Origin of the sequence: Streptomyces sp. WM6386 (assembly GCF_000972385.1) — a bacterium.
GTDB lineage: Bacteria > Actinomycetota > Actinomycetes > Streptomycetales > Streptomycetaceae > Streptomyces.
In genome coordinates, this window is sequence record NZ_JXTE01000053.1 from 1 (window position 1) to 56,112 (window position 56,112).

The window sequence follows — 56,112 nt, forward strand, 5'->3', positions numbered from 1 at the left end:
CCCCTGGGCCGCCCCGCGCCCCCCGACGCACCACCCCGCCCGACCTCCACACCCGGCCCGACGACACCCACTGGCGCTCCGCCCCGCCCAGGCACCCGCCCGTCCTCCGCGTCCGGTCCGACGGCGCCCGCTGGCGCTCCGCCCGGGTCAGGTACCCGCCCGTCTTCAGCGTCCGGTCCGACGGCGTCCGCTGGCGCTCCGCCCGGTGTGCCGCCTCGGCCCGGATCTCGTCCGGCTGGTGCGTCCGCCGGTGCCTTCGGGCGGTCGACTCCCCTCGGTGACGCGCCCATGGCCGGCTCCCGGCCGGTCTCGGCGCCGGCCGGCGCGCCCGGCACCCGGTCGGCCTCGGTGCCCGCCGACGCCTTCGGCCGCACCGCGCCCCCCGGAGGGAGCCCGTCGGCCCGGCAACCCGATCCCTCTCTCTCCTGGAGCGCCCCCCTGGCACCCGGTGACACCCCTGGATCCGGACGGCCCGTCGTGTCGTTCGGGCAGCCCGAGGGGTACGACGAGCAGGCGCGGCCGCGAGCGCTCCGCGGGCGAGGTCGGCTGCGGGCCGTCGGCGTGGCCGTCTGTCTCGTGCTCGGGCTCGGGCTCATCGGTGGTGCCGCGACCGGGAGTTGGCTCGTCGGGGACTCGGCCGCGGCCGGGTCCGGGGACACCTTCGCGGCGGCCGCCGGGATGTGGCACGCCGTTCCGGTCGACCAGCTCTTCCCGCCCACCGTCCAGGGACAGGGCGCAGGCCCCGGCGGCGCCGACCGGACCTGGACGCGGATCGCCGTCGCCCCGGACAGCGGCTGCAAGGACGCCTTCGACCCCCTGCTGCGCAAGGCATTCGCCCCCGTCGGCTGCGAGCGGCTGCTCCGCGCCACGTACACCGACGCCACCCAGAGCTACGTCACCACCGTCGGACTTCTCTTCACCAAGGCCGACGCCGCCGGCATGACCGCCCTCGACACCCGCTTCGGCAAGGAGAAGCTGGGCGACCGGACCGACCTCATGCCCCGGACCTACGCCGCCAAGAACACCGTCGCCGCCGGCTTCGGCACGAAACAGCGCGCCTCCTGGGCCGTCTCCGTCCTCACCGACGCCCCCGTCGTCGCCTACGCCGTCTCCGGCTGGGCCGACGGCCGCAGCGTCGACGAGCCGGAACCCGCCGAGAAGGCCATGGCGTCCGACGCCACCACCGACATCGCCCAGGCCGGTCTCGGCCACGAGGCCCAGGGTCTGGCCGATCGCATCGAACGCGGCTTCCGCAAAACCGTCAGCTCGGCCACGGAGAAGCCGTCGTGAACGCCATGACCCGCCGCGCCGGCCTCCTCAGCGCCCTTCTCGCCGCCTCCCTCGCCCTCGTACCGCCCACCGCGGCGCACGCCGACGGCATACGCGCCCAGCAGTGGGCCCTCGAGGCCATGCACACCCAGGAGGCCTGGCAGACCACCAAGGGCAAGGGCATCACCGTCGCCGTCCTCGACACCGGCGTCGAGGACGACCACCCCGACCTCGTCGGCAACGTCCTCGACGGCAAGGACATGGTCGGCTTCGGAGCAAGCCGCGGCGACCGCGCCTGGGCCCGCCACGGCACCGCGATGGCCGGCATCATCGCCGGCCACGGACACGGGATCGGCGACGCCGACGGCGTGATGGGCATCGCCCCCGAGGCCAAGATCCTCCCCGTCCGCGTCATCCTGGAGGACGGCGACTCGGCCCGCGGCAAGGCCCGCAACACCCGCGGCAACGCCCTCGCCGAAGGCATCCGCTGGGCCGCCGACCACGGCGCCGACGTCATCAACCTCTCCCTGGGCGACGACTCCAAGTCCGCCCACCCCGAACCCGCCGAGGACGAGGCCGTCCAGTACGCCCTCAAGAAGGGCTCCGTCGTCGTCGCCTCGGCAGGCAACGGCGGCGAGAAGGGCGACCACATCTCCTACCCGGCCGCCTACCCGGGTGTCATCGCCGCGACCGCCGTCGACCGGTACGGCACGCGCGCCGCCTTCTCCACCCGCCGCTGGTACTCCACGGTCGGCGCCCCCGGCGACAAGGTCGTCATCGCCGACCCTGACCACAAGTACTACGAGGGCTGGGGCACCAGCGCCGCCGCGGCCTTCGTCTCCGGAGCCGTCGCCCTGGTCAAGGCGGCCCACCCCGGCCTGACCCCGGCCCAGATCAAGAAGCTCCTGGAGGACACGGCCCGCGACGCCCCCGTCGGCGGCCGCGACGACTCCCGCGGCTACGGCCTGGTCGACCCGGCAGCCGCGATCAAGGCAGCGGCCGAGCTGAAGCCGGAGGGACTGCAGGCGGCGTCCTACGGCGAGAAGTACTTCGGCTCAGGCCCGGACGCGGCCGAGGAGGAGGACGACGCGGCAGGCTGGGCGGCCCCCCTGGCCGGCGGCGCGGGCGGCGTCCTGCTGATCGCGGCGGTGGTGCTGTGGCGAGGCAGAAGAGCGCGGTACGAAGAAGTCTGACGGTGCGGATGGCGCCCCTGCGGGGCGCGGGGCCGCATCGATTTGCGGCTGCCGCCGCGTGGGCGCGACAGGCCGCAACGGCGCGGCAGTCCGCCGTCGGCCTGTCGCGGCACTCTCAACCCGTGAACACGGATACCGCTGCCTCCGCAGCGGACTCCACGAGCGAAATCCCCTTCTCCTTCGTCGCGTTACCGTTCGACAGCGCCACGACCAAGTACCCGTGACCGTCCGGCGCGGTGACCCGCCCGATGCTGTTGATGTCCCACAGTCCCGTCGCCGACCGCGGCAGCCACCCGTTCTTCAGGGCCCACGCGGACCCCTCGGCGGCGGCCGACACCCCCCAGTGCTGATCGGCGGCTATCCGCCCCATCAGCCCCCGCACATACTCCCGCGACGCCGAGCTCAACTCCGAGTCGTCCCCGAACACCTGCCGAAGCAACGTGAGCTGATCCGCCGCCGTGGTCTGGGTCAGCCCCCACAACATCCCGTCACCGCCCTCGGTGCCCGTGAGCCCGAGCCGCTCGTTCGCCGCGTCGAGCCCCTCCGCCTGCCCGATGATCCGCCACAGCGCCGACGCGGAGACGTTGTCACTGTTCTCGATCATCGAGGTGGCGTACGACTTCTCGGCCGCCGTGAGATGCCGGTCCTCGTCCTGCGCCCGGAGCAGCAGCGCCGCCAGGATGTCGACCTTGACGATGCTCGCCGTGTCGAAGGCGGCGTCCCCGTACGTGGCGCTCTCCCCGGAGTCCAGGTCGAGCACGGCGACCGAGACGTCCGCGTCGCCCGGCACGGTCACCGACTCCATGGATTTGGCCAGCAGCTTGTCGTGGTCCACCGTCGGCTGCGTCACGGGCTCCACCGATGCCTCCTCGCTCGTCGCCGCCGCGGTCGGCGACGGGGCCGACGATACGGAGGGAGCGGCGGAGTGCGCCTGCGCCTTCACATACACGGTCCCCCCGGCCGTGGCGCCGACGATCGCGACGGAGGCGAGGGCGGTGTACATCAACGGGCGCCGCCGGGACGGGCGCGAGCGACGGCTTCGGCGGGCTCTGGAGGACTCCATGACCGTGATGGTCGGGCCGCCGGCTGTGTGGGCCGTTAGACGGAAGTTAGATGTGTGTCAGGGAAATCTGAGATTCCGGTGAAGAGGGTCACGGAGAGGTTTCCGGGGCCGCACAAGCGCAGCAGCATCCCCCCTATAGGGTCGGTGACCGTGGCGAACAAGAACATTCCCGACTCCGGCTTCTCCGACGACGACGGCTCCGCCGACCCCCGGCTGAGCGCGGCGCTCGCCGCCTGGACCGAGGACCGCGACGCCGTGGGGCCCGTCCTGGAGGCCCTGAAGGGCGCCCGGCTGCTCGTCCCCGTCGTGGCCGTGCTCGGCGAGGTCGAGGAGGACGAGAACGGACTGCGCCGCGAGAAGACCAGCGACATGGCCGTGCCCACCCTGAAGGCCGGCGGCCGCACCGCCCTGCCCGCCTTCACATCCACCGACTCGCTGGCGCTCTGGGACCCGGCGGCCCGCCCCGTCGCCGTACCCCTGCACCAGGCGCTCCAGGCCGCCGCGCACGAGAAGGCGGACACGGTCGTCCTGGACCTGGCCGGACCCGTGGCCTTCGAGCTGACCGGTCCCGCGCTGCTCGCCCTCGCCGAGGGGCGTACGACGACGGACCCGCTGGCCGACCCCGCGGTCGTGGCGGCGGTGCGGGCCGCCGTCGCCGACGTGCGCGCGGTACAGCGGGCCTATCTCGGTCCCGGCCAGGGGGACGGCACCCTCGCCCTGGTCCTCGACCCCGTCGTCCCGCACGAGGCCGGTGTCCACGCGGTCGCCCGGCGTCTCGCCGCCGACGAAACGCTGAGGGCCCGCCTGGTGCGCGGCCTCGACCTGGCACTGCTGCCGGCCGGGGCGACGCCTCCGGGCGCGCCCTTGTTCGTGCGGTAGGGACCAGTGCCTGTCCGGCGGATCAGGCCCTAGCCGTAGACCGGGCCCGTGTACTTCTCGCCCGGGCCCTGGCCCGGCTCGTCCGGGACGATCGACGCCTCGCGGAACGCCAGCTGGAGGGACTTCAGACCGTCGCGCAGCGGCGCCGCATGGAAGGAGCTGATCTCGGTGGCGCTGCCGTCCAGCAGGCCGGCGAGGGCGTGGATCAGCTTGCGGGCCTCGTCCAGGTCCTTGTACTTGTCGCCCTCCTCTGTCAGGCCGAGCTTCACCGCGGCGGCGCTCATCAGGTTGACGGCGACCGTCACGATCACCTCGACGGCGGGGACCTCGGCGATGTCGCGGGTCATCTCGTCGAAGTCGGCAGGGGACTCAGGAGGGGTGTCACTCATGGCCCACACGATAGGCGGTCCGTGCTGCCGTTCCTCCAATTGGTCCTTGTCAAGCGATCCTGCTAATCTGGTTGATGACCGGCTGGACACTCGCGTGCCCGGCCCACAAGTGGAGGCTCCGATCTCCCACCTGACCGTCCCCCGGGACGGCGGGTCACCCCGGTCAGGCGGCCACCATCGTTCCGTACGGACGATGGAGTCGCCCGAATGTGCGCCCCGCGATCATTGCGGCGGTGCTCCGGCAGTGTTTTGGAGCCCCGTCTTGTGATCGTCCGGGGCATTTTTTGTGCTTCGGCGCGGTTAGGTCTGTCGAGAAGAGACAAACGCGGCTGTCCGCCAGACCGCCGTGTGGTGCTAACCGAGGAGGATCCATCAGCGCCGAGCCCCGCATCAACGACCGGATTCGCGTTCCAGAGGTGCGACTTGTCGGTCCCAGTGGCGAGCAGGTGGGCATCGTCCCCCTGGCCAAGGCACTGGAGCTTGCGCAGGAGTACGACCTGGACCTGGTCGAGGTGGCGGCAACCGCCCGTCCGCCTGTGTGCAAGCTCATGGACTACGGGAAGTTCAAGTACGAGTCGGCCATGAAGGCCCGTGAGGCGCGCAAGAACCAGGCGCACACGGTCATCAAGGAGATGAAGCTCCGGCCGAAGATCGACCCGCACGACTATGACACCAAGAAGGGTCACGTCGTCCGGTTCCTCAAGCAGGGCGACAAGGTCAAGATCACGATCATGTTCCGTGGTCGCGAGCAGTCCCGGCCGGAGCTCGGCTACCGACTGCTGCAGCGTCTCGCGACGGACGTCGAGGACCTCGGTTTCGTGGAGTCGAACCCGAAGCAGGACGGCCGAAACATGATCATGGTTCTCGGTCCGCACAAGAAGAAGACCGAGGCGATGGCCGAGGCCCGCCAGGCACAGGAAGCCCGCAAGGCTGAGGCGAAGGCCAACCCCGGCAAGTCGCAGAACGCCGCGGACCCCGACGCCGTGCATACGGATGCCGAGGTCGCCGACGCTGCTGCCGAGGCTCCCGCCGAGGCCCCTGCCGAGGCTCCCGCCGAGGCGTGATCCCAGGGGACGCGAGTCCCTCAGGACGTAACCGATACAAGAGCGACGCTCCACCGTGTGCCCGGTTTCACGACCGGGCACCGGAGCGCCACCCAGAGGAGAGAACGGCGCTATGCCGAAGAACAAGTCGCACAGCGGTGCCAGCAAGCGCTTCAAGATCACCGGCTCCGGCAAGGTGCTCCGCGAGCGTGCCGGCAAGCGCCACCTGCTCGAGCACAAGTCGTCCCGCGTGACGCGCCGCCTCACCGGCAACGCCGAGATGGCCCCGGGCGACGCCGCGAAGATCAAGAAGCTTCTCGGCAAGTGACGTACGCGGCGCCCTGACTGAGCGCCGTACGTCTGGACCGGGACCCCATCGATTCCGGGCCGTGTGAGTCCCACCACGGCCCCGCTACAAGGAGTTAACAAGTGGCACGCGTCAAGCGGGCAGTCAACGCCCACAAGAAGCGCCGGGCGATCCTCGAGGCGGCCTCCGGCTACCGCGGTCAGCGTTCGCGCCTGTACCGCAAGGCCAAGGAGCAGGTCACCCACTCGCTGGTCTACAACTACAACGACCGCAAGAAGCGCAAGGGCGACTTCCGCCGGCTGTGGATCCAGCGCATCAACGCCGCTGCCCGCGCCAACGGCATCACGTACAACCGCTTCATCCAGGGTCTGAACGCGGCGAACATCGAGGTCGACCGCAAGATCCTGGCCGAGCTGGCCGTCAACGACGCCACCGCGTTCGCCGCGCTGGTCGAGGTTGCGCAGAAGGCCCTGCCGGCCGACGTCAACGCCCCCAAGGCGGCCTGACGCCTGGCTTTGCGCCGACGTGACATGAGGGACCCGCAGGCCTTCGGGCTTGCGGGTCCTGTTGTGTAGTTCTGAAAGTGAGCCTCATGCACTCCGCACCCCCCGAGCTGATCTCCCCCCGTTCCCCCCGCGTCTCCGCCGCCCGGCGGCTCGCCAAGCGGAACTTCCGGGGCAAGGAGCGGCTGTTCCTGGCCGAGGGGCCGCAGGCCGTGCGGGAGGCCGCCGGGCACGGACTCGTGGAGTTGTTCGCCACCGTCGAGGCCGCCGAGCGGTACGCGGAGATCATCGCGGAGGCCCGTGCCGTCGAAGCGCGTGTGCACCTCGCCTCCGAGGACGTCATCGCCGACATCTCCACCACCGTCACCCCGCAGGGGCTCGTCGGTGTGTGCCGGTTCCTCGACACCCCCTTCGAGGAGATCCTCGCCGCCCGCCCCCAGCTCGTCGCCGTGCTCGCGAACGTCCGCGACCCCGGGAACGCCGGGACCGTGCTGCGGTGCGCGGACGCCGCCGGGGCCGAGGCCGTCGTACTGACCGACGCGTCCGTGGATCTCTACAACCCCAAGGCCGTACGGGCCTCCGTGGGCTCCCTCTTCCATCTCCCCGTCGCCGTCGGTGTCCCCGTGGAGCAGGCGGTCCAGGGGCTCAAGGACGCCGGCGTGCGGATCCTCGCCGCCGACGGCGCCGGGACCGACGACCTCGACGACGAGCTCGACAAGGGGACCATGGGCGGACCGACCGCCTGGATCTTCGGGAACGAGGCGTGGGGGCTCCCGGAGGAGACCCGCGCACTCGCGGACGCCGTCGTGCGCGTCCCGATCCACGGGAAGGCCGAGAGCCTGAACCTGGCGACCGCCGCCGCCGTATGTCTCTACGCGTCGGCCCGTGCACAGCGCGCCTCCGGAGGGTGCCGCTCCGTCACCGAGAGCTAGTAGGGTGACCAGCTCGGGGGCCCTCCGTCGAAGAGGTGGGGTACGGGGATATGAGCGTCGGCACGAGCAGCGCACCGGGAGCACGGGACGTGCGGCACGGGTCCGCGCCCGGCCCCGGTGATCTGGCCGGGCTCGGCATCGACCCCGACCTCCTGCCCGACGGACTGGTCGTCGCCGACGAGCACGGCCGGGTCGTCTGCTTCAACGCCGCCGCCGAGCGCATCACCGCCGTACCGGCCGCCGAGGCCCTCGGGCAGCGGCTCGACAAGGCGCTGCCGTTAGAGGACCTGGAAGGGCGGCGCTGGTGGCAGGTGACGGATCCCTACGGGGGGCTCGCGATTCGGCGTCGCCAGCCCGAGCGGAATCTGCTCCTTCCCGGCGGACGTGAGGTCCTCGTCTCCGCGCAGTACGTGCGCATCGAGCCCACCGGGCCCGTCCACCGCGTCGTCGTATGCCTGCGCGACACCGAGGCCAGGCGCCGCACCGAGCGCAGTCACGCCGAACTGATCGCCACCGTCGCCCACGAACTGCGCTCCCCGCTCACCTCCGTCAAGGGCTTCACCGCCACGCTGCTCGCCAAGTGGGAGCGGTTCACCGACGACCAGAAGCGGCTGATGCTGGAGACCGTCGACGCCGACGCCGACCGGGTCACCCGGCTCATCGCCGAGCTGCTGGACATCTCGCGCATCGACTCCGGGCGCCTGGAGGTGCGGCGCCAGCCCGTCGACATCGGGGCCGCGGTCGGGCGGCACATCCAGGCGTACGTAGCCGCCGGGCAGACCGCCGACCGGTTCCTGCTCCGCATCGAGCAGCCGCTGCCCATGCTGTGGGCCGACCCCGACAAGATCGACCAGGTACTCAGCAACCTGCTCGAAAATGCCGTGCGGCACGGCGAGGGAACGGTCACGATTGACGTCACGCCCTCGGCGTCACCCCGGGAAGGGGAGGACGTCGGTACGTCGGTCACGGTGAGCGACGAGGGGTCCGGCATCCCGGAGGAGTCCATGAACCGCGTCTTCACCCGCTTCTGGCGGGGCAGCAAGCGCGGCGGCACCGGCCTCGGGCTGTACATCGTCAAGGGCATCGTCGAAGCCCACGGCGGCACCATCACCGTCGGCCGCGCCCCCGAGGGCGGCGCGGAGTTCCGATTTACGTTGCCCGTGGCGGCGCCGGCGTATCTCGCCTAGCGGCCCACGGGCGCATTCGTACACCCCCGCCCCGTTAGACTCGGCCTCTGGCACCTTTGTGTCCCATGGACGGCCCTCTGACCTCTGTGTGAGTCGGTGACGGGGACCTTCAGCCAGCCAATCGGAAGCACGGGAAGAGATGTCGGCACCGAACAAGTCGTACGACCCTGTAGAGGTCGAGGCGTTGAAGCCAGAAGAGATCGAGCGCATGCGGGACGAGGCGCTCGCCGCCTTCGCCGCCGCGGACTCCCTCGACGCGCTCCAGGAGGCCAAGGTCGCCCACACCGGCGGCACCTCGCCGCTGGCCCTCGCCAACCGCGAGATCGGCGCCCTGCCCCCGCAGGCCAAGGCCGCCGCCGGAAAGCTCGTCGGACAGGCCCGCGGCGCCGTGAACAAGGCGCTCGCAGGCCGTCAGACCGAGCTCGAGGCCGAGCGCGACGCGCGCGTCCTGGTCGAGGAGTCGGTGGACGTCACGCTGCCGTACGACCGCGTACCGGCCGGCGCCCGCCACCCGCTCACCACCCTGTCGGAGCGCATCGAGGACGTCTTCGTGGCCATGGGCTACGAGGTCGCCGAGGGCCCGCAGGTCGAGGCCGAGTGGTTCAACTTCGACGCCCTCAACATCGGCCCGGACCATCCGGCCCGCGGCGAGGCCGACACCTTCTTCGTGCGGGGCCCCGAGGGCGGCACCGAGTCCGGTGTCGTGCTGCGTACCCACACCTCGCCCGTGCAGATCCGCTCGCTGCTCGACCGTGAGCTGCCCGTGTACGTGATCTGTCCCGGTGTCGTCTACCGCACCGACGAGCTGGACGCCACGCACACCCCGGTCTTCCGCCAGGTCGAGCTGCTGGCCGTGGACGAGGGCCTCACCATGGCCGACCTCAAGGGCACGATGGACCACATGGTCCAGGCCCTGTTCGGCGAGGGCATGAAGACCCGGCTGCGGCCGAACTTCTTCCCCTTCACCGAGCCGTCCGCCGAGATGGACATGGTCTGCTACGTCTGCCGCGGCGAGTCCGTCGGCAACCCCGACCGCCCCTGCCGTACCTGCTCCAGCGAGGGCTGGATCGAGCTCGGCGGCTGCGGCATGGTCAACCCCAAGGTGCTGACCGCCTGCGGCGTCGACCCGGAGAAGTACAGCGGGTTCGCCTTCGGGTTCGGCATCGAGCGGATGCTGATGTTCCGCCACAACGTCGAAGACATGCGAGACATGGTCGAGGGTGACGTCCGGTTCACTCGGCCGTTCGGGATGGAGATCTGATGCGGGTCCCGCTTTCCTGGCTGCGGGAGTACGTCGACCTGCCGGCGACCGAAACCGGCCGTGACGTCCAGGCCAAGCTCATCTCGGCCGGCCTCGAGGTCGAGTCCGTCGAGCACCTCGGTGCCGACCTCAAGGGCCCCTTGGTCGTCGGCCAGGTGCTGACGATCGAGGAGCTGGAGGGCTTCAAGAAGCCGATCCGCTTCTGCACGGTGAACGTCGGTCAGGCCAACGGCACCGGCGAGCCGCAGGAGATCGTCTGCGGCGCCCGCAACTTCGCCGTCGGCGACAAGGTCGTCGTGGTCCTGCCCGGCGCCACCCTGCCGGGCGGTTTCTCGATCTCCGCGCGCAAGACGTACGGCAAGACGTCCCACGGCATGATCTGCTCCGGCGACGAGCTGGGCATGGGCGACGACGGCAGCCACGGCATCATCGTGCTGCCGCCGGAGACCGAGGTCGGCAAGGACGCCATCGAGCTCCTCGAACTGGTCGACGAGGTCCTGGACATCGCCGTCACCGCCAACCGCGGCGACTGTCTGTCCATCCGCGGCGTCGCCCGCGAGACCGCCATCGCCTACGGCCTGCCGCTGCGCGACCCGGCGCTCCTGGACGTCCCGGGCCCCAACGCGTACGGCTACCCGGTGCAGGTCTCCGAGCCGCTCGGCTGCGACCGCTTCACGGCCCGTACGGTGAGCGGCCTCAGCCCCGAGGCCCGCTCCCCGCTCTGGCTCCAGCGCCGGCTCCAGAAGGTCGGCATGCGCCCGATCTCGCTCGCCGTCGACATCACCAACTACGTGATGATGGAGCTCGGCCAGCCGCTGCACGCCTACGACCGCAAGCTGGTCCAGGGCACCATCGGCGTCCGCCGGGCCGGCGAGGGCGAGGAGATCGTCACCCTCGACGGTGCCAAGCGGAAGCTGCACGCCGAGGACCTGGTCATCACCGACGAGCGCGGCCCGATCGGCCTCGCGGGTGTCATGGGCGGCGCGAACACCGAGATCGCCGACCACGAGGAAGGCGAAGGCACGACCGACGTGGTCATCGAGGCCGCGCACTTCGACGCGGTCTCCATCGCCCGTACGGCCCGGCGCCACAAGCTCTCCTCCGAGGCGTCCCGCCGCTTCGAGCGCGGTGTCGATCCGGCCGCCGCCGCGGCCGCGGCCCAGCGCACCGTCGACCTCCTCGTGCTGCTCGCGGGCGGCACCGCCGACGCCGGTGTCACCGAGGTCGCCACGCCGTCCGCGCCGCACACCATCGCCGTCCCGGCCGACCACCCGGACAGGGTCGCGGGTGTGGAGTACGGCCGCGAGACCGTCGTACGCCGTCTCCAGCAGGTCGGCTGCGATGTGTACGGGCAGGACGAGCTGATCGTCACCGTGCCGTCCTGGCGTCCCGACCTCACCGAGGTCAACGACCTGGCCGAAGAGGTCATCCGTCTGGAGGGCTATGAGAACCTGCCCTCCACGCTGCCCAAGCCCCCGTCGGGCCGCGGCCTCACCCACCGGCAGCGGCTGCACCGCCGCGTCGGCCGGGCGCTGGCCGGTGCCGGGTACGTCGAGGCGCCGAACTACCCCTTCCTCGGCGAGCAGGTCTTCGACCAGCTCCTGCTGGAGGCCGACGACCCGGCCCGCCGGGTCGTGAAGCTGACCAACCCGCTCAACGACGAGGAGCCCGCGCTCCGTACGTCGCTGCTGCCGGGACTCCTCGGTGCGCTGCGGCGCAACGACGGCCGCGGCTCGCACGACCTGGCCCTCTTCGAGACCGGCCTGGTCTTCAACCCGCGCGAGGAGCAGCGCGTCGCCGTCTCGCTGCCCGTCGACCGGCGTCCCACGGACGAGGAGCTCGCCTCGCTGAACGCGGCGCTGCCTGCGCAGCCGCGGCATGTGGCGGCCGTTCTCGCGGGCGCCCGTGAGCAGGCCGGCTGGTGGGGCAAGGGCCGTCCGGCGGACTGGGCCGACGCGATCGAGGCGGCGCGGGCCGTCGCCCGTGAGGCCGGTGCCGAACTGGTCGTCCGTGGTGGGCAGTACGGACCGTGGCACCCGGGGCGGTGCGCCGAGCTCGTGGTCGTCGCCGAGGGCGCGGAGAAGGTCGTCGGGCACGCCGGTGAGCTGCACCCGCGGGTCGTGAAGGCGTTCGGGCTGCCCGCGCGCACCTCCGCGATGGAGCTGGACCTGGACGCGCTGGAGGCCGTCGGCGACGACACGCCTCGGGCGCCGAGCATCTCCACGTTCCCTGTCGCCACGCAGGATGTCGCGCTGGTCGTGGACCTGTTCGTGCCGCACGCCGAGGTCGAGGACGCGTTGCGTGAGGGTGCGGGGTCGCTTCTTGAGGCGATCCGGCTGTTCGACGTGTATGAGAACGCGGAGCAGTTGGGTGACGGCAAGAAGTCACTCGCCTATGCGTTGCGGTTCCGCGCAGCTGACCGGACGCTGACCGTGGACGAGGCTTCGGCCGCGCGCGACGCGGCTGTTGCACTTGCCGGGGAGCGGACGGGAGCGGTCCTGCGCGGCTGAGGTTGTGTGCCGGGTGCGGGTGAGCTGTGGCTGGTCGCGCCCACGCGGCGGAGCCGCAAATGTCACAGCCCCTGTGGGGGGGCGAGCCCCCACACCCCCATCCGTTACCTCACTCGTTTGAGTGAGAACTCCCAGCGATCTGGTCCTTCCGGGTCATGCTGTCGACAGAATCGGACCGGCCTTTCGGGGTCGGTCCTTCTGTGCTGTCTGGGCCTATTGGGGGGCCATCGGCATGATCCGTATCAGGGGTCGGGTTTCGCGCAGGGTGCTCTCGCTGGGGTTGCCCACCGCGTGGGGGGCCGTGGCGGTCACATACAAGCTGACCTGCCCGCTCGCCCAGCAGACCGGCTTCGAGGCACGCCTCGCGACCAGTGCCGTGTTCTTCGCTGTCGGCACCGGGCTGATACTTCACGTCCGGCATGCACTGCTGCGTGAACTCCGGCAGGTCCGGCAGGTCGCCGGTGCCGCGCAGAGTGCCCTGCTGCGACCGCTCCCGCCGCGCGTCGAGGGGCTGGACATCGCCGCCGCCCAGCTCTCGGCGGACCGTGGGGCCTCTGTCGGCGGTGACCTGTACGAGGTGATCGCCACCGAGCATGGCGTACGGGTCGTCATGGGCGATGTCCGTGGACATGGCCTCGCCGCTCTCGGTACGGTCGCCGCCGTGCTCGGCAGCTTCCGTGAGGCGGTCCATGACGAGCCCGAACTCGGTGGTGTGCTGCGCCGGTTGGAGCGCGCGCTGGGCAGACACCTGCGCGAGCGGGCCCGGGACGACGACCCGGTCGCCGAGGAGTTCGTCACCGTACTGCTCCTGGAGATCGGCCGGGACGGCGATGTGTGCGCACTGAACTGCGGCCACCCGTGGCCGAACCTGCTGAGCGGCGCACGAGTCGACCCCCTGACCCGAGCGGATCCCCTCCCTCCGCTCGGGCCGTTCCCGCTCCCGCCCGAACTGCCGCCCATGCAATGCGGTTACCTGCTCCCCGGCGAGACCCTGGTCCTCCACACGGACGGAGCGGAGGACGCCAGAGACGCTCATGGCCGGTTCTTCTCCCTGCCGGAGGCTTTGGCAAAGGCCGCGGGAGAGCCTCCTCAAGAGGTACTCGGTTCGGTTTTCGCAGGTGTGTTGCGCCATGCGGCAGGAGCCCCCGCGGACGACATCGCCCTACTGGTACTGCGAAACGAGCGTTGCCACAGGCATGCCTCAGGGGCGCGGGGAACTGCGCGACCAGCCACGACGAGCCCGCAGCCGACAACGCACCTTTGAGCACAACGGCGTTCAGTCGCTCGGCCAAACCGGCGGAGCCGTCCGCCCCGCCACGGAGTGTCGGGCAGGCAGCTGGGCGGACGGCGCGGATTCGGGCCGCCGCACTGTACGAGGGGGAGCCGGCGGCCCGGCCGGCCTCTTGCGAGGCAATTCAGTCAACCGGCTGGAAACTCTCCGCGACAGTGCGCGCACGCTACGGATTCGAGCACTCCGTTCACACCCCGTGTGAACCCACACCCACTACTCTGACGGCACCGAGCCACCCGGGGGGCATATATGCAGCCCAACACTCTGCTCGACGCGATCCTGGACGAAGCGGGAATCTCGCACGCGGGGTTGGCCGCACACGTGAACCAGGCCGGCCGGGCGCGCGGGCTCGCGCTCCGGTACGAACACACCGCCGTGGCGCGGTGGTTGAAGGGCCAGCGCCCCCGAGGTCAGGTGCCCGACCTGATCTGCGAGGTGCTCGCCGCCCGGCTGCACCGCACCGTCAACCTCGACGACATCGGCCTCGGTGTCCCCGGCGAGCCCTCCGCCCCGCACGGCACCTCGCTGTCCGGGTTCGTGGAGCGGGCCACCGCCCTGTGGCGCTCCGACGAGCAGCAACGGCCGCACATACTGGGCGCCCCCGCGGTTACCGGCACACCCGCCGTCATGCCGGTGTGGGAGTGGGAGAACCCGCCCGAGGACGTCGATGTGTCACGTGGCGGGCGGCACCGGGTCACCGCCGGCGACCTGGAGATGCTGCGCGCCGCCCGTACGCACTACGAGCAGATGTACCGGAAGGCCGGCGGCATCGCGACCCGTACCCGGATCGTCGGCTTCCTCAACGCCGAGGCCGCCCCGCTGCTGCGCGGCAGCTACACCGACGAGACCGGCCGTCAACTGCACCGGGCCACGGGCGGGTTGGTGGCGGTCGCCGGGATCTGCGCCTACGACTCCGACGCGCACGGTCTTGCCCAGCGGTACTTCCATCAGGCGCTGCGCCTGGCAAAGGCCAGTGGGGACAGGGGGCTTGGCGCCTATGTGATCGCGCTCCTCGTCAACCAGTCGCTGTTCATGCGGGAGAACCGGCAGGCCGTCGCCTTCGCGGAGGCCGCGCTGCGTGCCGCGGGCCGGCACATCACCCCCGCGCTCGCCTCCGACCTGTACGCGATGCAGGCGAAGGCGTACGCGCACCTCGGCGACGGCACGAGCGCGCTGTCCTGCATCCGGCGTGCCGAGCAGGCCGCCGAACGCATCCGGCGTGGATACGAACCCGACGAAACCGGCTATGTCCAGCCGGGGTTGGTCAATGTCCAGGTGGCGGAGGCGCTGCTCAGCCTCGGCGAGCTGGTGGCGGCGCGGGAGCATGCCTCCGTGGCCGTCGACAATCCGGCCCACGACCGGGGCCGGGTGCACCGGCTCGCGATGCTCAGCACGATCGAGCTGCGTCAGGGCAACGCCGACAAGGCGGTGGCCACTGCGGTGCAGATGGCCGAACAGGCCCGCGGAATGGAGTCCCAGCGCCTGCGCGACAGACTCCGCGCGGTACGCGAACACCTGGTCCGCAGCGGCTGCGCGGGCACATCCGAGGCAGCCGAACTCATCGACGGAGCTCTGCGCGTACCGCTGTAAACCCCTGTCAAGACACTGCGCCGCAGCTGTGAGAGGTCGTTCTGCGTCTGCTGCCGAACTGCTCCTGCTGCGATATTGCCACTTACTCAGCGGAAGGTGGCAGAACCGTGCAGTGGACGAAACAGAACGAACAAACTGTGTATGAAAACCGCTGGTTCAGCGTCAACCTCGCGGATGTCGAGCTGCCGGACGGTCGGCACCTCGATCACTTTTTGATACGGCTGCGGCCCGTCGCCGTGGCCACGGTGGTGAACGAGTCCAATGAGGTCCTCCTCCTGTGGCGCCACCGCTTCATCACCGACAGTTGGGGGTGGGAACTGGCCGCGGGCGTCGTCGAGGACGGCGAGGACATCGCGATCGCGGCCGCCAGGGAACTCGAGGAAGAGACCGGCTGGCGGCCGGGACCTCTGCACCACCTCATGAGCGTGGAGCCGTCCAACGGGCTCACCGACGCCCGGCACCACATCTACTGGGCCGAGGAGGGAGAGTACGTCGGACACCCCGTGGACGACTTCGAGTCGGACCGCCGGGAGTGGGTCCCCCTCAAGCTCGTCCCCGACATGGTCGCCCGTGGGGAGGTCCCGGCCGCCAACATGGCGGCCGCGTTACTCCTGCTGCACCATCTCAGGCTCGGGCAGGACGCCTTGCCCTGACCTCCCCCGCCGCGTCCCGCGCCCCCAGGGCCTCCCCGGCCCTAGTGTCCGATGGCCTGCCAGACCGTCGCGATCAGCGCGCCCACGGCCGTGACGGCCGCGACGGCCGGCAGCGGCCAACGGGCGTGCTCCAGTACGACGAGGCGTGCGCTCAGGTCGTCCAGTTCCTTGTCCGTCTCCTCCGTGCGATGGCTGAGCAGAGCGAGCCCTCCCTCGACGCGCACGTACGCGACATCGAGTCGGCGGCGTAACTCTGCGAGTTCTCCATGGACCACGGGATGCTCCGGGTCGGCGGTCACGAGTCCGCTCCTTTCCGTAGTCGTCACATCCCTTGCATGCGCATGAAGAGTCAACTCGCCTGGTGGACGCGTGGGGAGCGTGTGCGACGGGCATATGCGGGCCCGGCGCGCACACGGTGTGTGAATACGGCGGGCCCGGCGCTCCGAAGAGTGCCGGGCCCGTGTTCGTCGCACTGTGTCATCAGCACCCTGTAACGGGCACTGTGCACACGGCCTGAAGATGTCAGGCGACGCCGTCAGCCGTAGGTGTAGAAGCCGGAACCGCTCTTGCGGCCCAGGCGGCCGGCGTCGACCATGCGCTGGAGCAGCGGGGGAGCGGCGTAGAGCGGTTCCTTGTACTCGTCGTACATCGAATTGGCGATGGAGACGATCGTGTCCAGGCCGATCAGGTCCGACAGCTTCAGCGGGCCCATCGGGTGCGCGCAGCCCATCTCCATGCCGTTGTCGATGTCCTCGCGACCCGCGATGCCCGACTCGAACATCCGGATGGCGGAGAGCAGATACGGCACGAGCAGCGCGTTGACCACGAAACCGGAGCGGTCCTGGGCGCGGATCGCGTGCTTGCCGAGCAGCTTCTCGGCGAAGGCCTGGGCGCGGCTGATCGTGCCCTCGGACGTGGTGAGCGCCGGGATCAGCTCGACGAGCTTCTGCACCGGGGCCGGGTTGAAGAAGTGGATGCCGATGACGTGGTCGGGGCGCGAGGTGGCGACCGCCAGCTTCACCAGGGGGATGGAGGAGGTGTTGGAGGCGAGGATCGCGTCCGGGCGCGTCATGACCTGGTCGAGCACCTGGAAGATCTCGGTCTTCACCTGCTCGTTCTCGACGACGGCCTCGATCACCAGATCGCGGTCGGAGAACTCACCGAGGTCGGTGGTGAAGGACAGGCGGGCCAGGGTCGCGTCCCGCTCCTCCTCGCTGATCTTGCCGCGCTCGGCGGCCTTGGTCAGGGAGTTCAGCAGCCGGGCCCGGCCGATCTCCAGGGCCTCGCCGGTGGTCTCGGCGACCTTCACGTCCAGTCCGGAACGGGCGCACACCTCGGCGATGCCCGCTCCCATCTGGCCGCAGCCCACCACTCCGATGCGCTCGATGTCGGTCACATCGCCCCTTTCGCTGGTCTACGGACATCGCAGGGTTCCGCTGTTACGGCGCCTGCTCCGTTCGTGCACGTTACTGGAAAGTATCGATGATCGATCGTCGGGGTCGGGCCTGCTCCGCGGCGGCGGCATAGGAGGGCGGGGGAATCCGCGGTTCGCGCGGGTGTGCGGAGCGGCTCCGCGCCTGCCGGAAACCTGCACGTTCTCTTCGGCGATCGTTGATCGAATGTCCGGGTGCCGCATGGCAGGCTGACCCGCGGACAGACGGCGCACGGAGGTACGAGTGAGGATGCATCGGAAGTCACCGTTGTCGAGGCGGGCGTTCACGGTGACCGCCCTGTCGGCGATCGTGGCGGGCGGCGGCGCGGTGGCGGCGGGTGCCGCGCTGGCGGACGGATCGGATCCCGGCCGCCGCCGGGCCGCCCGCGAGATGCGGGGCGTGTGGATCGCCAGTGTGGCCAACCGCGACTGGCCCTCCAGGACCGGGCTGACCGCCGCCCAGCAGCGCGCCGAGCTGATCGCGCACCTCGACAAGGCCGTGGCGGACCGTCTCAACACGGTGATCCTCCAGGTACGGCCCACCGCGGACGCGCTCTGGCCCTCGCCGTACGAGCCCTGGTCGCAGTGGCTCACCGGCACCCAGGGCGAGGCCCCCGGCTGGGACCCGCTCGGCACAGCCGTACGGGAGGCGCACGAGCGGGGCCTGGAGCTGCACGCCTGGTTCAACCCGTACCGCATCTCCCTCCAGGCGGACCCGACGAAACTGGTCGCCTCCCACCCCGCGCGCCAGAACCCGGAGTGGGTGGTGACGTACGGCGGGAAGCTCTACTACAACCCCGGGCTGCCCGAGGTCCGCTCCTTCGTGCAGGACGCGATCCTGGACGCGGTGGAGAAGTACCCGGTGGACGCGGTCCACTTCGACGACTACTTCTATCCGTACCCGGTGGCGGGCCAGACCTTCGACGACGACGCGGCCTACGACGAGTACGGCGGCGGCTTCGCCACCCGGGCCGACTGGCGGCGGGACAACATCGACCGACTGGTGCTGGAGACCGCGGCCCGCATCCGGGCGGCCCGGCCCACCACCCGGTTCGGGATCAGCCCCTTCGGGGTGTGGCGCAACGTCGCCACCGATCCGCTCGGCTCCGACACACGGGCGGGCGTGCAGTCGTACGACGACAACTACGCGGACACCCGCAAGTGGGTCCGGGAGGGCTGGATCGACTACCTCGTGCCACAGATCTACTGGAACATCGGCTTCGCCGCCGCCGACTACGCGAAGCTGGCGCCCTGGTGGGCCGATGTGGCGCGGGGGAGCAGGACGAAGCTCTATCTGGGCGAGGCCCTCTACAAAGCAGGGGACCCGGCCCAGCCGGCCGCCTGGCAGGACCCCGCCGAACTGTCCCGGCACCTCACCCTCGCCAAGGACCACCCGGAGCTGTGCGGGCATGTCTTCTTCGCGGCCAAAGAGGTGTCGGCGGATCCCGTCGGCGCGATGGCGCGCGTGGTCGCCGACCACTACCAGCAGCCGGCGAGGCCTTCACGCTGATCCGTCAGAAGGGCCCTAGTTCGCGGTGTCCTTGTGACGGATCTCGGTGTCGGGGCCGGGTGAGCACACGCCCACGTGCCCGTCCTCGAATCGGACGCGGAAGGGGGGGTTGCCCCCCTGCCCCATCACTTCGACGATCTCGCCGATCTTGTCGTGCTGTCCGACCACCCTGCCGTGCTGCACAAGCTGGTCGCCCACGGTTGCACGCATCTGTCGGTCCTCCTCACGAAGGTGCGGGAGCAGCGGTCCGTGGCCTTGAGTTTACGGCGCGGGGGCCCGGTTGGACCGGCCCGTGCGCGCCGCTCAGCCTCGCGCCCGCTGGGTGACGGCGATGCAGACGAGCACCGCCGCGGCCGTCAGTGGGGCGGCCACCGTCAGGTGCTCACCCAGCAGCAGCACCGACCACACCAGTGTGAGCAGGGGCTGGGCCAACTGCAACTGGCTGGCCTTGGGGATGCCGATCATCGCCATGCCCCGGTACCAGACGACCAGGCCGAGGAACTGCGAGCCCGCCGCGACCCACAGCACTCCGGTCACGCTGTGCGCGGTGAGGTGCACGGGTTCGTACGACAGGGCCATCACGGTCGCGGGCACGGAGAACGGCAGGCACAGCACCAGCGCCCAGCCGACGACCTGCCAGCCCGGTATGACCTTGGCCAGCCGGCCGCCCTCGGTGTAGCCGGCCGCGCACACCAGCAGGGCGCCGAAGAGATACAGGTCGGCGGAGGTGAGGGTGCCGCCGCTTTGCTGCACGGTGAAGGCGAGGACCGCGGCCGCGCCCGCGAGGGCGGCCGTCCAGAAGGTACGGGACGGGCGGGTGCCCATGCGCAGGGCGGAGAACAGCGCGGTGGTGAGGGGGAGCAGACCGACCACCACAGCGGCGTGGGAGGTGGTCGAGGTCCGCAGCGCGAGAGTGGTGAGCATCGGGAAGCCGACGACGACACCGCCGGCGACCACCGCGAGTCCCGTCCAGTGGCGCCGGGCGGGAACGGGAACGCGCAGCGCCAGCAGACAGGATCCGGCGATCAGCGCGGCGAGCACACTCCGCACCCCGACCAGCGACCAGGGCCCGAAGCCCTCCAGACCCCATGCCGTCGCGGGGAAGGTGAGGGAGAAGGCGACGACGCCGAGTGCGGCCACCAGGGTGCCGGCAGTGGTGTTCGGCTTGGTGCCGACCGCTATCGTGATCGGGTCAGTAGCGTTACTCTGTACTCTCATGCAAGAGCGTAGCAGCGTCGATGAGCTGGCGGAACGGCTGAGAAGTGAACTGAACCGCTACTCTCCTGGTGGAAAGCTCCTGTCCAGTCGGGCCTTGGTCGAGCAGTACCGGGTGAGCCCGGTGACGGTCTCCCGGGCGCTGGCGCAGCTGTCCGCCGAGGGGCTCGTCGTCACCCGGCCCGGTGCCGGGGTGTTCCGGACGGTGCCGCGGGCGACGGTCGCGCCGGTGGGGGACACCTCCTGGCAGGAGGTGGCGCTGAGCGCGGACGCCGCCGCCGACCTCGTGCCGCGCTCGGTGGACGCGAGCGGCGTCCTGGTCTCCCTCACCGAGCCGCCGCCCGAGGTGATCGAGTTCACCGGCGGCTATCTGCACCCCTCGCTCCAGCCCGAGCAGGCACTCGCCGCCGCGCTCTCCCGCGCCGCCCGCCGTCCCGGCGCCTGGGGCCGGCCGCCCATGGAGGGGCTGACGGAGCTGCGCTCGTGGTTCGCGCGGAGCATCGGCGGCTCCGTCACGGCGGCGGAGGTGCTGATCGCCGCCGGCGGGCAGTCGGCGCTGACCATCGCGCTGCGTGCGCTGGCCTCTCCCGGGGCCCCGGTGCTCGTCGAGTCTCCCACCTATCCCGGCATGCTGGCGATCGCCCGAGCGGCCGGGCTGCGGCCCGTGCCGGTCCCTGTCGACCGGGACGGGGTCAAGCCGGAGCTGCTGGCCGACGCCTTCCGGGCCACCGGCGCCCGGGTGTTCGTCTGCCAGCCGCTGTTCCAGAACCCGACCGGTGCCGTGCTCGCCCCCGAACGCCGGGGCGAGGTGCTGCGCATCGCGCGCGAGGCCGGCGCGTTCGTCGTCGAGGACGATTTCGTACGACGGCTCGTGCACGCGGACGCGGGCGAACTGCCGCGTCCGCTGGCCGCCGAGGACGCCGACGGGGTCGTCGTCCATGTGTGCTCGCTGACCAAGGCGACCTCGCCCAGCTTCCGGGTGTGCGCGCTCGCCGCACGGGGCCCGGTGCTGGAACGGCTGCGGGCGATCCAGGTCGTCGACACCTTCTTCGTGCCCCGTCCCTTGCAGGAGGCGGCGCTGGAACTCGTGGGATCGGCCGCCTGGCCACGCCATCTGCGGGCGATCTCCGCGGACTTGAAGACGCGCCGGGACGCCATGACCACGGCACTCGGCCTCCGCCTCCCCGAACTCGCCCTCCCGCACGTCCCGTCGGGCGGCTACCACCTCTGGCTGCGCCTGCCGGACGGTTCCGGGAGCACCTCCCAGGCTTTCGGCTCCGGGGGAGAGGCCGCGCTGACGGCGGCCGCCCTGCGCGCGGGAGTCGCGATCACCCCGGGCCGCCCGTACTTCAGCGCGGAGCCGCCCGCGGGGCATGTGCGGTTGAGTTTCGCGGCGGTGGCGGGGGTCGGGGAGATCGCGGAGGGAGTACGGCGGTTGCGGGGGGCGGCGGACGAGGTGCTCTAGCCGATCGGGGCGATGCCGTGGGCGACGCTCCCTGGAAACCGTTCGACCCCGGCTTGCGGCCCTGCGAAGATCCCGGCATGACCGACCTCGCCGCTGGCTACGAGATCTCCACCGACCCCGACCGTATCGACGCCGCCCGGGTCCACCACTGGCTCTCCACCGACGCGTACTGGGCGATCGGCCGCCCCCGGGAGAAGCAGGACCGGGCGATCGAGGGGTCGCTCAACTTCGGGGTGTACGAGAGGGCTTCGGGGGAGCAGGTGGCGTATGCCCGGATCATCACCGACCGGGCCACTTTCGCGTGGCTGTGCGATGTGTACGTCGATCCGTCCGTGCGGGGCAAGGGGATCGGGAGCGCGCTCGTCGAGGCCGTACGCGAGGATCTGCGGCCCTGCGGGCTGCGCCGCATCCTGCTCGCCACGCATGACGCGCACAGGGTGTACGAGAAGGCCGGCTTCACGTCGCTCGCGAACCCGGACCAGTGGATGGCGCACCTCTACTAAGGCCCCTCGTTTCGGATGAGTTGTCCGGCAGGTCCTGACCTTGCAGTAAGGTTTTGCCAACCCTGCGTAACTCCCAGGTAACACCTCTTGACCTGCGCACTTTCTCCACCCACCATCGCCGCATGCCACTTCGGGTCACATTCGTCGCCGCCGCCCGCAGCTCCCCGCTGCTCGCGGAGCGCTTCGAGGACGACCGGCCGCTCGACCAGGCCGGCTGGGACGAGGTGCAGCGCGCCGCGGGGGAGTTGCTGCCGCTGGCCGCGGCGGAACTGCGCTACTGCTCACCGACTCCGCGCAGTCGCGCGACCGGGGACGCGCTCGGATATTCCCCGCTCGTGCAACTCGCCCTGCGGGACTGCGACATGGGCCGCTGGCGCGGGCTGACGCTGGGTGAGGCGATGGCGCGCGAACCGGAGGCGGTGGACGCCTGGCTCGCCGACCCGCGCGGCATCCCGCACGGCGGTGAGTCGCTGCTGGCCTTCATCACCCGGGTCGGCGGCTGGCTCGACACCCGGCCCGTGGGCGACGGCGGCCGTATCGTCGCCGTCGCCGAGCCCTCGGTGGTCCGCGCCGCGCTGGTGTACGCCCTGAAGGCACCGCCGTCCACGTACTGGAACATCGACGTCCGCCCCCTGTCCACAACCACCGTCACCGGCCACGCGGGCCGCTGGAACCTGCGCTTCGACGGGGCCCAGGCGCAGCCGTCACGGGCGTGAACGCAGGTCTCGTGGGTGTGGCCCTCCTGGCGTTCGTAGGGGTCGCCCCGGGCCGCGAACGCGTGCCCGTGGCCCGTGGCCCGTGGCCCGTGAGTCCAGCACTCAGCCTCCGCGTGGCGCGTCGGTCGTCTCGCGTGCGTACTCGGTCGTGAGGACGAGGTCCTTGGTGGGGCCGCCCACCCGCCACACCGTCCGCCAGTGGTGTTCGTCGAGGGCGGTGAACTCGCCCCGGTAGAGGTCCGCCGCGCAGGGGTGGTCGGTGAGGTGGTGGCCGGTGGTCAGGTTCAGGTCGTGGAAGAAGCGGCCGTCGGCGAAGCGCACCTCGGCCTCGGCCGCCGAAGTCCCGGGCAGGAAGCGCAAGGTGCGCTCGGCGGGGCGGGCGACGCCCTGCCAGGTGAAGGTGCCGGATTCCTGGTGCAGCAGCCCTTCGCCGTCCCAGGGGCCGAAAACCGTCGTGCCCGAGAAGTGCCCGGCCTCCCCGCTCGCCAGGTCTCGCACGGAACGTTCGACCCGCCAACTCCCGGCCAGATACATCAGTACCTCCGGTACTGGCCAGAATCCGCCCATCTGTTCCTCCCTTCCGACACTTTCGGTACCGCACGACCCGTTGACCTCGGGAATCCCCCCTCCCTATCTTGCCGTTCGAAGTGTTGATCAGCGTCTGATATTTCGAACCCCGATCGAGCCGCGGAGCATCCATGTCACGCACCCGCTGGAGATTCGGCCTCGCCGCCACCGCGTTCCTGGTGGCGGCCGGTCTCCTTCCGGCCCCGGCCCATGCCGAGGACGCCGCCGACTACGCCATCACCGTCGACCCCACCGCCAAGGGCGCGAAGATCGACGACACGATGTACGGCGTCTTCTTCGAGGACATCAACCGGGCCGCCGACGGAGGCCTGTACGCCGAGCTCGTCCAGAACCGGTCCTTCGAGTACTCCACCGACGACAACCGCTCGTACACCCCCCTCACCTCCTGGACCGTCGACGGCGCCGGACAGGTCGTGAACGACGACGGCCGGCTCAATGCGCGCAACCGCAACTACCTCTCCCTGGCGGCCGGTTCGACCGTGACCAACGCCGGATACAACACCGGTGTCCATGTCGAGGAGGGCAAGAAGTACGACTTTTCCGTGTGGGCCCGCGCCGAGAGCGGCACGACCCTCACGGTCTCGCTCCAGGACGCCGACGGCAGCCTCGCCACCGCCCGGCAGGTCGCCGCGAAGGGTGGCTGGGCCAAGTACAAGGCGACCTTCACCGCCACCCGCACCAGCAGCGACGGCCGTCTGACCGTCGCCTCCTCGGCCGCGGCCGCCCTCGACATGGTGTCCCTCTTCCCGCGCGACACCTACAAGCACCAGGCGAACGGCCTGCGCAAGGACCTCGCCGAGAAGGTCGCCGCCCTCCACCCGGGCTTCGTGCGCTTCCCCGGCGGCTGCCTGGTCAACACCGGCTCGATGGAGGACTACAGCGAGGCCTCCGACTGGCAGCGCAAGCGCTCCTACCAGTGGAAGGACACCATCGGCCGGGTCGAGGAGCGCGCGACCAACTCCAACTTCTGGGGCTACAACCAGAGTTACGGCCTCGGCTACTACGAGTACTTCCGCCTCTCCGAGGACATCGGTGCCATGCCGCTGCCCGTCGTCCCCGCTCTGGTGACCGGCTGCGGCCAGAACAGGGCCGTCGACGACGACGCGCTGCTCAAGCGGCACATCCAGGACACCCTCGACCTCATCGAGTTCGCCAACGGCCCGGTCACCTCGACCTGGGGCAAGAAGCGCGCCCGGATGGGCCACCCCAAGCCCTTCCACCTGACCCACATCGAGGTCGGCAACGAGGAGAACCTCCCGGTCGAGTTCTTCGCCCGGTTCAAGGAGTTCCGCGCCGCCATCGCGGCCAAGTACCCGGACATCACCGTGATCTCCAACTCCGGTCCGGACGACTCCGGTTCGACCTTCGACACGGCCTGGCAGCTCAACAAGGACGCCAAGGTCGACATGGTCGACGAGCACTACTACAACAGCCCGCAGTGGTTCCTGCAGAACAACGACCGCTACGACTCCTACGACCGCAGCGGCCCGAAGGTCTTCCTCGGCGAGTACGCCTCCCTGGGCAACGCCTTCAAGAACGGCCTCGCCGAGGCGGCCTACATGACCGGCCTGGAGCGCAACGCGGACGTCGTCAAACTCGCCTCGTACGCCCCGCTGTTCGCCAACGAGGACTACGTCCAGTGGCAGCCGGACCTCGTCTGGTTCAACAACCACGCCTCCTGGAACTCCGCCAACTACGAGGTCCAGAAACTGTTCATGACCAACGTCGGCGACCGCGTGGTGCCCTCCACGGCGACCGGGACGCCCTCACTGACCGGTCCCATCGCGGGCGCGGTCGGCCTGTCGACCTGGGCGACCACGGCGGCGTACGACGACGTGAAGGTGACGGACGCCGACGGCAACTCCCTGCTGAGCGACGACTTCTCCGGTGACGCGTCGAAGTGGACCCACTCCGGCGGCGGCAGCTGGAGCGTCCAGGACGGTCAGTACGTGCAGACGGACGTGGCCGCCGAGAACACGATGGTCTCGGCCGGCGACACCGACTGGCACGACTACGACCTGCATGTGAAGGCCACCAAGAAGTCCGGCAAGGAGGGCTTCCTCGTCGCCTTCGGCGTCAAGGACACCGGCAGCTACTACTGGTGGAACCTCGGCGGCTGGAACAACACCCAGTCCGCCGTCGAGCAGGCCGTGGACGGCGGCAAGTCGACGCTGATCTCCAAGGCCGGATCGGTCGAGACGGGCCGTGCCTACGACATCGACATCAAGGTGCGGGGCCGTCAGGTCACCCTGTACCTCGACGGGCAGGAGTGGGGCAGCTTCACCGACGACAAGCCGGCCGAGCCGTTCCGTCAGGTCGTGACCAAGGACAAGAAGACCGGTGACCTGATCGTCAAGGTCGTCAACGCCCAGTCCACGGCCGCCCGCACGGCGATCGACCTGGGCGGCGCCAAGGTCGCCTCCAAGGCCCGCGTCACCACGCTGACGGCCGACCCGAACGCGGTGAACTCGGAGACCGGGACACCGGTCGTGCCGGTGAAGTCCACGTTCGACGGGGTCGCCGACCGGTTCACGTACACCTTCCCGGCGAACTCGGTCACCTTCCTGCGGATCAAGCAGAGGTAGCGAGTTCCACGCCCGCCGAAGGCCTTCCTCGCGACGAACACCGTCGCGAGGAAGGCCTTCGATATTCCGCAGGTGAGTTCACCGTCGCTAAGTGCGCAAGAAATTATCCGTTTCCCCAGCGTTCACCATTTCCCTCCAAAGGGCCACGCCCTATTCGGAATTCGCTTTCCCACTTTTCATGGACGGCACAACCAACCCGAAATTCCGGCCGTCTAAGGGGGCGATTCCGAGCACGGGAACAGGATGTGAAACGGATAACCTCTCCGGCACGGCCGACGCGAGCCGCGGCGCTGCTCGCGGCCGTCATCACCGTCACCGCGTTCTGCGCCGCCGACGCCCTGGCCCGCAGCTACCCCTTCGGCCCCCGCACCCGGAGCGTCAACGACCTGGGCAACCAGTACGTGCCGTTCCACGCCCACCTGTGGGACCTGCTGCACGGCAGGGCCGACGGCGGTCTGCTCGTCAACTGGCAGTCCGGATACGGCGCGAGCTTCCTGCCCGACCTCGGCACCTACGTCAGCAGCCCCTTCGCCCCGCTCGTCGCGGTGTTCCCGCGGGACGAGATCGACCTCGCCGTCTATGTGATCACCGTGTTGAAGACGGCGTCCGCGGGCGCCGCCATGGCCTGTCTGCTGCTCGCTCTGCGCCCGGGCCGCTGGTGGGCGGCGGGACTGCTGGGCGCCTCCTACGCGCTGTGCGGCTGGAGCGTGGCGGTCGCCTCGTACAACCCGATGTGGCTCGACGGCCTCGTCGCGCTGCCGCTGCTGTGCCTGGTCGGCGAGTGGACCCTGCGCGGACGGCGTCCCCTGCTCGGGGTGCTCGTCGTGGCCCTCGCCTGGATCGCCAATTTCTACACCGCCTACATGGCCACCCTCGGCGCCGGACTGGTGCTGCTGCTCCGGCTGTGGCTGTCCGACCTCACGGTCCGCCGGCGGCTCCTGGCGGCGGGCCGCGCCGGCGCCACCGTCACGCTCGGCGTGGGTCTGGCCGCGCCGCTGGTGGCTGTCGTCTACTTCGGTACCCGGCACGCCTACCCGGGCCGGGTCGTGGACTTCGCGCCCGTACCGACGGAAGACCTGCTCGCCCGGCTGCTGCCGACGACGTACACCTTCGGCACCCCCGCCCTGTACGTGGGGACCGCCGCGCTGCTGCTCGCCCTCGCGCTGCCCTTCCACCGGGCGGTGCCCCGGCGGGTGCGCGCCGGGTGGACGCTGCTGGTCGTCGTCGTGACCCTGTCGCTCCAGTGGGGCCCGACCCATCTGCTCTGGCACGCCTTCGCCACACCGCAGGGCAGCCCGTACCGCCAGACCTTCGTCCTGTGCGCGCTGCTGGTGATCGCCGCCTGGCACGCGCTCTCGTACGGCCCGCCCGACCTGCGCGCGCTGGGCGCGGCGGGCGGTCTGCTCGCCGTGCTCGCCGCCGTCGCCGGCCGGAGCCCCGTCGCGCAGCACACCGTCACCCGGGCGGTGCTGCTCCTCGCCGTCGTGGGCGCGCTGGGCGGACTCGCCCTGCTGTGCCGCGCCGGCGGCGGACAGCGCACGGTACTGGCCGGGCTGGCCGTGGCGCTGCTCTTCGGCGGGCAGTTCGGTGAGACGGTGGCCACCTCCGCCGAAGCGACCCGGCTGCGCTACGGGCACCTGGACGACTACGCGCCCTGGGGAGCCCGGCAGCAGCGGCAGGCGGAGGCGATCGCACAGGCCGACGGCTGGCCCCGGTACCGCACCGACCCCGGCCGGGACCAGACGGTCGCCAACGACCCGCTCCTGGTGGGTGGCCAGGGCGCCCAGTACTACAGCAGCCTCACCTCGGACGTCCTCAGCCGCACCCTCACCGCCCTCGGCGGCGGCTGGACCTCACGGGGCCGCAGCCTCCAGAGCCTCGACAACGCCGTCACCGACGTCGTCCTGTCGGTCGGCGCCCGCGTGCACTCCCCGCCCGACCCGCACCAGAACTGGTTCCCGCAGAACGGCGAGCGGCTCACCGTCACCCGCCAGGACGTACCGCCGCTGGTGACGGTACGACCGTCCGACGCGTCCCGCGCCTCCTTCAGCCCCTCGCCCTACCGCAACCAGGAGCTGCTGCTCGGCACCCGCGTCTACACCGTCCCCCGCATCACCGTCCGCACGAGCACCGGCAGGCCCCCGAGCGGCGGCGCCACCGGCCTCCTCATCGGCGCCCCCGCCCCCGCGAGCGCGCCCGCGAGCGCGCGGAAACCGACGATCACGGCACAGTGCCCGGCCGGTGACGAGGTCTATCTGTGGGCGCCCCACTTCAACGGCGCCGCGCGGCTCGGCGACGGTCCGACCGGACGCTTCCGGTCGGACGGCGACGGCAAGAAGATCGCCGCCATGCAACGACTGGGAGCGGTCCCGCCCTCCGGGCGGCTGAGGATCGAGCTGGCCCCCGACCGGGCCGGCCGCATCCCCAAGGGCGCCGTCGGCTGCCTGGACACCGACCGGCTGCACACCGCGGCCGAGCGCCTCAAGGCCACCGGCGCCACCCGGGTGAGCGTCTCCGACGCCACGCTCCGAGCCGAACTCCCCACGGGCAGCAAGGGAATCGCGGTCGTGGCGGCTCCCCGTATCGCCGGCTGGCGCTGTGCCACGGGCGACGCCACCGCCGTACCGGCAACGGACTACCACGGCCTGATCGCCGTACCGCTGGACGGCTCCTCGACCAGTCTGACCTGCACATTCCATCCGCCCGGGCTGCGCCTCGGCACGACGGTCGGGGGCGCGTCACTGCTGGCCCTGATCCTGCTCGGCGCCGTCAGCGCGGTGCGCCGCCGACGGCTCGCGCGGCCACCAACATCCCAGTCCACCACCACACGACCACGCGAGCGCGTGACCACCGCTCGCTGACCGGGTACCAGGGGGAAGAACCATGCTCCTATCGATCGTCGCACCCTGTTACAACGAGGAAGACGTCCTCGAACGCTTCCACGCAGAGGTGCAGAAGGTGGCGGAGGAACTGCTGCCGCTCGGCCACGACGTCGAGTTCGTGTACGTCGACGACGGCAGCCGCGACCGTACCCTCGCCGTTCTGGAACGGCTGGCCGGGCAGGACCCGCGCGTGCGGTACGTCTCCTTCAGCCGCAACTTCGGCAAGGAAGCGGCACTGCTCGCGGGCCTGCGGCACGCCTCGGGAGACTCCGTCGTCGTCATGGACGCGGATCTCCAGCACCCGCCGGAGCTGATCAAACGGATGGTGGACCTGCGTGCCCAGGGCTACGACCAGGTGATCGCCCGGCGCACCCGGACCGGCGACCGGATGACCCGCACACTCACCGCCCGGCTCTACTACCGGCTCGTGAACCGTCTCGTGGACGTGGAGCTCGTGGACGGTGTCGGCGACTTCCGGCTGCTGTCCCGGCGGGTGGTGGACGCGGTGCTGAACCTCACCGAGTCCAACCGCTTCTCCAAGGGCCTGTTCGCCTGGGTGGGTTTTCCCGGCACCACGTTCGAGTACACCAACGCCCTGCGCGCACACGGCCGCAGTTCCTGGAGCATGCGGGGCCTGCTGAACTACGGACTCGACGGGCTGCTCTCCTTCAACAACCGACCCCTGCGCGCGGCCCTCTACCTCGGCATGGGACTGCTGGCCATCGCCGGGCTGTACACCGCCTGGATCATGGGTGCCGCGCTCATCAACGGAGTGCAGACACCCGGCTATGTCACGATCATCACCGCCGTCACCGGGGTCGCCGGAGTGCAGATGATCATGCTCGGGGTGATCGGTGAGTACACCGGGCGGATCTACTACGAGGTCAAGGGGCGCCCGCACTTCCTGGTGAAAGCAACCAATACGGAGCCGGCGAAGGACCTCGTTCCGTGATGTCGCGGCAGATTCTCACATTCTCGGTGATAGGGGTCGTGAACACAGGCACCTACTACGGTCCGTACCTCGTGCTCCTGACCCGCTTCCCCTATCTCGTCGCGCATGTTCTCGCGACCCTGCTCAGTATGACCGGTTCCTTTTTCCTCAATGCCTGGTTCACCTATCGCACGCGTCCGACCGTGCGGAAATTCCTGTTGTTCCCCCTGACGAACGCCGCCAATTTCCTCGTCACCACGGCCGGCGTCTACGTCCTCGTCGACCTCTTGCGTCTCGACAGCCGGTACGCCCCGCTGCTCGCCTCCCTGGCGGCGATCCCGGTGACCTTCGTCGTCTCCCGGCGGATCATGGTGCCCAAGGCGGAGACCCCCGAGATTGCATAAACGTGCATCGAAACGTATAGTCATGCCATCCAAGAGGAGGATTCCATGGCGGTACGTGCGGCAGTGGCCGGAGCGAGTGGGTACGCGGGCGGCGAAGTCCTGCGGCTGCTCCTGGCGCACCCCGAGGTCGAGATCGGCGCCCTGACCGGCAACTCCAACGCCGGACAGAAGCTGGGCGCGCTCCAGCCGCACCTGCTGCCGCTGGCCGACCGCGTCCTCCAGGAGACCACGGCCGACGTCCTCGCCGGTCATGATGTCGTCTTCCTCGCCCTGCCCCACGGCCAGTCCGCCGCCGTCGCCGAGCAGCTCGGCCCGGACGTGCTCGTCGTCGACATGGGCGCCGACTTCCGGCTGAAGGACGCCGCCGACTGGGAGACGTTCTACGGTTCCCCGCACGCCGGCACCTGGCCGTACGGCCTTCCCGAACTTCCGGGTGCCCGCGCCGCGCTGGAGGGGTCCAAGCGCATCGCGGTGCCCGGTTGCTACCCGACCGCCGTCTTGCTCGCGCTCTTCCCGGCGTACGTCGCCGGACTCGCCGAGCACGAAGCCGTGATCGTCGCCGCCTCCGGGACCTCCGGCGCGGGCAAGGCGCCCAAGGCCAATCTGCTGGGCTCCGAGGTCATGGGCTCCATGTCGCCGTACGGCGTCGGAGGCGGCCACCGGCACACGCCGGAGATGATCCAGAACCTCAGCGGGGCGGCGGGGGAGCGGGTCTCCGTCTCCTTCACGCCGACCCTCGCACCGATGTCCCGCGGCATCCTCGCCACGTGCAGCGCCAAGGCGAAGCCCGGCGTCACCGCCGAGACCGTCCGCGCCGCCTACGAGAAGGCCTTCGCCGACGAGCCCTTCGTCCACCTGCTCCCCGAGGGGCAGTGGCCCGCCACGGCGTCCGTCTACGGTTCCAACGCCGTTCAGATCCAGGTCGCGTACGACGAGGCCGCCGGCCGCATCATCGCCATCAGCGCCATCGACAACCTGACCAAGGGCACCGCGGGCGGTGCCCTGCAGAGCATGAACATCGCCCTCGGACTCGACGAGTCCACCGGGCTTTCCACGATCGGAGTCGCACCGTGAGCGTCACGGCAGCCAAGGGATTCCAGGCGGCGGGCATCGCCGCCGGGATCAAGGAGAACGGCAACCCGGACCTGGCCCTCGTGGTCAACACCGGGCCGCGCCGCGCCGCCGCGGGCGTCTTCACCTCCAACCGTGTGAAGGCCGCCCCGGTCCTGTGGTCCGAGCAGGTCCTGAAGACCGGCCAGTTGACGGCCGTCGTCCTCAACTCCGGCGGCGCCAACGCCTGTACGGGTCCCAAGGGCTTCCAGGACACGCACGCCACCGCCGAGAAGGTCGCCGACGTCCTCGGCATCGGCGCGGGCGAGGTGGCCGTCGCCTCCACCGGCCTGATCGGCGTGCTGCTCCCCATGGACAAGCTGCTGCCGGGTGTCGCCACGGCCGCCGAGGCCCTGAGCGAGCACGGCGGTGAGAAGGCCGCCATCGCCATCAAGACCACCGACAGTGTCCACAAGACGTCCGTCGTCACCAAGGACGGCTGGACCGTCGGCGGCATGGCCAAGGGCGCGGGCATGCTCGCCCCCGGCCTCGCCACCATGCTCGTCGTCCTCACCACCGACGCGGACGTCGAGAGCGACGTGCTGGACAGGGCGCTGCGCGCCGCCACGCACACGACCTTCGACCGCGTCGACTCCGACGGCTGCATGTCCACCAACGACACCGTGCTGCTGCTCGCCTCCGGCGCCGCCGAAGCCACCCCGCAGTACGCGGAGTTCGCGGAGGCCGTGCGGCAGGTCTGCGACGACCTCGGCCAGCAGCTCATCCGGGACGCCGAGGGTGCCAGCAAGGACATCAAGGTCGAGGTGATCAACGCCGCGACCGAGGCCGAAGCCGTCGAGGTGGGCCGCTCCATCGCCCGCAACAACCTCCTCAAGTGCGCCATCCACGGCGAGGACCCCAACTGGGGCCGGGTGCTCTCCGCGATCGGCACCACACAGGCCGCCTTCGAGCCGGACCGGCTCAACGTCGCCATCAACGGCGTCTGGGTCTGCAAGAACGGCGGAGTCGGCGAGGACCGCGACAAGGTCGACATGCGCTACCGCGAGGTGCACATCGTCGCCGACCTGGCCGCGGGCTCCGAGACCGCCACCATCTGGACCAACGACCTCACCGCCGACTACGTCCACGAGAACAGCGCGTACTCGTCATGAGCACTACTCGTAAGCACACCGCACTGCCGAAGGCGCAGATCCTCATCGAAGCGCTGCCCTGGCTGGTCCGGCACAACGGCAAGACCGTCGTCATCAAGTTCGGCGGCAACGCCATGATCGACGAGGACCTGAAGGCCGCCTTCGCCCAGGACGTCGTCTTCCTGCACCACGCCGGTCTCAAGCCGGTCGTCGTGCACGGCGGAGGCCCGCAGATCAGCGCCGCCCTCGACCAGGCCGGCATCGTCAGCGAGTTCAAGGCCGGCCTGCGCGTCACCACCGAGGACGCCATGGACGTCGTACGGATGGTGCTCGCCGGACGGGTCCAGCGCGAGCTCGTCGGGCTTCTCAACCAGCACGGACCGCTCGCCGTGGGACTCACCGGCGAGGACGCGCACACCATCACCGCCACCAAGCACCAGCCCGAGATCGACGGCGAGTTGGTCGACATCGGGCGGGTGGGCGAGATCACCGCGATCGACACGGGCGCGATCGAGGCACTCCTCGCCGACGGCCGGATCCCGGTCGTCTCGTCGATCGCCCGTAGCCAGGACGACGGACATGTCTACAACGTCAATGCTGATACGGCGGCTGCGGCACTCGCTGCTGCTCTGGGCGCCGAAACCCTCATGGTCCTCACGGACGTCGAGGGTCTCTACGAGGACTGGCCCCACAGCGACGAGGTGATCAGCCGCCTCACGGCTTCCCAACTGGAGAAGCTGCTCCCGGAGTTGAGCTCCGGCATGGTCCCGAAGATGGAGGGCTGTCTGCACGCCGTACGAGGCGGCGTCACCACGGCCCGGGTCATCGACGGGCGGGTCCAGCACTCGATCCTGCTGGAGATCTTCACCGACGAGGGCATCGGCACGATGGTCGTGCCGGACGACGACAAGGGGGATGGGGAATGACCGGCACCGCAAGCAACGCAGAGCTCACCCAGCGGTGGCAGGGCTCGCTCATGAACAACTACGGCACCCCCCGGCTGCCCCTCGTCCGCGGTGCGGGCCTCAAGGTCTGGGACACCGAGGGCAAGCAGTACTACGACTTCGTCGGCGGCATCGCCACCAACGCGCTCGGCCACGCCCACCCGGCGATCGTCGAGGCCGTCAGCAAGCAGATCGCCTCGATCGGCCACATCTCCAACTTCTTCATGGCCGAGCCCACCGTCGCCCTCGCCGAACGGCTCCTCCAGCACTTCGGACGGGACGGCAAGGTCTTCTTCTGCAACTCCGGCGCCGAGGCCAACGAGGCCGCCTTCAAGATCGGCCGGCTGACCGGGCGGACCCACATGGTCGCCACCCGCGGCGGCTTCCACGGCCGGACCATGGGCGCCCTCGCCCTCACGGGCCAGCCCGCCAAGCGGGAGCCCTTCCTGCCGCTGCCCGGCGATGTCACGCACGTGCCGTACGGCGACGCGCAGGCGCTGGCCGCCGCGGTCACCGAGGACACCGCCCTCGTCGTCATCGAGCCGATCCAGGGCGAGAACGGTGTGATCGTCCCGCCCGCCGGCTATCTGAAGGCGGCCCGGGCGATCACCGCCGCCACCGGCACGCTCCTCGTCCTCGACGAGGTGCAGACCGGCATCGGCCGGACCGGCCACTGGTTCGAGTACCAGGCCCACGAGGGCGTCCTGCCGGACGTCGTCACCCTCGCCAAGCAGCTCGGCGGCGGCCTGCCGCTCGGCGCGACCGTGGCCTTCGGCCGGGCCGCCGAACTCCTCCAGCCCGGCCACCACGGCACGACCTTCGGCGGCAACCCGGTCGCCTGCGCCGCCGGACTGGCCGTGCTCGACACCATCGCGAACGAGGGGCTGCTCGAGAACGTCAAGCGCCAGAGCGCCGCGCTGTCCGACGGAATCGAGGCACTGGGGCACCCGCTGATCTCCCACATCCGGGGCTCCGGCCTCCTCCTGGGTATCGTGCTCACCGAGCCGCTCGCGCCCCAGGCGCAGCAGGCGGCTCAGGACGCCGGTTTCCTGGTGAACGCGCCCGCCCCCGATGTCGTACGGCTGATGCCGCCGCTGAACCTCGGCGACGACGAGGTGGAGGCGCTGCTCCGGGCGCTGCCGGGCGTGCTGGACGTGGCCAACGGGGATGGATGAGCCGGAGAGATGAGACGTCGATGAGCCAGGCGCAGGATCACGAGCAGACCCACGGGCCTGCCGTACCGCAGACCCGCACCGCACGGCACCGCCGGATCGTGGACATCCTCAACCGGCAACCGGTCCGCTCTCAGAGCCAGTTGGCGAAGCTTTTGTCCGACGACGGGCTGAGCGTCACACAGGCGACGCTCTCCCGGGACCTGGACGAGCTGAACGCGGTGAAGATCCGTAACACCGACGGCGACCTGATCTACGCGGTGCCGAGTGAGGGCGGGTTCCGTACTCCTCGTGCGCCGCTGGGGGAGTCCGCCAAGGAGGAGCGGATGCGGCGGCTCTCCCAGGAGCTGCTGATCTCCGCGGAGGCGTCCGCGAACCTTGTCGTGCTGCGGACGCCGCCGGGTGCCGCGCAGTTCCTGGCGTCGGCGATCGACCAGGCCGAGCTGCACGACATTCTCGGGACGATCGCGGGTGACGACACGTTGATGTTGATCAGCCGGGATCCCACGGGGGGGCAGGCGTTGGCCGAGCATTTGTTGCGGTTGGCTCAGAACGGCCACTGAGTGGGGTGGTGTCCGAGGTGTGCCGGGTGCGGGTTGTCCGTGGCTGGTCGCGCCGTTCCCCGCGCCCCTGGGTGGGTGCACTCAGCCCAGTCTTGACGCCAGGCCGCCGGTGCACCGGACCTCGTCGCCCGCCGTGATCAAGAGTGCCTCCACGTCGGGCAGCGACTCCAGCCACCGCAAGCCCTCCCGCGACCCCATCGCGAACGCCGCTGTCGCCCAGCAGTCCGCCCAGGTCACGCTGGGGGCCACCACGGTCACCGCCACCAGGTCCGTGACCGCCGAGCGGCCCGTGCGGGGGTCGACGATATGGGCGCCGCGCTCGGCCGTACCGGATGTCGCCACGGCCAGTTCGGCCGTACCCGCCGCCGATACCACCGCCGCCAGGCCCCCCGGCCGCAGCGGATCCGCCACCCCCACCCGCCACGGCCGCTGCGGCTCCGGCGTCCCCAGCAGCTGTACGTCCCCGCCGCCGTTGAGGCTCACCCCGGTCGCGCCGGCCGCGGAGAGGGAGCGTGCCGCGCGTTCGACGGCCCAGCCCTTGACGATGCCCGTCGGGTCCAGGTGGCCCTCGTAGCGCAGGCTGAACCAGCCGTCGCTCGCTTCCTCCGCCTTGGCGCCCAGGTCCAGGACCTCGGCGACCTCGGGGTCGCAGTCGTCGAGGGTCAGCTCACCGCGGGCCAGCCGGGAGATCTGGCTGTCGTCGCGGTAGGTGCTGAAGACGGCGTCGGCGCGGTGCAGACCCGCGACCGACCTCGCCAGGGCCGCCTCGACGGCGGCCGGTTCCCCGCCGCGGACGTCGAAGGAGAAGACGGTCCCCATGACCTCCTCCGTATGACGCACCGCGGCGGGAGCTTCTGCCGGTTCGGCCACCGTGTCAGCCACCGGCCTGGTCCAGCGCCGACTGCAGGGACTGCTTGTAGCCGTCGCTCGTGTAGGTCGCGCCCGACACCGCGTCGATGTCGGCGTTCCCCGCCGCCACCGCCGCCTTGTTGAGCTTCGGGATGGCGTTGCCGGTGATCTGGTCGCTCTGGCCGCCCTTGGGCTGCTGGACCGCCTCGGCCTTGGTGATCTTGCCGTTGGTGACGGTGACCCGGACCTGGACGGGACCGTACTGGGTCTGGGAGACGGTGCCGGTGACGACCTTGGGGGCCGCCGCCTCGGCGTTGCCCGCGCTCTGCGAGGGGGCCGGCGAGGACGCTCCCGACGACGCCGCCGCATTGCCCTTGTCGATGGCCGACTGGAGCGACTTCTTGTAGCCCTCGCTGGTGTAGGTCGCCCCGGACACGGTGTCGATCTGCGCACTCTGCTTGGCGAGCGTCGCCGCGTTGAGCTTCGGCACCGCGTTGCCGGTGATCTGGTCGCTCTGGCCGCCCTTGGGCTGCTGGACCGTCTCGGCCTTGGTGATCTTGTTGTTGACGAAGGTGATACGGACCTGGACGGCCCCGTACTGGGTGTCCACGGCGTCCCCGGTGGCGGTGCCGGTGGCCGCCTGGGCGCCGCCCTGCGCGGACTCCCGGGCCGCCGCGCTCTGCTGCGGGGCCGCGTCGCCGGCCGCGGACGCGTCGGTTGCGCTGGTCCCCGGCTTCAGGGACAGCAGCACCACGATCCCGGAGACGGTGGCGACGCCGGCCAGGACGACACGCCGAAGGGGGTGACTCTTCCTCATCGCTTCAACAGCTCCTGAAGTCCTTGAAGTTCCCGTCGCTCACATCTCGAACGACTCGTGATGGATGCGGCGGGCGGGTACACCCGCGCCGCGCAGTGCCTCGTACACGCCCTGTGCGAAGCCGGGCGGCCCGCACATGAAGACGTCGTGCTCGTCGATGTCCGGCAGCTTCTGCTGCAGCCGCTCCGCCGAGATGTCGGGCCGCTCGCCGTCCGGACTGTTGACCGCGTACATCAGCCGGGCGCCCCGCTCGTCGGCGATGGCGGCCAGCTCGTCCCACAGCGCCAGATCCTGGGTGCTGTTGGCCCGGTAGAGCAGGGTGATGTCGCCCGACGCCCCGGGCAGCGTCTCGAACAGCGCCCGCATCGGCGTGATGCCGACCCCGCCCGCGACCAGCAGCACCTTGCCGCGGCTGCGGCGCTGGGCGGTGAGGGCGCCGTACGGGCCCTCGGCCCACACCTTGGTGCCGGGCGTCAGCTCGCGCAGCCGCTCGGTGTGGTCGCCGATCGCCTTGACCGTGATCCGCAGCATGTCGGGGCGGGGGGCCGCCGACAGCGAGTACGGGTGCGAGCTGAACCGCATGCCCGGCGCCTTGAACCGCCAGCGGAAGAACTGCCCCGCCTGCGCGCCCATCCGGTGCAGCTTCTTGCCGCCGATGAGCACCGAGACGATGCCCGGCGTCTCCTCGATGACCGCCTCGACATACATCCGGTGCCGCATGTTGAGACGGATCGGGGTGAGGATCCGGTACCAGACCACCAGCGCGGTGACCACGCCGTACAGCCCGTACCAGAAGGTCTTCGCGGCAGGCTCCACGGCGAACTCGTTGCCGGTGCTGATCTGGTGCCAGAACGTCAGGTAGACGACCGCGTAGGTCAGCAGGTGGATGTGGTACCAGGTGTCGTACCCGACGATTCGGCGGATCCCGCCGATCGAGAGGAACGCGATGACGAACAGCAGCAGGGTGCCGATGCCCGCCTTGCCCATGTCGGGCAGGGTGTTGACCGAGTCGATCGTCTGCTGGACCACGTCGCCGAGCGACTTGCCTGCCTGGAGCGCGTACGCCCACATGGTGAGGAAGACATGTGCGGAGACCAGGAAGATCGTGTAACGGCCGCTCATGGCGTGCCAGCGCGCCACCCGGTCCGAGCCCACCCGCCGTTCCAGCGCGGGAACCCGGGCCATCTGGAGCACCACGAGCGCCATGAGATAGCCGGCGAGCAGACCCGTGATCCGGCCCGCGGCGAGGATCTTGGCGGTGTTGTCCGCGAGGGACGGGGTGTTGTCCCACCACAGCCACAGCACCGCGGCCGCGCCCGCCCATAGGGCGATCACCAGCGGGACGGCCGGGGAGCGGCGCGGGCGGATGCGGCGCATCGTCTGGCGGCGGGCGGCGCGGCCGCCTGCGAGCGTGGTGGTCACGGTTCCTCCGGGAGCGGGGCAAGGGGGTTGGCGTGGTCCCTTGGCCCAGAGGTACGTGCCGCGACGCCCGTGTGTTCAGAGCCCGGTCGAGTTCGAGGCGGACTCGAGTGACTGGTGGTAACCCCTCAGTACCGGGTGATCGCCGTGCGCCCGCTCGTCGTGCCGATCGCGATGTGCGGATCGTCGTCCGGGTCGGCCCACCGCAGGATCCGCCGCATGGCGTCCGCGGGCACCGACACACAACCCGCCGTCGCCCCGCTGCCGTTGACATGGAGGAAGATCCCGGCGCCCCGGCCGCGCACGGGCGCGGTGTAGTTGAAGCCGATGACCATGGCGTAGGCGTACTGCTTCTCGTACGAGATCAGATGCTCGGACTCGGCGGCCCGGCAGTCCCTCGCACGGGGCTCGCTCCAACGGTTGTAGGAGCGGGAGCCGTTGTCCTGGCACCACCAGGACTTCTCGCGCACGGGACGGTACTTGTACGACGTCCCGCCCGGCGCCCCTTTGATGCCGAACGCGTACGGCAGGTGGTAGAGCCCCGTCGGTGTCGTGCTGGTGTCCTGCTTGCGCGAGGCTCCCTCGACGAGTCCGTTCGCCCCGAACCGGGCCTTGGCCGAACCGGCCCGCACCCACTGCCCGTTGCGCAGGTCCCACCAGGTGAGCGTGCCGGTGGTCGAGCCGGTCCTCGCGGCGACCGCGGTGATCAACTGCGGGCCGCCCCCGGTGTCGGCCATACGGGCGGGCAGGGGCTGCCCGCCGCCGGGCACGGCACCGAGTACGAGAAGGGACGCGGTCACGAGAGCCGTGGCGACGGCGGGGGAGCCCATGGCTCAGACCGTAGAGGGCGGCAGCGGCAGTGGCAGCCCGGGTAGGCCATCCAGGCTCGTGGCGATCTGCCTCTTGGCGAAGTAGGCGCTGAGCGACTCGTCGTCCTCGCGCGCGAAGCGCCTGGCGTGCAGATCGCGGTCCTCGTCGTACGTCATGAAGGGCACCGCGTAGCCGCAGGAGTCGCGGATCGTCTCGGCCGTCACGACGATGATCGCCCGCAGTCCGTGCAGACCCGGGTCGATGTCCGGGAAGTGGCCGAGGAGTTCCTTGAAGCGCGGGTCGTCCCGCAGGACCGCCTCGCCGCGGCCGTGCACCCGGACGATGTTGGGCGGGCCCTGGAACGCGCACCACATCAGGGTGATCCGGCCGTTCTCCCGCAGATGCGCGACCGTCTCGGCGTTGGAGCCCGCGAAGTCCAGGTAGGCGAAGGTGAGTTCGTCCAGAACCGCGAAAGAGCCCTTGAGGCCCTTGGGGGAGAGGTTGACCGTGCCGTCGCCGGAGAGCGGGGCGGTCGCGGTGAAGAAAATGGGCTGCGCCTCGATGAAGGTGCGCAGCCTGCCGTCTATGCGTTCGTAGGTCTTTCCCATGTCTAACGATTATGGGGGCAACCCTTTCGCCTGTCTAAGGAATTCTGGGATCCATTCGGCAGGCGTCGCCGTGGCCGCCCCGGCCGGCGCTGGAGTCGGGGCGGCCACAGCACACCTGTCACGTCACTGGGTGAGCGTGCAGGTGGCGAGGGAGTCCAAGCCCTGCGGCTTCTCGGCGGTGCGGCCGATGGAGATGGCGATACGGTCGATGGTCGACTTCCGCTTGTCGGCCAGCGGGCCGAGGATGGCGTTCTGGACGAAGTTCGGTCCGCCCTGGCCGACCGTGTCGACGATCCGCTTGTTCGCCTCGGCGATCTGGGTGTTCAGCAGCGCCAGGTTGCGGTCCACCTCGGCCTGCGCGGTGGCCGGGATCGCGGGCAGCTGCGAGGCCACGTCCGGGCAGGTGATGGCTCCCGCGGCGGCGGCCCCGCCCGCGTCCTCCGCGTTGCCGGTGTCCTCGGCGCCTGCCGCCTCCGAGGCGGTCTCGCTCGGCGTGGCCTCCGCCTCCTCGCCCGCCCCGGCCTCCTCGCCCGCTCCCGCCTCTTCCTCGGCGACACCGCCCGCGTTGAGAGCGCAGGGCGCGAGCGCCTCCAGGCCCGCCGGGCGGTCGGCGGTGCGCCCGATGGCGGTGGCGATGCGGTTGACCACGGCGATCCGCTTGTCCTCCAGCGGGCCGAGGATGGCGTTCTGGACGAAGTTGGCTCCGCCCTGGCCCACGGTGTCGACGAGTCGCTGGTTGGCCTCGTCGATCTGGGTCTGCAGGAGGGTGATGTTGCGGTCGACCTCGGCCTGCGCGGTCGCCGGGATCGCGGGGAGCTGGGAGGCGACGTCCGGGCAGCTGATGGTGCCGGGGTCGGCGAGGGTCTGGGCGTTGGTCGTGCCGTTGCTCTTGGAGGTCTCTCCGGCGAGGGCGGAACCGGCGATCACCGCACCGGTCAGCACGAGGGCGGTGGCCCCGCCGATCAACGCGACGCGGCGCTTGTTGTACTTCGGAAGAGCCCTGGACATGCTGATGCCTCACAAGGGTCGAGGGGTGTCGTCGTCTCTGGGTTGTACAAACGCGGCGCCTGCGTTCGGCGGGAAGTACGGGTAAGCGGTTACCCATGTTCAAAGGATCTGCAAATTCGCGGCCGAACCTGCCGCGATTGACGAATCATGCATTGCACTGCATACTCATGCATGACAGTGAAGGCGCCACACCCTCTCACCACACCCTCTCTAGGAGCAACGCAAGTGAGCAGCAACAGCGGTGATGTCCGGCTCTGGGGCGCCCGTTTCGCCGACGGTCCCGCCGAGGCCCTGGCGAAGCTGTCCGCGTCCGTCCACTTCGACTGGCGGCTGGCGCCCTACGACATCGCCGGTTCGCGTGCCCACGCGCGCGTGCTCCACAAGGCGGGGCTGCTCACGGACGACGAGCTGACGCGGATGACCGCGGGCCTGGACCAGCTCGCGGCGGATGTCGCCGACGGTTCCTTCGTGGGCACGATCGCCGACGAGGACGTCCACACGGCTCTGGAGCGTGGCCTCCTGGAGCGCCTCGGCCCCGACCTCGGCGGCAAACTCCGCGCGGGCCGCTCCCGCAACGACCAGGTCGCGACCCTCTTCCGCATGTACCTCCGGGACCACGCCCGGATCATCGGCGGCCTGATCGCCGAACTCCAGGACGCGCTGATCGGCCTGGCCGAGGCCCACCCGGACGTGGCCATGCCCGGTCGCACCCACCTCCAGCACGCCCAGCCGGTGCTCTTCGCCCACCATGTCCTGGCGCACGCGCAGTCCCTGTCCCGGGACGCGGAGCGGCTGCGTCAGTGGGACGAGCGGACTGCGGTCTCCCCGTACGGTTCGGGCGCCCTGGCCGGTTCCTCCCTGGGCCTGGACCCGGAGGCGGTCGCCGCGGACCTCGGCTTCGAGCACGGCAGCGTCGGCAACTCGATCGACGGCACGGCGTCGCGTGACTTCGTCGCCGAGTTCGCCTTCATCACCGCGATGATCGGTGTGAACCTCTCCCGGATCGCGGAGGAGATCATCATCTGGAACACGAAGGAGTTCTCCTTCGTGACTCTGCACGACGCGTTCTCGACCGGCTCGTCGATCATGCCGCAGAAGAAGAACCCGGACATCGCGGAGCTGGCGCGCGGCAAGAGCGGCCGCCTCATCGGCAACCTGACGGGCCTCATGGCCACGCTCAAGGCGCTCCCGCTGGCGTACAACCGCGACCTCCAGGAGGACAAGGAGCCGGTCTTCGACTCCTGCGACCAGCTCGAGGTCCTGCTCCCCGCCTTCACCGGCATGATGGCCACCCTGACGGTCCACCGCGAGCGCATGGAGGAGCTGGCCCCGGCGGGCTTCTCCCTCGCCACCGACATCGCCGAGTGGCTGGTCAAGCAGGGCGTGCCCTTCCGCGTCGCCCACGAGGTCGCCGGCGAGTGCGTCAAGGTCGCGGAGTCCGAGGGCAAGGAACTGGGCGACCTGACGGACGAACAGTTCGCGAAGATCAGCGCCCATCTGACGCCTGAGGTGCGGACGGTACTGAACGTGCCGGGCGCGCTGGCTTCCCGCAACAGCCGCGGCGGTACGGCGCCGAGCGCGGTGGCGGTGCAGCTGGCAGAGGTCAAGGCGAACGTGGCGGCCCAGCACGAGTGGGCCACGGCCAAGAAGAAGTAGCGCTCGGGTGTGATCGCCCCTGTGGACCGCAGGTCCTTCAGGGGCGCGGGGAACTGCGCGACAAGCCACAACGAGTCCGCAGCCGCCAAAGCACCGCACCGACCGAGTTCTTGGGCGAATCCAAAGGTCATCGCGGGTTACGTTGGCCGCAGACCGTCACCGGACCCGACCGAACGGAGCCCGCGATGCCCTTCGCCCGCCTGGCGACAGCGACAACCCCCACCTGCCACATCGGACTCGGGCTCGCGGCCGTCGGTCGCCCCGGCTACATCAACCTCGGCCGCGACGAAGACCTCGGAGAGAACCGCAGCGTCGAAGCCCTGCGCACCCGCACCCACGAACTCCTCGACGCCGCCTACTTTCAGGGCGTCCGCTACTTCGACGCCGCCCGCTCCTACGGCCGGTCCGAGGAGTTCCTCGCCGACTGGCTCAACGCACGCCCCGACATCGACGACATCGTCGTAGGCAGCAAGTGGGGCTACACCTACACCGCCGCCTGGACCACCGACGCCGAGAAGCACGAGGTCAAGGACCACAGCGTCCAGACCTACGTCCGTCAGCGCGGCGAAACCGCCGAACGCCTCGGCGACCGCCTGGACCTCTACCAGATCCACTCGGTGACCCCGGACAGCCCGGCCCTCACCGACAAGGAACTCCACGCGAAGCTGGCCGAGGCGGCCGCCGCGGGCGTGAGCATCGGCTTCTCCACCAGCGGCCCCGCACAGGCCGACGCCATCCGCGCCGCCCTCGCCGTGACGGTCGACGGCGAACCCCTCTTCCGCACGGTCCAGTCCACCTACAACGCCCTGGAGACCTCGGCCGCCCCCGCCCTCGCCGAGGCCCACGACGCCGGACTGACCGTGATCGTCAAGGAGGGCATGGCCAACGGCAGGCTCGCGGACCCGTACGCACCGGACGCCCTGAAGGCGGTGGCCGCGGAGACGGGCCTCGGCTGCGACGCGGTCGCCCTCGCCCTGATCCTGTGCCGGCCCTGGGCCGGCGTCGTCCTGTCCGGCGCCGCCACCAGCAGCCAGCTCGCCTCCAACCTGCATGCCGCGGTCGTCGACCTCGACGAGGCCCAGCTGGCCCGCCTCGCCGAGCTCGTGGAGGAGCCGCAGGCGTACTGGGCGCGGCGCGGGCAGTTGCCCTGGCACTGACAGAGACACGCTCGACGGAGCTCATGAGACATCCATGCCCATAATGAGACGCTGATGTCTCACATGGGTTATGGTTGTCTCATGGCTGTCGATCGTGACCACGTGCTGCGCAGTGCCGCGGCCCTGCTGACCCGCAAATCCACCGCGACCATGGACGAGGTCGCGAAGGCCGCCGGGATCAGCCGCGCCACCCTGCACCGCCAGTTCGCCGGGCGCGACGCGCTCGTACGGGCCCTGGAGGCGCTCGGCATCGCCGAATGCGAGGCCGCCCTGGACGCGGCCCGCCCGGACGAGGGCCCCGCCGGCGACGCCGTACGGCGACTGGTGCGCGAGATCGAACCGGCCGCCGCCCTCCTCGCCTTCCTCTACAGCGAGAACCAGCTGTTCGAGGGTGAGCAGAACGCGGGCTGGACCCGCATCGACGAGCGCATCGCGGCCCTGTTCAAGCGCGGCCAGGCGGGCGGCGAGTTCCGCATCGACCTCACGCCGACCTGGCTCACCGAGGCGCTGTACGGCCTGCTGGCCTCCGGCGCCTGGGCGGTGTCGGAGGGCCGGGTGGCCGCCAAGGACTTCCACCACATGATCGTCGAGCTGTTGCTCGGCGGAGCACTACGGAGAGAGGAATCATGACCAGCACCCTGCAGCCGGCGTCGACGACCGAGGCGGTGACCAAGCGCCCGGGACGTTGGCTCGCGCTGTCCGTCCTCGTGCTCGCCGTGCTGCTGGTGGCCGTCGACGCGACCGTCCTCGGTCTCGCGACCCCCTACATCAGTGCGGACCTGGAGCCGTCCGGCACCCAGCTCCTCTGGATCGGCGACGTCTACTCCTTCGTCATCGCCGGTCTGCTCGTCTCGATGGGCAGCCTCGGCGACCGTATAGGCCGCAAGAAGATCCTCCTCGTCGGCGCCACGGCGTTCGGTGCGATATCGGTCCTCAACGCCTACGCCACGACACCGGAGTTGATGATCCTCGCCCGCGCCCTGCTGGGCGTGGCGGGCGCGACGCTGATGCCGGCGACCCTCGCCCTGATCCGCAACCTCTTCCACGACCCGCGCGAACGCAGCCTCGCCGTGGGCATCTGGGGCGCGACCGCCTCCGCCGGTACGGCAATCGGCCCGATCGCCGGCGGCTTCCTGCTCGAACACTTCTGGTGGGGCTCGGTCTTCCTGATCAACCTGCCCGTGATGGCGGTCCTGGTCGTCGTCGGCATCAAACTGCTGCCGGAGTCGAAGAACCCGAACCCGGGCCCGTGGGACATGCTCAGCGTGGCCCTGTCCCTGGTCGGCATGATCGCCCTGGTCTACGCCGTCAAGGAGGCCGCCACCCACGGCTTCAGCGGTGAGGTCGCCGCCGTCGCCCTGCTGGGCACGGGTGCGCTGATCTGGTTCGTCCGCCGCCAGCTGACCCTGCCGACCCCGCTGCTGGACATGCGCCTGTTCCGCAACCGAGGCTTCAGCGCGGCCGTCCTGTCCGACCTGCTGACCATCCTCGGCCTGTCGGGTCTGGTGTTCTTCCTTTCGCAGTACCTGCAACTCGTGCAGGGCAGGCGCCCGTTGGAGGCCGGCCTGGCCGAACTGCCCGCGGCGATCGGCGCCGTGGCGGCAGGCCTGCTCGCCGGCCGCGCGGCCCGCCGCTTCTCGGTCCGCTCCGTGGTCGCGGGCGGCCTGGCGGCGGTCGGCCTGGCACTGGCCTCCCTGACGGTGATCGACCAGTCGACGGGCTACCCGCTGCTGGGCGCGGCCCTGCTGGTCGTCGGCATCGGCGCGGGCTTCTCGTTCACGGTCACGGCGGACGTGATCCTGTCGGGCGTGCCGAAGGAACAGGCGGGCTCGGCGTCGGCGGTCTCGGAGACGGCCTACGAACTGGGCGCGGCCCTGGGCATCGCCGTCCTGGGCTCCATCGTGACGGGCGTGTACCGCGACTTCACGGGCCCGGTGGGCACACCGCAGGGGGCGCACGAGTCGCTGAGCGGCGCGGTGGAGGCGGCGGCAGGGATGCCGGCGCAGCAGTCGGCGGCACTCCTGGACTCGGCGAGGCAGGCATTCGTGGACGGCCTGTCGCTGGCGGCGGGTGTGGGCGCGGTGGTGCTCCTGGCAACGGCGGTGGGGGCGTGGTTCCTGCTGAAGGAACAGCGCCTGGAGAACGCCGGTTAGGAGACGCACCTCAGGGGCGCGGGGGACTGGGCAACCAGCCCCCGCCGCCCCGCGGCCGAAGTGCTACGCGGCCTCTTTGGCCTTGGTCGCATACATGTCCACGTACTCCTGACCGGACAGCTGCATGACCTCCGTCATCACGGAGTCCGTCACCGCCCGCAGCACATACCGATCCCGGTCCATCCCCTCGTACCGGGAGAACTCCATCGCCTCACCGAAGCGAACGGTGACGCGGCCGGGCCGCGGGATGCCGGCCCCACCCGGCTGCACCTTGTCCGTACCGATGATGGCGAACGGCACGACCGGCGCACCGGTCATCATGGCCAGCCGCGCGATTCCGGTGCGACCGCGGTAGAGCCGGCCGTCGGGGGAGCGGGTGCCCTCCGGGTAGATGCTGAAGACCTTGCCCTCCTCCAGCACCCGGCGCCCGGTCATCAGCGCCGCGACACCGCCGCGCCCGCCGTCCCGGTCGACCGGGATCATGCCGCAGCCCGTGAAGAACCAGGCCATCAGACGCCCCTTGAGGCCCTTGCCGGTGACGTACTCGTCCTTGCCGATGAAGAAGACCTGACGGTCGCAGAAGAGCGGCATGATCATCGAGTCGATGAACGTGAGGTGGTTGCCGGCGAGGATCACCGGACCGTCTCCCGGGATGTGCTCCGCGCCCTCCACCCGGGGGCGGAACATCAGGCGCATGATCGGTCCGAGCACTGCCTTGATGAGCGCGAAGCGGGACAACGGATCCTCCGGTGTCAAGTGAATCGGTATATGTCTGTGCAGGTGAGGACGATACTCGCGGTTCCGGGGGTCGTGCACATCGGGTGCGCCGGGTTCACCGAGGTCTTACGCACTGTTGACGCTGGTTTACCTGCGGTGGCGCACGGTGTACCGCCCGTAACCCGTTGGCCATGATGTGACGGACATCGCGTACCCCTTCTGATGAGCCGTCAACTCAAACCCTCGGTACGACTTCCAGCGTCACCCGCGTGTTCTGCCGGAGGTCTCCCGTCCGTCATGTACACGCACCTACGATCGGCCCGCAGCGCAGAGCCGACGCAGGGAGGGCCCTCATGGGAACGCAGAACTCGGACGAGCAGGTGGGCGGCACCGGACGGCGGGCACTTCTCGGCGCCGCGGTGCTCGGTGCGAGCGGAGCGGTCCTCGGACTGTCGGGTACCGCGAGAGCGGGCGAGGACCGGCATGGTGGAGGAGTGAAGAGCCTGCCCGTGCCGACGATCATCGGCCACCGGGGCGCCAGCGGCTACCGGCCCGAGCACACCCTCGGCTCGTACCAGCTCGCCCTCGACCTGGGCGCCCATGTCGTGGAGGCCGGCGACCTGGTGCCCACCAGGGACGGTCACCTCGTCTGCCGTCACGAGCCGGAGATCGGAGGCACGACGGACGTCGCGGACCATCCCGAGTTCGCCGGCCGCAAGACCACCAAGCTCCTCGACGGCGTCTCCGTCACCGGCTGGTTCACCGAGGACTTCACGCTCGCCGAGCTGAAGACCCTGCGCGCGATCGAGCGCATCCCGGCCAACCGTCCGCACAACACCCTCTACAACGGCCGCTGGGAGATCCCCACCTTCGAAGAGGTCCTGAAGTGGCAGGACGAGCAGACCCGCAAGCGGGGCAAGCAGGTCTGGATCTACCCCGAGACCAAGCACCCCACGTACTTCCGCAAGCTGGGCCTGGGCCTGGAGGAGCGGGTCGCGAAGCTGCTGCGCAAGTACGGCAAGGACGGCAGGAACGCGCCGGTCATCCTCCAGTCCTTCGAGCCGACCAGCATCCAGCGGCTGAACAAGCTGGTCGGCAACCCGCTGGTCGTCCTGCTCTCCTCCGCGGCCGGCCGCCCCTGGGACTTCGTCGAGACGGGTGACCCGCGCACGGTCGCCGACCTGATCACGCCCAAGGGCCTCAAGGAGATCGCCGACTATGCCCAGGGCATCGGCCCGACCCTGGACCTGGTCATCCCGAAGGACGCGAACGGCAGCCTCACCACGCCGACCACCCTCGTCGCGGACGCGCACAAGGCGGGCCTGATCCTGCACCCGTACACCATGCGCAACGAGAACCCCTTCCTGCCCACCGAGTTCCGCAAGGGCACCGACGCCGACGCGTACGGCGATGTCTTCGGCGCCTACCGGACGTACTTCGCCACAGGCATCGACGGAGTCTTCACCGACAACCCGGACACCGGCCTGCTGGCCCGCCAGGATTTCGTCAACGGCTGAGCGCGCGACCCCGGTTGGGGTGACAACCGGCCGTCCGGGCAACCCGCAGCCCGGGCGGCCGCGTCGTCAGGCATATGACGCACGACCTCGTGGCCACGCTGCGCCCCCTGCTCACCGCCGAGGCCTCCGCCGAGGCACATGCCACCGGTGCGGAACCGGGCGACCTGGAACAGGCGGTCTGGCTCCGCCTTCTGGAACGCCTCGACACCGACGGCCCGCCGAGCGACCCGCAGGGCTGGCTGCGCAGAGCCGTCCGCTCCGAGTCCCGCCGTACCCGTCGTACGACCAGGCTCGAACGGCCGTATGAGACCGAGCCCGCGGACGACGTGGACCGCACCCCCGAACACCTCGCCCTCGCGGCGGCCCGCGGCCGGGCGCTGCGTGATGCCGTACGCCGTCTGCCGGGCCGCTGCCCGAGTCTGATGGAGGCGCTGCTCTCCCCGATGGACCTCACCTATCGGGAAATCGCGGGGGAGTTGGGTATCTCACAGGGCAGTCTCGGTCCGGAACGTTCCAGATGCCTGGGTTGTCTTCGCCGATTGCTCACACCGGAGGTTGCGGCCCGCGGAGCGCGGGGATAGGAGTGAAGGACGAAATGGCGATCAGGTGAGCGGGAGGCGTGCGCACATGGGCATGAGCGTGACCATCTCGGTGGCGACCGAACAGGACGCGGAGCAGATCTTCAGGCTTCAGTACCTGTGCTTCCAGAGCGAGGCGGCGTTGTACGGCAACTACCGCATCGATCCGCTCGTCCAGACCCTGGACTCGGTCCGGGGGGAGGTCGCCGCGGACTGCGTCTTCGTGGCCCGGCTCGGCGAGGAGGTGGTCGGCTCCGTGCGCGGCCGCATCACCGAGGACGGCTCGGCCGCCATCGGCAAGCTCTGCGTCCACCCCCGTCTCCAGGGCCACGGCATCGGTGCCCGGCTTCTCCGCGCGGCCGAATCGGCTCTGGTCGAGGAGCGCGGCGCCACCCGGTTCCGCCTCTTCACGGGCCACCGCAGCGAGGGCAACCTCCGCCTCTACCGCAAGGTGGGCTACGAGGCGGTCGGCACCTCCAAGGGCGCGGACGGCGTACCGATGATCGTCCTGGAGAAGCCGGCCGGCGCCTACGCGGCGACGGCCTGAGGGCTTGTCAGACGGTCCGCGCCTTACGGAGCCAGTAGATGGCCGACAGCGGCAGCAGTACGGGGATGAAGACATACCCCATGCCGTAGTCCGACCAGACGGTCGCGTCGGGGAACGCCGACGGGTCCAGCAGGGTCCAGGTGCCCACCGTCAGCACACCCACCAGCTCGGCGGCGCAGCACACCAGCGCCGCCTTGCGGGCGGTCTCCCCGCCGCGCACCAGCGTGTAGGTGATGAAGCCGTACACCAGACCCGCGACGGCGGACAGGGAGTAGGCGAGCGGCGCCCGGTCGAACTCGGTCGCGATCTGGTAGATCGAACGCGACACCGCACCGACGACCATCACGCCGTACAGCCACACCAGCAGCGTGCCAGGACCGCTGACCAATCGGTTCTTCGCCGACTCGCCCTCCGTCACGGTCACCTCAGCCTCCCCAGATGTCATAGAGCCGCACCTCGAGAACGGCCAGCACCACAGCGCCGGCGGCGGCCGTCACCGAGCCCCACTTCGACCGCTCCGACAGCGACATGAACCCCGCGGCCGGGACACAGGCGAACGCGCCCAGCAGATACGCCACGAAGATCGTCGTCCCCTGCTCCGGCTTCTCGCCCCGCGCCAGCTGCACGATCCCGACCACCAGCTGCACAAGCGCCAGCAGCGACACCACACCCATCCCGATGAAGTGCCAGTCCTTCGTCGGCTCATCGCGATAGGCCGCCCAGCCGCACCACGCGGCGAGCAACAGCGCGGCGACGCCGGTCACAAGCGTCAGGGCATCAAGCATGCGCCGACCCTATTACGGCCCGAAAGCCCTGATGCGGCCGACCCCGGCGGCCTCCGGTCCGGGCCGGACGCCGAACACGGGGTTCGGCCCTGTCACCGCCGGTCACCGGCCGGGCGATCACGCTCCCGAGGCCCCGTAGGGTCTAGACCATGACGATCCACGCACAAGCCCTGCTCTTCGACAACGACGGCACCCTCGTCTCCTCCCTCGCCTCGGTGGACCGCTGCTGGCGCCAGTGGGCCGCGGAGTACGGGATCACGGCCGAGGAGTTCGGGCGCATCGAGCTGCACGGTCGTACCGCTGCCGAGATAGCCGCCGACCTGCTGCCCGCCGAGGTCGTGCCGGAGGCGGTCGCGCGGATCGAGAAGCTGGAGGTGGAGGACGTGCCGAACGGGGGTGTGCGGTTGCTGCCGGGGACGAAGGCGTTCCTCGACTCCCTGCCCGCCGACCGCTGGGCCGTCGTCACCTCCGCCACCCGGCGCCTCGCCGAGGCCCGGCTGGACGCCGTCGGCATCCTGCCCAAGACCCTCGTCGCCGCCGAGGACGTCACCCGCGGCAAGCCCGACCCCGAGCCCTACCTCCTCGCCGCCCGCGCACTCGGCGTCGACCCGGCGCGCTGCGTGGTCTTCGAGGACGCCCCCGCGGGCCTGAGGGCCGGTCGCGCCGCCGGGATGACCACCGTGGCATTGGCCACAACCCACCAGGCCCATGAGCTCGACGCCGACCTCGTCGTCGACAACCTGTCGGCCTTGTCGGCCCTGGTCGCCGACGGGGGAGTGGAGATCTCCGCCCGCCCCTGACCCCTGTCCGCCGCTGTCCGGCATGCGGACAGCGGCGCTTTGTCAGGACCGTGGATCTGCTTTACTGATTTCATGACCACGACGAGCAGCCGCACCCTTGCGACCGAGGCGACCATGACGCCCGGTGCTCGCTGTATGTGTCGAATGTGCGCCTTCTAGAGGGCCCCCGCACCACCCCGAGCTCGCGCCCCGAAGCGAGACGCCGTGGCATGTCCGTGCGCTGAATGCCGTACGTGACCGACGCCTCCCCCACTGCCTGAACGGCGTGGGGGGACCCCCATCGCGCACATGTTCTCCCCGGCTCCTGTGCCACCGCACGAGAACCGTGCCGCGTTCCCGACCGAATGCACCCGCCAGGGCACACCCACGCCCTGCACCCGACAGTGACGGAAACCCCAGTGATCACCACAACGGGCCTGACCAAGGTCTACCGCTCCCGCGGCCGTGAGGTCACCGCCCTGGACGGCGTCGATCTCCACGTCCGCGAAGGCGAGGTCTACGGCGTCATCGGCCAGTCCGGCGCCGGCAAGTCCTCGCTCATCCGCTGCGTCAACCTGCTGGAGAAGCCCACCGCCGGCACGGTCGCCGTCGCCGGCCAGGACCTCACCGCCCTCGCGGGCCGCGGTCCGCGGGCCGGCAGGGAACTGCGCCGGGCCCGCAGCCGTATCGGCATGGTCTTCCAGCACTTCAACCTGCTGTCCTCCCGGACCGTCCAGGACAACGTCGAGCTGCCGCTGGAGATCCTCGGCACGTCCGGCAAGGACCGCTCCCGCAAGGCGCTCGAACTCCTCGACCTCGTCGGTCTCTCCGACAAGGCCAAGGCCTACCCCGCCCAGCTCTCCGGCGGCCAGAAGCAGCGCGTCGGCATCGCCCGCGCCCTGGCCGGCGACCCCAAGGTCCTCCTCTCCGACGAGGCCACCAGCGCCCTCGACCCGGAGACCACCCGCTCGATCCTCCAGCTGCTGCGGGACCTGAACCGCCAGCTCGGCCTCACCGTCCTCCTCATCACCCACGAGATGGACGTCGTGAAGTCGATCTGCGACTCCGCCGCCCTCATGGAGAACGGCCGCATCGTCGAGTCCGGCACCGTCAGCGAACTCCTCGCCACCCCCGGCTCCGAGCTCGCCACCGCGCTCTTCCCCGTCGGCGGCGAGGCCACCGGCGACGACCGCACCGTCATCGACGTCACCTTCCACGGCGAGGCCGCGACCCAGCCGGTCATCTCCCAGCTGTCGCGCACGTACAACATCGACATCTCGATCCTCGGCGCCGCCATCGACACCGTCGGCGGCCTCCAGGTCGGCCGGATGCGCATCGAACTGCCCGGCCGCTACGAGGACAACGTCGTGCCGATCGGCTTCCTGCGCGAACAGGGTCTTCAGATCGACGTCGTGGGCCAGGAGCCCCTGCTGGTCAAGGAAGGTGCGAAGTGACCTGGTCGCAGATGTGGGCGTTGCTGGAGCCTGAGTGTTGGAACACGCTGTACATGGTCGGCTGGTCCACACTCATCGCCATCGGCGGCGGACTTCCTCTCGGAGTGCTGCTGGTCCTGACCGACCGGGGCGAGCTGTTGCAGAACGTCGTCGCCAACAAGGTCATCGGGCAGATCGTGAACGTGACCCGCTCGATGCCGTTCATCATCCTGATGGTCGCGTTGATGACCTTCACTCGCTGGATCACCGGGACGACCATCGGCCGTGACGCCGCCATCGTGCCGCTGGCCGTCGGCGCAGTCCCCTTCTTCGCTCGGCTGGTCGAGACGGCCGTCCGCGAAGTGGACGGCGGGCTGGTCGAAGCCGTGCAGTCGATGGGCGGCAACACCTGGACCATCGTGCGCAAGGTTCTCGTGCCCGAGTCGCTGCCATCCCTGATCGCCTCGGCGACCACCACGGTCGTCGCCCTCATCGGGTACTCCGCGATGGCCGGCACCGTGGGTGCCGGTGGCCTGGGTGACCTGGCCATCCGCTACGGCTACCAGCGTTTCGAGAGCGAGCTGATGTGGGTGATCGTGGCGATCCTCGCCGTCGTCATCTCGGTCATCCAGTTCGCCGGCGACTACGCGGCCCGCGCCCTGTACAGCCGGGGCGGACGCGGCGGTGGCCCGACGCCGAGGCTGCGGCTGCTGAAGGCCGCGACGGCGGACACCAAGACCGTCTGAGCCATTCCGCGACAACCCCCAGATTTCCCCGTGCACCCAATCGCGGGGTCGCTGCACCCAAAAGGAAAGGCACTTTTCGTGCGTAACACCGTAAAGCTCACCACCGCAGTCCTCGCCGCCGGAGCCCTCACCTTCGGTCTCTCCGCCTGCGGCTCGGAGGACTCCTCCACATCCGCCTCCGCCGACACCAGCGGCCCGCTGGTCGTCGCCGCGAGCCCCGTCCCGCACGCCGAGATCCTGAACTATGTGAAGGACAACCTGGCGAAGAAGGCGGGCCTCGACCTGGAGGTCAAGGAGTTCACGGACTACGTCACGCCGAACACGGCGACCGAAGACGGTTCGGTGGGCGCCAACTACTTCCAGAACCAGCCGTACCTCGACGACTTCAACAAGAAGAACGGCACCCACATCGTGCCCGTCGTGACGGTCCACCTGGAGCCGCTCGGCCTCTACTCGAACAAGGTGAAGAGCGCCGACGCCCTCAAGAGCGGTGCGACGATCGCCGTTCCGAACGACAGCGTGAACGAGGCCCGTGCCCTCAAGCTGCTCGACGCCAACGGGATCATCACGCTCAAGGACGGCGTGGGCAACGACGCGACCCCGGCCGACATCACCAAGAACCCCAAGAACCTCGAGTTCAAGGAGCTGGAGGCGGCCCAGACCCCGCGCTCCCTGGACGATGTCGACGCCGCGGTCATCAACGGCAACTACGCGATCGAGGCCGATCTCTCGCCCGCGAAGGACGCCCTGGTCCTGGAGTCCGCCAAGGACAACCCGTACGGCAACTTCCTCGCGGTGAAGGACGGCAACGAGGACGACCCGCGCGTGAAGAAGCTCGCCGAGCTGCTCACCTCCGCCGAGGTCAAGAAGTTCATCGAGGACAAGTACGACGGCTCGGTCATCGCGTCGTTCTGAGCCGACTGACCAACTGACGACGCGTATACCGCGTATCGCCACGCACAGGGTCCACTCGGTCACCCCGGGTGGACCCTGTAGTGCGGTTCAGTGCTTTCATGCTGCATGCTGGGCAGTTCAGCAGGAGCTCAGCAGGACTTGAAGGTTTTCCGAAGGTTACGGAGCGGCGCATGACTAGCACCTTCCCCAACATCTCCATCAGCACGGAGCGGTTGGTGCTGCGTCCCCTCGACGAGGACGATGTGTCCGCGCTGGCCGAGATGATGAACGACGAACAGGTCGCCGCCTGGACCCACGTCCCCCAGCCCTTCAGCGAGGACGGCGCCCGCACCTGGATCACCGATCACGCGCCCACCGAACGCGAGGCGGGCCGTGGACTCGACCTCGCCGTAACGGAGTTCCTCACCCAGCGACTGGTGGGCGTCGTCCAGCTGACCAAGACGAACTGGTACATCCGCGCCACCGAGCTGTCGTACATCATCGCCCCCTGGGCCCGCGGCGAGGGCTATGCCTCCGAGGCGGCGCTCGCCACCGCCCAATGGCTGTTCACGGACCAGAAGTTCGAGCGCATAGAGCTGCGCACGGCGGCCGACAACACCGCCTCCCAGCAGGTCGCCCAGAAGATCGGCTGCATCAGCGAGGGCGTCCTGCGCAACGCCTGCATAGCGCGAGTCCGTACCGAGGACGACACCTGGAGCGACGTCCGCACCGACTTCATCGTCTGGAGCCTGCTGCCGGAGGACATCGAGGGCACCGGAGAGCAGCTGACCGATTCCGACGGTTTCACCTCGTACGGCGACTGGAACTGAACCAGGGGAGGCATCGGGACCGCTGCCGTGTTCGCCGGGTCGACCAGGTACCCTCACGGAGCCCGCCCCTGACGACCTGCGCAAACCCTCTGGAGACTGACGACGATGGCCGACCGGGTCACGGTGATCGGCTGGGACGGTTCGCCGCTGACCGCCGCGGCACGCTCCGCCCTCGGTGCCGCCACGCTGGTGGCCGGTGCCGCCCACCACCTGGCACTGCCCGAGGTGCCCCCCGCCGCCGAACGCATCCGACTCGGCAGTGTCTCCCTGGCCGCCCGCCGGATCGCCGGCCATCGCGGCACGGCGGTCGTGTTCGCCGACGGGGACCCCGGGTTCTTCGGGGTCGTACGAACCCTGCGCGCACCTGAGTTCGGCCTGGAGGTCGAGGTCGTCCCCGCCGTCTCCTCGGTCGCCGCCGCCTTCGCCCGCGCCGGCATGCCCTGGGACGACGCACAGGTGGTCGTCGCACACCGGCGCACCCTGCGACGCGCGGTGAACGTGTGCCGCGCCCACACCAAGGTCGCCGTCCTCACCTCTCCCGGCGCAGGGCCCGCCGAACTCGGCCTGCTGATGGAGGGCGTCCACCGCACCTTCGTCATCTGCGAGGAACTCGGCACCGAGCGTGAACAGGTCACGATCCTCACCTCCGACAAGGCCGCCGACCACAGCTGGCGGGATCCGAACGTCGTCATCGTGATCGGCGGCCCGGTGACCGCGGGGGAGGGCGGCGGCTGGATCTCCGGGCGCGAGCCGGCCGCCGGGGCCCGTGGCTGGGCGCTGCCAGCCGAGGCGTACGACGGTCCGCTCGGCGAAGGTGAGACGGATCTGCTGCGCGCGGCCCAACTCGCCCGCCTCGGACCCCGCGTCGGCGACCTCGTGTGGGACATCGGCTGCGGCAGCGGCGCCTTCGCCGTGGAGGCCGCCCGGGCCGGGGCCGCCGTCATCGCCGTCGACCGGGACCTCATCGCCTGCGGCCGCACCGACGCCGCCGCCCGCCGCTTCGGCGTCCAGCTCCAGATCATCCGCGGCACCGCCCCGCACGTACTGGAGAACCTCCCCGAGCCGGACGTCGTCCGCGTCGGCGGCGGGGGAGCGGCCGTGGTCTCCGCGGTCGCCGACCGCCGCCCGCAGGGCATTGTCACCCACGCCATGACACGCGACGAGGCCGAACTCGTCGGACGTGACCTGACCGAACACGGCTACCGCGTCGAGTGCGCCCTGATCCAGTCCGTCGAACTCGACACACGGGCCTGGACGGAGAAGGAGCGGAGCGTAGCGTTCCTGCTCAGCGGGGTTCTCCCGGACCGGGCGACGTGACCCCATTTGTTGGTCCCGTGATCCTGTTGTCGTACTGCGCGCGGTAGGCTGGCCGACTGTTGTACCGCTTCCGTGGACCGGCCTTTCGTTCGTCAATGTCCGGAAAACGCGCCCGTTTTGGGGTGGGTGTGGTACGGCAGAACCGGAGGACGCGCAACGTGGCGCAGTCCACAGCGGGCTGTCGCGGATCAAGCTGTCGCGACGGGGGAACGGCCGGGACAATGCCAGTTAATGGCTTTGTCGTCTTTCTCGGCGGGCCGTTCGTGCCGCTGGGCACGCACGCTCGTTCTTCACTGCGGGGGCGGTCGGTG

At 70.3% G+C, this 56,112-nt stretch carries 55 protein-coding genes and 1 pseudogene; 40 read left to right on the forward strand and 16 right to left on the reverse strand.

Features of this window, described 5'->3' with window-relative positions:
- From TN53_RS48510 to mycP, 3 genes are all read left to right on the forward strand, one after another.
- Window positions 1–281, forward strand: a 281-nt coding sequence (locus TN53_RS48510; RefSeq protein WP_420719131.1) for a hypothetical protein, incomplete at its 5' end; no start/stop codon positions are given.
- Window positions 282–477: 196 nt separating this feature from the next.
- Window positions 478–1,290, forward strand: coding sequence for a hypothetical protein (locus TN53_RS28045; protein ID WP_046261532.1), 813 nt, complete (start codon window positions 478–480; stop codon window positions 1,288–1,290).
- A 5-nt stretch (window positions 1,291–1,295) separates the two neighbouring features.
- The gene (gene mycP / locus TN53_RS28050) at window positions 1,296–2,462 is read left to right on the forward strand and encodes a type VII secretion-associated serine protease mycosin (RefSeq protein WP_046261533.1); all 1,167 of its coding nucleotides are present in this window, start codon (window positions 1,296–1,298) and stop codon (window positions 2,460–2,462) included.
- Between the two features lie 115 nt (window positions 2,463–2,577).
- On the opposite strand, the gene TN53_RS28055 is transcribed toward mycP, so the two are convergent.
- Window positions 2,578–3,525 carry a serine hydrolase gene (locus TN53_RS28055; protein WP_046261476.1) on the reverse strand — a complete coding sequence of 316 codons (948 nt, stop codon included), beginning with the start codon at window positions 3,523–3,525 and terminating at the stop codon, window positions 2,578–2,580.
- A 150-nt stretch (window positions 3,526–3,675) separates the two neighbouring features.
- Between TN53_RS28055 and TN53_RS28060 the strand changes: the two genes are divergently transcribed.
- The gene (locus tag TN53_RS28060) at window positions 3,676–4,404 is read left to right on the forward strand and encodes an SseB family protein (RefSeq protein WP_046261534.1); all 729 of its coding nucleotides are present in this window, start codon (window positions 3,676–3,678) and stop codon (window positions 4,402–4,404) included.
- 29 nt (window positions 4,405–4,433) lie between these two features.
- Here the strand turns inward: TN53_RS28060 and TN53_RS28065 are convergent, their stop codons facing one another.
- Complete coding sequence (locus tag TN53_RS28065; RefSeq protein ID WP_046261477.1) at window positions 4,434–4,793, reverse strand: DUF1844 domain-containing protein; 360 nt, start codon at window positions 4,791–4,793, stop codon at window positions 4,434–4,436.
- 346 nt (window positions 4,794–5,139) lie between these two features.
- Between TN53_RS28065 and infC the strand changes: the two are divergent.
- The 10 genes and pseudogenes from infC to TN53_RS28115 all read left to right on the forward strand — a co-directional run bounded on the left by infC (window position 5,140) and on the right by TN53_RS28115 (window position 16,070).
- Window positions 5,140–5,857 (forward strand): annotated as a pseudogene (infC, locus tag TN53_RS28070) (translation initiation factor IF-3).
- 112 nt (window positions 5,858–5,969) lie between these two features.
- On the forward strand, window positions 5,970–6,164 hold the full coding sequence (gene rpmI / locus TN53_RS28075) for a 50S ribosomal protein L35 (protein ID WP_003977225.1): 195 nt from the start codon (window positions 5,970–5,972) through the stop codon (window positions 6,162–6,164).
- Between the two features lie 101 nt (window positions 6,165–6,265).
- On the forward strand, window positions 6,266–6,649 hold the full coding sequence (rplT, locus tag TN53_RS28080) for a 50S ribosomal protein L20 (protein ID WP_020132316.1): 384 nt from the start codon (window positions 6,266–6,268) through the stop codon (window positions 6,647–6,649).
- Between the two features lie 86 nt (window positions 6,650–6,735).
- Window positions 6,736–7,578, forward strand: coding sequence for a TrmH family RNA methyltransferase (locus TN53_RS28085; RefSeq protein ID WP_046261479.1), 843 nt, complete (start codon window positions 6,736–6,738; stop codon window positions 7,576–7,578).
- A 50-nt stretch (window positions 7,579–7,628) separates the two neighbouring features.
- The gene (locus tag TN53_RS28090; RefSeq protein ID WP_046261480.1) at window positions 7,629–8,765 is read left to right on the forward strand and encodes a sensor histidine kinase; all 1,137 of its coding nucleotides are present in this window, start codon (window positions 7,629–7,631) and stop codon (window positions 8,763–8,765) included.
- A gap of 139 nt (window positions 8,766–8,904) precedes the next feature.
- Window positions 8,905–10,026 (forward strand): phenylalanine--tRNA ligase subunit alpha, encoded by a 1,122-nt coding sequence (gene pheS / locus TN53_RS28095; protein WP_046261481.1) that lies wholly within the window; start codon window positions 8,905–8,907, stop codon window positions 10,024–10,026.
- Complete coding sequence (gene pheT, locus TN53_RS28100; RefSeq protein WP_046261482.1) at window positions 10,026–12,536, forward strand: phenylalanine--tRNA ligase subunit beta; 2,511 nt, start codon at window positions 10,026–10,028, stop codon at window positions 12,534–12,536. Before pheS ends, pheT begins: the two co-directional genes overlap by 1 nt.
- Window positions 12,537–12,768: 232 nt before the next feature.
- Window positions 12,769–13,800 (forward strand): PP2C family protein-serine/threonine phosphatase, encoded by a 1,032-nt coding sequence (locus TN53_RS28105; protein WP_046261483.1) that lies wholly within the window; start codon window positions 12,769–12,771, stop codon window positions 13,798–13,800.
- A gap of 276 nt (window positions 13,801–14,076) precedes the next feature.
- A complete protein-coding gene (locus tag TN53_RS28110; RefSeq protein WP_046261484.1) occupies window positions 14,077–15,417 on the forward strand; it encodes a hypothetical protein in 1,341 nt (446 codons plus the stop codon).
- Window positions 15,418–15,524: 107 nt separating this feature from the next.
- The gene (locus TN53_RS28115) at window positions 15,525–16,070 is read left to right on the forward strand and encodes an NUDIX hydrolase (protein WP_046261485.1); all 546 of its coding nucleotides are present in this window, start codon (window positions 15,525–15,527) and stop codon (window positions 16,068–16,070) included.
- Window positions 16,071–16,111: 41 nt separating this feature from the next.
- Here the strand turns inward: TN53_RS28115 and TN53_RS28120 are convergent, their stop codons facing one another.
- Both TN53_RS28120 and TN53_RS28125 read right to left on the reverse strand, forming a co-directional pair.
- The gene (locus tag TN53_RS28120; protein WP_046261486.1) at window positions 16,112–16,369 is read right to left on the reverse strand and encodes a hypothetical protein; all 258 of its coding nucleotides are present in this window, start codon (window positions 16,367–16,369) and stop codon (window positions 16,112–16,114) included.
- Between the two features lie 236 nt (window positions 16,370–16,605).
- Entirely contained in the window at window positions 16,606–17,466 is an 861-nt protein-coding gene (locus TN53_RS28125) for a 3-hydroxybutyryl-CoA dehydrogenase (protein ID WP_046261487.1), read from the reverse strand.
- Window positions 17,467–17,752: 286 nt separating this feature from the next.
- Here TN53_RS28125 and TN53_RS28130 point away from each other — a divergent pair, with 286 nt between their 5' ends.
- Complete coding sequence (locus tag TN53_RS28130) at window positions 17,753–19,012, forward strand: glycoside hydrolase family 10 protein (protein WP_199924660.1); 1,260 nt, start codon at window positions 17,753–17,755, stop codon at window positions 19,010–19,012.
- Window positions 19,013–19,027: 15 nt separating this feature from the next.
- Here the strand turns inward: TN53_RS28130 and TN53_RS28135 are convergent, their stop codons facing one another.
- Together TN53_RS28135 and TN53_RS28140 are read right to left on the reverse strand one after the other, a co-directional pair.
- Window positions 19,028–19,222 (reverse strand): DUF1918 domain-containing protein, encoded by a 195-nt coding sequence (locus TN53_RS28135; RefSeq protein ID WP_046261489.1) that lies wholly within the window; start codon window positions 19,220–19,222, stop codon window positions 19,028–19,030.
- Between the two features lie 93 nt (window positions 19,223–19,315).
- A complete protein-coding gene (locus TN53_RS28140) occupies window positions 19,316–20,230 on the reverse strand; it encodes a DMT family transporter (protein ID WP_046261490.1) in 915 nt (304 codons plus the stop codon).
- Between TN53_RS28140 and TN53_RS28145 the strand changes: the two genes are divergently transcribed.
- The 3 genes from TN53_RS28145 to TN53_RS28155 all read left to right on the forward strand — a co-directional run bounded on the left by TN53_RS28145 (window position 20,229) and on the right by TN53_RS28155 (window position 22,911).
- A complete protein-coding gene (locus TN53_RS28145) occupies window positions 20,229–21,692 on the forward strand; it encodes a PLP-dependent aminotransferase family protein (RefSeq protein WP_046261491.1) in 1,464 nt (487 codons plus the stop codon). The genes TN53_RS28140 and TN53_RS28145 overlap by 2 nt on opposite strands.
- A 77-nt stretch (window positions 21,693–21,769) precedes the next feature.
- Window positions 21,770–22,195, forward strand: coding sequence for a GNAT family N-acetyltransferase (locus tag TN53_RS28150; RefSeq protein WP_046261492.1), 426 nt, complete (start codon window positions 21,770–21,772; stop codon window positions 22,193–22,195).
- Between the two features lie 122 nt (window positions 22,196–22,317).
- Complete coding sequence (locus TN53_RS28155) at window positions 22,318–22,911, forward strand: histidine phosphatase family protein (protein WP_046261493.1); 594 nt, start codon at window positions 22,318–22,320, stop codon at window positions 22,909–22,911.
- Window positions 22,912–23,013: 102 nt separating this feature from the next.
- Here the strand turns inward: TN53_RS28155 and TN53_RS28160 are convergent, their stop codons facing one another.
- Complete coding sequence (locus tag TN53_RS28160) at window positions 23,014–23,478, reverse strand: DUF6314 family protein (RefSeq protein ID WP_046261494.1); 465 nt, start codon at window positions 23,476–23,478, stop codon at window positions 23,014–23,016.
- Between the two features lie 131 nt (window positions 23,479–23,609).
- On the opposite strand from TN53_RS28160, the gene TN53_RS28165 reads away from it, so the two are divergent.
- From TN53_RS28165 to TN53_RS28205, 9 genes are all read left to right on the forward strand, one after another.
- The gene (locus tag TN53_RS28165) at window positions 23,610–26,084 is read left to right on the forward strand and encodes an alpha-L-arabinofuranosidase C-terminal domain-containing protein (RefSeq protein WP_046261495.1); all 2,475 of its coding nucleotides are present in this window, start codon (window positions 23,610–23,612) and stop codon (window positions 26,082–26,084) included.
- 245 nt (window positions 26,085–26,329) lie between these two features.
- On the forward strand, window positions 26,330–28,945 hold the full coding sequence (locus tag TN53_RS28170) for a YfhO family protein (RefSeq protein ID WP_420719132.1): 2,616 nt from the start codon (window positions 26,330–26,332) through the stop codon (window positions 28,943–28,945).
- 22 nt (window positions 28,946–28,967) lie between these two features.
- A complete protein-coding gene (locus TN53_RS28175; RefSeq protein ID WP_046261496.1) occupies window positions 28,968–29,918 on the forward strand; it encodes a glycosyltransferase family 2 protein in 951 nt (316 codons plus the stop codon).
- Window positions 29,918–30,301, forward strand: coding sequence for a GtrA family protein (locus TN53_RS28180; RefSeq protein WP_046261497.1), 384 nt, complete (start codon window positions 29,918–29,920; stop codon window positions 30,299–30,301). The genes TN53_RS28175 and TN53_RS28180 overlap by 1 nt, the downstream gene beginning before the upstream one ends.
- A 45-nt stretch (window positions 30,302–30,346) precedes the next feature.
- Entirely contained in the window at window positions 30,347–31,375 is a 1,029-nt protein-coding gene (argC, locus tag TN53_RS28185; protein WP_046261498.1) for an N-acetyl-gamma-glutamyl-phosphate reductase, read from the forward strand.
- Window positions 31,372–32,523 (forward strand): bifunctional glutamate N-acetyltransferase/amino-acid acetyltransferase ArgJ, encoded by a 1,152-nt coding sequence (gene argJ / locus TN53_RS28190; protein ID WP_046261499.1) that lies wholly within the window; start codon window positions 31,372–31,374, stop codon window positions 32,521–32,523. The genes argC and argJ overlap by 4 nt, the downstream gene beginning before the upstream one ends.
- The gene (gene argB / locus TN53_RS28195; protein ID WP_046261500.1) at window positions 32,520–33,428 is read left to right on the forward strand and encodes an acetylglutamate kinase; all 909 of its coding nucleotides are present in this window, start codon (window positions 32,520–32,522) and stop codon (window positions 33,426–33,428) included. The genes argJ and argB overlap by 4 nt, the downstream gene beginning before the upstream one ends.
- Window positions 33,425–34,621, forward strand: coding sequence for an acetylornithine transaminase (locus TN53_RS28200; RefSeq protein WP_046261501.1), 1,197 nt, complete (start codon window positions 33,425–33,427; stop codon window positions 34,619–34,621). The genes argB and TN53_RS28200 overlap by 4 nt, the downstream gene beginning before the upstream one ends.
- A 20-nt stretch (window positions 34,622–34,641) precedes the next feature.
- On the forward strand, window positions 34,642–35,181 hold the full coding sequence (locus tag TN53_RS28205; protein WP_046261502.1) for an arginine repressor: 540 nt from the start codon (window positions 34,642–34,644) through the stop codon (window positions 35,179–35,181).
- Window positions 35,182–35,262: 81 nt separating this feature from the next.
- Here the strand turns inward: TN53_RS28205 and TN53_RS28210 are convergent, their stop codons facing one another.
- From TN53_RS28210 to TN53_RS28235, 6 genes are all read right to left on the reverse strand, one after another.
- Complete coding sequence (locus tag TN53_RS28210) at window positions 35,263–36,000, reverse strand: FAD:protein FMN transferase (RefSeq protein ID WP_046261503.1); 738 nt, start codon at window positions 35,998–36,000, stop codon at window positions 35,263–35,265.
- A 55-nt stretch (window positions 36,001–36,055) separates the two neighbouring features.
- The gene (locus TN53_RS28215; RefSeq protein WP_046261504.1) at window positions 36,056–36,847 is read right to left on the reverse strand and encodes an FMN-binding protein; all 792 of its coding nucleotides are present in this window, start codon (window positions 36,845–36,847) and stop codon (window positions 36,056–36,058) included.
- 39 nt (window positions 36,848–36,886) lie between these two features.
- The gene (locus TN53_RS28220; RefSeq protein ID WP_046261505.1) at window positions 36,887–38,269 is read right to left on the reverse strand and encodes a ferric reductase-like transmembrane domain-containing protein; all 1,383 of its coding nucleotides are present in this window, start codon (window positions 38,267–38,269) and stop codon (window positions 36,887–36,889) included.
- A gap of 125 nt (window positions 38,270–38,394) precedes the next feature.
- Complete coding sequence (locus tag TN53_RS28225) at window positions 38,395–39,096, reverse strand: L,D-transpeptidase family protein (RefSeq protein ID WP_046261506.1); 702 nt, start codon at window positions 39,094–39,096, stop codon at window positions 38,395–38,397.
- A 3-nt stretch (window positions 39,097–39,099) separates the two neighbouring features.
- Window positions 39,100–39,684 (reverse strand): pyridoxamine 5'-phosphate oxidase family protein, encoded by a 585-nt coding sequence (locus TN53_RS28230; protein WP_046261507.1) that lies wholly within the window; start codon window positions 39,682–39,684, stop codon window positions 39,100–39,102.
- 123 nt (window positions 39,685–39,807) lie between these two features.
- Entirely contained in the window at window positions 39,808–40,692 is an 885-nt protein-coding gene (locus TN53_RS28235) for a hypothetical protein (RefSeq protein WP_046261508.1), read from the reverse strand.
- 225 nt (window positions 40,693–40,917) lie between these two features.
- Between TN53_RS28235 and argH the strand changes: the two genes are divergently transcribed.
- From argH to TN53_RS28255, 4 genes are all read left to right on the forward strand, one after another.
- Window positions 40,918–42,348 carry an argininosuccinate lyase gene (argH, locus tag TN53_RS28240; RefSeq protein ID WP_046261509.1) on the forward strand — a complete coding sequence of 477 codons (1,431 nt, stop codon included), beginning with the start codon at window positions 40,918–40,920 and terminating at the stop codon, window positions 42,346–42,348.
- A gap of 185 nt (window positions 42,349–42,533) precedes the next feature.
- Window positions 42,534–43,505 (forward strand): aldo/keto reductase, encoded by a 972-nt coding sequence (locus tag TN53_RS28245; protein ID WP_046261510.1) that lies wholly within the window; start codon window positions 42,534–42,536, stop codon window positions 43,503–43,505.
- A gap of 81 nt (window positions 43,506–43,586) precedes the next feature.
- Window positions 43,587–44,135, forward strand: coding sequence for a TetR/AcrR family transcriptional regulator (locus TN53_RS28250; RefSeq protein WP_046261511.1), 549 nt, complete (start codon window positions 43,587–43,589; stop codon window positions 44,133–44,135).
- Window positions 44,132–45,658, forward strand: a complete 1,527-nt coding sequence (locus tag TN53_RS28255; RefSeq protein ID WP_046261512.1) for an MFS transporter — start codon at window positions 44,132–44,134, stop codon at window positions 45,656–45,658. The genes TN53_RS28250 and TN53_RS28255 overlap by 4 nt, the downstream gene beginning before the upstream one ends.
- Before the next feature lie 63 nt (window positions 45,659–45,721).
- On the opposite strand, the gene TN53_RS28260 is transcribed toward TN53_RS28255, so the two are convergent.
- Window positions 45,722–46,396 (reverse strand): lysophospholipid acyltransferase family protein, encoded by a 675-nt coding sequence (locus TN53_RS28260; protein WP_046261513.1) that lies wholly within the window; start codon window positions 46,394–46,396, stop codon window positions 45,722–45,724.
- 332 nt (window positions 46,397–46,728) lie between these two features.
- Here TN53_RS28260 and TN53_RS28265 point away from each other — a divergent pair, with 332 nt between their 5' ends.
- The 3 genes from TN53_RS28265 (at window position 46,729) to TN53_RS28275 (ending at window position 49,017) form a co-directional block, all read left to right on the forward strand.
- Window positions 46,729–47,892, forward strand: a complete 1,164-nt coding sequence (locus TN53_RS28265; protein ID WP_046261514.1) for a glycerophosphodiester phosphodiesterase — start codon at window positions 46,729–46,731, stop codon at window positions 47,890–47,892.
- Window positions 47,893–47,966: 74 nt separating this feature from the next.
- Window positions 47,967–48,473, forward strand: coding sequence for an RNA polymerase sigma factor (locus TN53_RS28270; protein WP_046261515.1), 507 nt, complete (start codon window positions 47,967–47,969; stop codon window positions 48,471–48,473).
- A 46-nt stretch (window positions 48,474–48,519) separates the two neighbouring features.
- The gene (locus TN53_RS28275) at window positions 48,520–49,017 is read left to right on the forward strand and encodes a GNAT family N-acetyltransferase (RefSeq protein WP_046261516.1); all 498 of its coding nucleotides are present in this window, start codon (window positions 48,520–48,522) and stop codon (window positions 49,015–49,017) included.
- Between the two features lie 7 nt (window positions 49,018–49,024).
- Here the strand turns inward: TN53_RS28275 and TN53_RS47920 are convergent, their stop codons facing one another.
- Both TN53_RS47920 and TN53_RS28285 read right to left on the reverse strand, forming a co-directional pair.
- Window positions 49,025–49,462, reverse strand: a complete 438-nt coding sequence (locus TN53_RS47920; protein WP_046261517.1) for a hypothetical protein — start codon at window positions 49,460–49,462, stop codon at window positions 49,025–49,027.
- A complete protein-coding gene (locus TN53_RS28285; RefSeq protein ID WP_046261518.1) occupies window positions 49,443–49,802 on the reverse strand; it encodes a hypothetical protein in 360 nt (119 codons plus the stop codon). Before TN53_RS28285 ends, TN53_RS47920 begins: the two co-directional genes overlap by 20 nt.
- A gap of 149 nt (window positions 49,803–49,951) precedes the next feature.
- On the opposite strand from TN53_RS28285, the gene TN53_RS28290 reads away from it, so the two are divergent.
- The 6 genes from TN53_RS28290 to cbiE all read left to right on the forward strand — a co-directional run bounded on the left by TN53_RS28290 (window position 49,952) and on the right by cbiE (window position 55,801).
- A complete protein-coding gene (locus TN53_RS28290; RefSeq protein WP_046261519.1) occupies window positions 49,952–50,602 on the forward strand; it encodes an HAD family hydrolase in 651 nt (216 codons plus the stop codon).
- A 344-nt stretch (window positions 50,603–50,946) separates the two neighbouring features.
- The gene (locus TN53_RS28295) at window positions 50,947–52,035 is read left to right on the forward strand and encodes an ATP-binding cassette domain-containing protein (protein ID WP_095046778.1); all 1,089 of its coding nucleotides are present in this window, start codon (window positions 50,947–50,949) and stop codon (window positions 52,033–52,035) included.
- Window positions 52,032–52,760: a methionine ABC transporter permease gene (locus TN53_RS28300; RefSeq protein WP_046261521.1), complete on the forward strand. Its 729-nt coding sequence runs from the start codon at window positions 52,032–52,034 to the stop codon at window positions 52,758–52,760. The genes TN53_RS28295 and TN53_RS28300 overlap by 4 nt, the downstream gene beginning before the upstream one ends.
- 78 nt (window positions 52,761–52,838) lie before the next feature.
- Window positions 52,839–53,675 (forward strand): MetQ/NlpA family ABC transporter substrate-binding protein, encoded by an 837-nt coding sequence (locus tag TN53_RS28305; protein ID WP_046261522.1) that lies wholly within the window; start codon window positions 52,839–52,841, stop codon window positions 53,673–53,675.
- 170 nt (window positions 53,676–53,845) lie between these two features.
- The gene (locus TN53_RS28310; RefSeq protein WP_046261523.1) at window positions 53,846–54,484 is read left to right on the forward strand and encodes a GNAT family N-acetyltransferase; all 639 of its coding nucleotides are present in this window, start codon (window positions 53,846–53,848) and stop codon (window positions 54,482–54,484) included.
- Window positions 54,485–54,589: 105 nt separating this feature from the next.
- On the forward strand, window positions 54,590–55,801 hold the full coding sequence (cbiE, locus tag TN53_RS28315; RefSeq protein WP_046261524.1) for a precorrin-6y C5,15-methyltransferase (decarboxylating) subunit CbiE: 1,212 nt from the start codon (window positions 54,590–54,592) through the stop codon (window positions 55,799–55,801).
- The last annotated feature ends 311 nt before the right edge of the window (window positions 55,802–56,112 follow it).

Excerpts from the sequence above, each read along its gene's own strand:
- mycP (WP_046261533.1), top strand. The coding sequence starts at position 1,296 with ATGACCCGCCGCGCCGGCCTCCTCAGCGCCCTTCTCGCCGCCTCCCTC.
- TN53_RS28055 (WP_046261476.1), bottom strand. The coding sequence starts at position 3,525 with ATGGAGTCCTCCAGAGCCCGCCGAAGCCGTCGCTCGCGCCCGTCCCGG.
- TN53_RS28065 (WP_046261477.1), bottom strand. The coding sequence starts at position 4,793 with ATGAGTGACACCCCTCCTGAGTCCCCTGCCGACTTCGACGAGATGACC.
- rpmI (WP_003977225.1), top strand. The coding sequence starts at position 5,970 with ATGCCGAAGAACAAGTCGCACAGCGGTGCCAGCAAGCGCTTCAAGATC.
- TN53_RS28085 (WP_046261479.1), top strand. The coding sequence starts at position 6,736 with ATGCACTCCGCACCCCCCGAGCTGATCTCCCCCCGTTCCCCCCGCGTC.
- TN53_RS28090 (WP_046261480.1), top strand. The coding sequence starts at position 7,629 with ATGAGCGTCGGCACGAGCAGCGCACCGGGAGCACGGGACGTGCGGCAC.
- pheS (WP_046261481.1), top strand. The coding sequence starts at position 8,905 with ATGTCGGCACCGAACAAGTCGTACGACCCTGTAGAGGTCGAGGCGTTG.
- pheT (WP_046261482.1), top strand. The coding sequence starts at position 10,026 with ATGCGGGTCCCGCTTTCCTGGCTGCGGGAGTACGTCGACCTGCCGGCG.
- TN53_RS28105 (WP_046261483.1), top strand. The coding sequence starts at position 12,769 with ATGATCCGTATCAGGGGTCGGGTTTCGCGCAGGGTGCTCTCGCTGGGG.
- TN53_RS28110 (WP_046261484.1), top strand. The coding sequence starts at position 14,077 with ATGCAGCCCAACACTCTGCTCGACGCGATCCTGGACGAAGCGGGAATC.
- TN53_RS28130 (WP_199924660.1), top strand. The coding sequence starts at position 17,753 with ATGCATCGGAAGTCACCGTTGTCGAGGCGGGCGTTCACGGTGACCGCC.
- TN53_RS28135 (WP_046261489.1), bottom strand. The coding sequence starts at position 19,222 with ATGCGTGCAACCGTGGGCGACCAGCTTGTGCAGCACGGCAGGGTGGTC.
- TN53_RS28145 (WP_046261491.1), top strand. The coding sequence starts at position 20,229 with ATGCAAGAGCGTAGCAGCGTCGATGAGCTGGCGGAACGGCTGAGAAGT.
- TN53_RS28140 (WP_046261490.1), bottom strand. The coding sequence starts at position 20,230 with ATGAGAGTACAGAGTAACGCTACTGACCCGATCACGATAGCGGTCGGC.
- TN53_RS28150 (WP_046261492.1), top strand. The coding sequence starts at position 21,770 with ATGACCGACCTCGCCGCTGGCTACGAGATCTCCACCGACCCCGACCGT.
- TN53_RS28155 (WP_046261493.1), top strand. The coding sequence starts at position 22,318 with ATGCCACTTCGGGTCACATTCGTCGCCGCCGCCCGCAGCTCCCCGCTG.
- TN53_RS28160 (WP_046261494.1), bottom strand. The coding sequence starts at position 23,478 with ATGGGCGGATTCTGGCCAGTACCGGAGGTACTGATGTATCTGGCCGGG.
- TN53_RS28165 (WP_046261495.1), top strand. The coding sequence starts at position 23,610 with ATGTCACGCACCCGCTGGAGATTCGGCCTCGCCGCCACCGCGTTCCTG.
- TN53_RS28175 (WP_046261496.1), top strand. The coding sequence starts at position 28,968 with ATGCTCCTATCGATCGTCGCACCCTGTTACAACGAGGAAGACGTCCTC.
- TN53_RS28180 (WP_046261497.1), top strand. The coding sequence starts at position 29,918 with ATGTCGCGGCAGATTCTCACATTCTCGGTGATAGGGGTCGTGAACACA.
- argC (WP_046261498.1), top strand. The coding sequence starts at position 30,347 with ATGGCGGTACGTGCGGCAGTGGCCGGAGCGAGTGGGTACGCGGGCGGC.
- argB (WP_046261500.1), top strand. The coding sequence starts at position 32,520 with ATGAGCACTACTCGTAAGCACACCGCACTGCCGAAGGCGCAGATCCTC.
- TN53_RS28200 (WP_046261501.1), top strand. The coding sequence starts at position 33,425 with ATGACCGGCACCGCAAGCAACGCAGAGCTCACCCAGCGGTGGCAGGGC.
- TN53_RS28205 (WP_046261502.1), top strand. The coding sequence starts at position 34,642 with ATGAGCCAGGCGCAGGATCACGAGCAGACCCACGGGCCTGCCGTACCG.
- TN53_RS28210 (WP_046261503.1), bottom strand. The coding sequence starts at position 36,000 with ATGGGGACCGTCTTCTCCTTCGACGTCCGCGGCGGGGAACCGGCCGCC.
- TN53_RS28215 (WP_046261504.1), bottom strand. The coding sequence starts at position 36,847 with ATGAGGAAGAGTCACCCCCTTCGGCGTGTCGTCCTGGCCGGCGTCGCC.
- TN53_RS28225 (WP_046261506.1), bottom strand. The coding sequence starts at position 39,096 with ATGGGCTCCCCCGCCGTCGCCACGGCTCTCGTGACCGCGTCCCTTCTC.
- TN53_RS28230 (WP_046261507.1), bottom strand. The coding sequence starts at position 39,684 with ATGGGAAAGACCTACGAACGCATAGACGGCAGGCTGCGCACCTTCATC.
- TN53_RS28235 (WP_046261508.1), bottom strand. The coding sequence starts at position 40,692 with ATGTCCAGGGCTCTTCCGAAGTACAACAAGCGCCGCGTCGCGTTGATC.
- TN53_RS28245 (WP_046261510.1), top strand. The coding sequence starts at position 42,534 with ATGCCCTTCGCCCGCCTGGCGACAGCGACAACCCCCACCTGCCACATC.
- TN53_RS28250 (WP_046261511.1), top strand. The coding sequence starts at position 43,587 with ATGGCTGTCGATCGTGACCACGTGCTGCGCAGTGCCGCGGCCCTGCTG.
- TN53_RS28255 (WP_046261512.1), top strand. The coding sequence starts at position 44,132 with ATGACCAGCACCCTGCAGCCGGCGTCGACGACCGAGGCGGTGACCAAG.
- TN53_RS28265 (WP_046261514.1), top strand. The coding sequence starts at position 46,729 with ATGGGAACGCAGAACTCGGACGAGCAGGTGGGCGGCACCGGACGGCGG.
- TN53_RS28270 (WP_046261515.1), top strand. The coding sequence starts at position 47,967 with ATGACGCACGACCTCGTGGCCACGCTGCGCCCCCTGCTCACCGCCGAG.
- TN53_RS28275 (WP_046261516.1), top strand. The coding sequence starts at position 48,520 with ATGGGCATGAGCGTGACCATCTCGGTGGCGACCGAACAGGACGCGGAG.
- TN53_RS47920 (WP_046261517.1), bottom strand. The coding sequence starts at position 49,462 with ATGACATCTGGGGAGGCTGAGGTGACCGTGACGGAGGGCGAGTCGGCG.
- TN53_RS28285 (WP_046261518.1), bottom strand. The coding sequence starts at position 49,802 with ATGCTTGATGCCCTGACGCTTGTGACCGGCGTCGCCGCGCTGTTGCTC.
- TN53_RS28290 (WP_046261519.1), top strand. The coding sequence starts at position 49,952 with ATGACGATCCACGCACAAGCCCTGCTCTTCGACAACGACGGCACCCTC.
- TN53_RS28295 (WP_095046778.1), top strand. The coding sequence starts at position 50,947 with ATGCACCCGCCAGGGCACACCCACGCCCTGCACCCGACAGTGACGGAA.
- TN53_RS28310 (WP_046261523.1), top strand. The coding sequence starts at position 53,846 with ATGACTAGCACCTTCCCCAACATCTCCATCAGCACGGAGCGGTTGGTG.
- cbiE (WP_046261524.1), top strand. The coding sequence starts at position 54,590 with ATGGCCGACCGGGTCACGGTGATCGGCTGGGACGGTTCGCCGCTGACC.